Source organism: Streptomyces sp. NPDC005408, from assembly GCF_040606445.1.
GTDB lineage: Bacteria > Actinomycetota > Actinomycetes > Streptomycetales > Streptomycetaceae > Streptomyces.
In genome coordinates this window covers 57672-113607 of the sequence record NZ_JBEXEX010000002.1, presented here as the reverse complement: position 1 = coordinate 113607, position 55936 = coordinate 57672, and the positions used below count along the sequence as shown (strand labels likewise).

Below are 55936 nucleotides of genomic sequence, written 5' to 3'. Positions count from 1 at the left end.
CTCACCGGCCGAGTCACCACCATCGATCAGGACCGCAAGGTCGCGACGATCTCGCCGCTGGTCGGCGAGGCGTACGAGCTGCCCTTCGACTACCTGGTCGTGGCGCTCGGCGCGGTCTCCCGCACCTTCCCGATCCCCGGCCTCGCCGAGCAGGGCATCGGTATGAAGGGCATCGAGGAGGCCATCGGGCTGCGCAACCACGTACTCGAGCAGCTCGACAAGGCCGACTCGACGACGGACGAGGAGGTCCGCCGGAAGGCGCTGACCTTCGTCTTCGTGGGCGGCGGCTTCGCCGGCGCGGAGACCATAGGCGAGGTGGAGGACCTGGCGCGCGACGCGGCCAAGTACTACACCAGCGTCAAGCGCGAGGACATGCGCTTCATCCTGGTGGACGCGGCCGACAAGATCCTTCCCGAGGTGGGCCCGAAGCTGGGCAAGTACGGCAAGGAGCACCTCGAGGGCCGCGGCATCGAGATCTACCTGTCGACCTCGATGGACTCCTGCGTGGACGGCCACGTGGTGCTGAAGAACGGCCTGGAGGCCGACTCCAACACCATCGTGTGGACCGCCGGCGTGAAGCCGAACCCGGCGCTGGCCCGCTACGGCCTGCCGCTCGGCCCGCGCGGCCACGTGGACACGCAGACGACGCTGCAGGTCCAGGGCACCGACTACATCTGGGCCGCGGGCGACAACGCGCAGGTCCCGGACATGGCGGCGCGCAAGGCCGGCGTCGAGAACGCCTGGTGCCCGCCGAACGCCCAGCACGCGCTGCGTCAGGCGAGGGTCCTCGGCGACAACGTCATCTCCGGCATGCGGGGCTTCCCGCAGAAGGAGTACAGCCACGCCAACAAGGGTGCGGTGGCCGGTCTCGGCCTGCACAAGGGCGTCGCGATGATCGTCATGGGCAAGGTGAAGATCAAGCTCAAGGGCCGTCTGGCGTGGTACATGCACCGTGGCTACCACGGCATGGCGATGCCGACGTGGAACCGTAAGATCCGGGTCTTCGCGGACTGGACGCTGGCGATGTTCCTCAAGCGCGAGGTGGTTTCGCTGGGCGCGATGGAGACGCCGCGCGAGGAGTTCTACGAGGCGGCCAAGCCGGCCCCGTCGGCCTCCGCGCCGACGCCGGAGAAGGCGAAGGCCTCCTAACTCCCGGCACCCTCTGTACGAAGGGGCCGCCCGCCATCCGTGGTGCGGGCGGCCCCTTCGCCGTGCCCGGGGCTTTCACACCCGCCCGGCCTCGGCCAGTGGGGGTACGAGGTACCCCCACGCCCCCGTCGGGCGCGGCAGCTTCGCGCCGCAGGCGTGGCCCGGCCGCGCGCATGCGCCGTGCGCGCGGGCGCGGCCCCACCCGGGGGCGCCGGGTAGATGTGGGATGCAGGTAATTTGCTTGGGCATTGCGTATCCACGGGAAGCACGCAGGGTGGTCGGATTGTTCTCAGGAGTGCATCACGCGGCCACATCCGCGGCGTGGTGCAGGAGCATTTCTGGGATCCATCGTCACGGAGGTGTGCGCCATGGGCGACGCCGCGCTGCGGCTGACCACTCTTGCCGAGGAGTTGCTGGGGGCCCCGCTCCCGGTCCGTATCCGGGCCTGGGACGGTAGTGAGTCCGGGCCTCCAGGCGCTCCCGTACTCGTCGTCCGGCACCGTCGCGCCCTGCGCCGGCTGCTGTGGCGGCCCGGTGAGCTCGGGCTCGCCCGGGCGTGGGTGGCCGGGGAGATCGATGTCGAAGGGGATCTGTACGCCGCCCTCGATCTGCTGTCAGGGATCATCTGGGAGCGCGGCGACGACAGCACCAAGGCCGTGCATCCCCTGCGCGACCCCCGTCGGCGCGCCGCCGCCCGCGGCCTGCTGAAGATCGGCGGCGCGCTGCCGCCCCCGCCACCGCCCGCCGAGGAAGTCCGCAGGCGCGCCGGGCCGTTGCACACCAAGCGCCGCGACAAGAAGGCCATCAGCCACCACTACGACGTGGGCAACCCCTTCTACGAGCTCGTCCTCGGGCCGTCCATGGTCTACTCCTGTGCCTACTGGGAGGACGGCGGCTCCCTGGAGGACGCCCAGCGCGCCAAGCTCGACCTCGTCTGCCGCAAGCTCGGCCTCAAGGAGGGTGACCGGCTCCTCGACGTCGGCTGCGGCTGGGGCTCGATGGCCATGCACGCCGCCCGTGAGTACGGCGTCCAGGTCACCGGCGTCACCCTCTCCCGAGAGCAGGCCGCCTACGCCCGTAAGCGCATCGCCGGAGAGGGACTCACCGACCGGATCGAGATCCGCGTTCAGGACTACCGTGACGTCAGGGACGGTCCGTACGACGCCATTTCCTCCATCGGCATGGCCGAACACGTCGGCCAGGTGCGCTACCACGAGTACGCCGAACAGCTCTTCTCGCTCCTCAAACCGGGAGGGCGGCTCCTCAACCACCAGATCGCCCGCCCGCCGGAGAAGAACGAATCCGCCTACCACGTGGACGAGTTCATCGACCGTTACGTCTTCCCCGACGGCGAGCTCGCGCCACTCGGCCGAACCGTCGCCACCCTTGAGGAAGCGGGATTCGAGGTCCGCGACGTCGAGGCCATCCGCGAGCACTACGCCCTGACCCTGCGCCGCTGGGTCGCCAACCTGGAGGCGAACTGGCGCCAGGCCGTGCGCCACAGCTCGCCGGGACGCGCCCGTGTCTGGCGGCTCTACATGGCCGCATGTGCCATCTCCTTCGAGCGCAACAAGATCGGCGTCAACCAGATCCTCGCCGTGAAGACGCCGCAGAGCGGAGCCTCCGGTCTGCCGCTGCGCCCGCGCACCTGGCACTGAGGAAAACGGAAAGGGCCCCGCGACCACCAGGTCGCGGGGCCCTCAACTCCCGTACGGCTACTCGGTCTTGATCGCCGTCAGCATGTTCAGCTTCGCGGCGCTGCGGGCCGGCCACAGCGCGGCCAGCACCCCGACCACCCCGGCCAGCAGCAGGAAGATCCCGATCCGGTCCCACGGCACGACCAGTGCGTAGTTGGGGATGTCCGACTTGAGGGTCTCGCCCAGGGCCCAGGCCAGGAAGGAGCCGAGCCCGATGCCGACCACCGCACCGAAGACCGAGATCACCACCGCCTCCAGGCGGATCATGCGCTTGACCTTGCGGCGGTCCAGGCCGATCGCCCGCAGCATGCCGATCTCCTGCTGACGCTCGAAGACGGACATCGCAAGCGTGTTGATGACGCCGAGCACCGCGATGATCAGGGCCATCGCCAGCAGTCCGTACATGATGTTCAGCATGGTGTTGATCATGCCGCCGAACTTGTTGCGGATGTCCTGCTGGTCCATGACGCTCATCGCCGGGTTGTCGCCGAGCGCGTCCACCAGCGCCTGCTCGTTCGCCCCGGTCGCGCCGCCGTCCGTCTTCACCCAGATCTCGGGGATGAACGGCTTCGCCTCGTAGGGTGCGACGAGCTGCGTCGACACCAGCACCGGCGACAGGAACTCATTGCCCTGGTAGATCGCGCCGACCGTCACGTTCTTGGTCGCCGCCTTGCCGCCGTCGCGGTCGTCACCGAAGTTCACCGGCAGCACGTCGCCGGCCTTCCAGCCATTCGACTTCGCCGTGTCCTCCGCGACCGCGATCTGGCCCTTGCCGAGCGTGGCCAGGGAACCCGAGACAGTCTTCAGGTCGAAGACCTTCTCCACATCGCCGGGCGTGACCGCCGACGCGGACTGCCACTCGCCCTTGACCTCCAGCGAGGTGGCCTGCTGCGGGGAGACCGCGGCGACACCCTTCGCCTTCTCCAGCGCGGTGAGCGCCGACTTGTCGAGGGCACCGCCGCCCGCCATCGTGACCAGATAGTCGGCGCGGATGTTGTCCGTGGTCATCTTGTCGATGGCCTGGCCCAGCGTGACACCGATGACCGTGAGACCGGTGACCAGGGTGAGGCCGATCGCCAGCGCCGAAGCAGTCGCTCCGGTACGGCGCGGATTGCGGAGCGCGTTCTGCCCGGCCAGCTTGCCGGACACCCCGAAGAGGCGGTGCAGCAGCGGCCGCACCAGCGCGATGACCGGACGGGACAGCAGCGGGATCAGCACGATGATGCCGATCAGTGCCAGGAACGCACCGGCGCCGATCATCATCCGGCCCTGGTTCTTGCCGGCCGCCGCACCGGCGAAGATCGCCGCCAGGCCGGCCAGCGTGATGACACTGCCGATGGTGTTGCGTACGACCAGGGACTTGGTCGTCGCGGGCAGATGCGCGCTGCCCATCGCAGCCACCGGCGGGATCTTCGCGGCCCGGCGGGCGGGCAGCCACGCGGCGAGCACGGTGACCAGGACGCCGACCGCGAGTGCGGCGACGATCGCGGTGGGCGAGACGACCAGCGGACCGGCCGGCACCTTCGCACCGAATGAGGTCATCGCCGAGCGCAGCCCGGTCGCCAGCCCGATCCCGAGGACGAAACCGATCGCGGAGGCGAGCGCGCCGACGACCAGCGCCTCCAGCATCACCGAGCGCTTGACCTGCCGGCGCGAGGCACCGACGGCGCGCATCAGCGCCAGCTCCCTGGTGCGCTGGGCGACCAGCATGGTGAAGGTGTTGGCGATCAGGAAGATGCCGACGAAGAGGGCGATGGCCGCGAAGGCGAGGAGCATCGTGTTGAGGTTGGACAGGCCATCCTCGATCTGCCGGGCCTGGTCGTCGGCGAGCTGCTTGCCGGTCTGCGCCGTGGCGTCCTTGGGCAGCAGCGGCGTGACCGCGTCCAGGATCTTCTGGTCGGAGGCCCCGGCCGCGGCGGCGATCGTGACGTCCTTGAAGTAGCCGGGCTGCAGATAGAGCTTCTGCGCGACGGAGGTGTCGAAGAGGACCAGGCTGCCGCCCGCGTTGACCGCGCCGTCCTCGGTGGTGAAGACACCGGAGAGGGTGTACTCCTTCGCCGGCCCGTTGGTGGCGACCCGTACGGTGTCGCCGACCCGGTACTTGCCCTTGGCGGCCGAGTCCTCGTCGAGGGCGATCTGGGAGTCCTGCACCGGCCCCGAACCGTCGGTGAAGGTGTACGCGGAGTCCTTGCCGTCCTTGCCGGGGGCGAAGTTCGCGCCGGTGTTGGACCAGCCGTTGCCGATCAGCTTGCCGTCCTGGTCGGCGACCCCGGCGAAGCCGGAGACCCGCCCGGTGGCACTGGCGACCCCGTCCAGACCCCGGATCTTCTCCAGGGTCTTCGTGTTGATGCCGGGGTCCTTCTTGCCGTCGCTCTGACCGGCGTACGTCGTGACGGCGACCGCGACATTGTCGTAGCTCTTGGCCGACTGCTTGCGGTAGGCGTTGCCGAGGGTGTCGGTGAAGACCAGGGTGCCGGAGACGAAGGCCACGCCGAGCATCACGGCGAGCACGGTCATCAGCAGCCTGGCTTTGTGCGCGAGCACATTGCGCAGGGCGGTACGGAACATGTCTGTGTCAGTCCTGAGGTGAGAGCCGGAGTTCTACGGAGCGGAGCAGCGGCCGTTCAGCTGGTCCGGCCCTTGGCGTCGAAGGCCTTCATCCGGTCGAGGACACCGTCGGCGGTGGGGCTGAGCATCTCGTCGACGATCCGGCCGTCGGCCAGGAAGATCACGCGGTCGGCGTAGGAGGCGGCCACCGGGTCGTGGGTGACCATGACGACGGTCTGCCCCAGCTCCCGTACCGAATTGCGCAGGAAGCCCAGGACCTCGGCGCCCGAGCGCGAGTCCAGGTTTCCGGTCGGCTCGTCACCGAAGATGATCTCCGGCTGGGAGGCGAGGGCGCGGGCGACGGCGACGCGCTGCTGCTGGCCGCCGGAGAGCTCGGTGGGGCGGTGGCTGAGCCGGTCCCTCAGGCCCACCATGCCGATGACCTGCTCCAGCCACTGCTTGTTCGGCTTGCGGCCCGCGATGTCCATCGGAAGCGTGATGTTCTCCAGCGCGCTGAGCGTCGGCAGCAGGTTGAACGCCTGGAAGATGAAGCCGATCTTGTCCCTGCGCAGCTGGGTCAGCTGCTTGTCCTTGAGCGAGCCGAGCTCGGTCTCACCGATCCGCACGGACCCGGAGCTGAAGCTGTCGAGGCCGGCCACGCAGTGCATCAGCGTGGACTTGCCGGAGCCCGACGGCCCCATGATCGCGGTGAACTGCGCCTGCCGGAAGTCGACGGTCACCCGGTCCAGCGCGACCACCTGGGTCTCGCCCTGTCCGTACACCTTGGACAGATCCGTGGCGCGGGCGGCCACTGCGGTGGCGCGGTGAGCGATGGGAGTGGTGGTCACGAGGAGAGCTCCTGTCGAGGTGTGCCGTGGGGACCACCCCATCCTGTCCGCCGCCCGGCGCCGGATCGTCAGTCCCGGTGCCCGTTCCCGGGGGCCACTTGGGTCGGACCGCGGGGTCCGACCGTCCTCCTTTGGGATGACGGTGTCCCTGAGAAGCGATGAGGGGGACGGGCGGCGACTTTCCGTCAATCCGGTGTACGTGAGACGGCGGCCACGGGCCGGGCAGGGCGGGTACGAATACCCCGTTACCTGCACTGACGCACCCTCAGGAGCCAATAAAATAAGACAACATCGGGCCACGGGCTCGCTGGCCGGGCGATCTACCCGGATAGGCTCGGGTGCCAACGCGGACCGCACGCCATGCCCGGATGGTGGAATGCAGACACGGCGAGCTTAAACCTCGCTGCCCCTCGGGGGCGTGCCGGTTCAAGTCCGGCTCCGGGCACTTCTCCGCCCGGTCCGACGGCCCGGGCGGCACTGTTATCGATCTTGATCCCGGTCACGATCGCGGAAAGATCCTCCCCGAGCACTAGGGCGTTCCTTTTGCTTGCCCATTACTCTGGCTCCAAGGCCGCGCACGGTGGCCATGGAGGAGTGAGATGAGGAGCAGTAACCCGGTCTTCTCGCGACGGGGGTTCAGCCGCGACAACGGCTACGCGGGGTTCAACGCGCAGCAGCCGCAGGCCGGGGGCCCCGCCGTAGGAACGACCCCCTACGCACAGGGCGCGGGCAACCCGTACGCCACCAACCCGTACGCTCCGGCGGACACGCAGTACGGCGCCCCGGCGCCCGTGCGTACGAACGCGATGACGATGGACGACGTCGTCTCGCGCACCGCCATCACCCTGGGCACCGTCACCGTCGGCGCGATCCTCGCCTGGGCGGTGCTGCCGGTCTCGTCCACCAGCTACGGGCTCGCCATCGGCGCCGCCCTGGTGGCGTTCGTCCTCGCGATCGTCCAGTCCTTCAAGCGCACGCCGTCGCCCGCGCTGATCATCGGCTACGCCGCGTTCGAGGGCATCTTCCTCGGCGTCATCAGCGAGATGTACAACAGCGTCTGGTCGGGTGCGCCCTTCCAGGCCGTGCTCGGCACCATGGCGGTCAGCGGCGCGACGCTCTTCATGTACAAGGCGCGCTGGATCCGGGTCACCGCCCGGTACGCCCGCATCGGCATGACCATCGCGATCGCCTTCGTCGTCGTCATGGCCGTGAACCTGCTGCTGGTGCTCTTCGGCGTCGCCGGCGACGGCGGTCTGCGCAGCTTCGGCCCGCTCGGCGCCATCGTGGGCATCCTCGCGATCCTGATCGGCTGCTTCTTCCTGACGCTGGACTTCAAGCAGATCGAGGACGGCATCGCCTACGGCGCTCCGCGTGAGGAGTCGTGGCTCGCTGCCTTCGGCATCACGATGTCGCTGGTCTGGATCTACCTGGAGATGCTGCGGCTGGTCGCGATCTTCAGCGGCGACGACTAGTCGTCCTCTGCCTGGTTCGGCCGGGCGTGACGAAGGGCCCGTACGGCGAGAGCCGGGCGGGCCCTTCGGCGTCTCGAGACCTAGAGCAGTTTGCGCGCGGCGCGCCTCAGGTCGTACTCATGGATGATCGCTTTGGCATGTCCGTATGCGAGATTGTGTTCGCTCCGGAGCCAGCTGACCTTCTCCTCGAAGCGGAAGAGGGACGGGCCTTCATCGACCGTGCGAAGCCAGTCGGTAATTTCACGACCGGTGCAATGGGGGATTCGGGAGAGCAGATTTCGATGGGTCTCTTCGGAGAAGACTTGGGACATCGGCGCCTCCGGACGCGTTGCGCGTGTGCTCCTTCACGCCACCGTGCCTGAGGGTTCGCGTATTGGCAACAGTGCGGGGCTGGCGCATAGGGTCGCGGAGTGCTTGATACGACTGAGCTGACGGCCGCCGTGGACCGCTTCGCCGACCGGTTGCGGGCCGCTCCGCAGAGCCGGCTGCAGCGCGGTGCGGCGGCCGAAGGGCTGGCGCTGGCCAGGGAGTTGGCACTGCGTGCACAACGCATCGAAGCGCCCGGGAGCGAGCCGAGGATCATGCCGGACGCGGGCCTGTTTGCGGTTGCGGATCAGCTGCTGGTGGCCGGCCGAGATTTGTCCGAGGCATTGAGAATGGCCCCGTCCGGTTCCATGGCGGAGGTTGACGAGGCCCTGAATCTGGTGCGCGAGGCGGCGGGCCGGGCGGGGCTGTAGCGGGGCCGCTGCTCCGGCAGGGGCGGGTGTGCGCGGGGGCGCTTACGGGCCGCAGCGAGGCGGCCGGGGCCGGGCCCGCGGGGTGGTGCCGCCGCGGGCGCGGGGAAGGGCTACAGCGAGGCGATGACGCGGTCCGCGAGGATGTAGACGCTCTCCTCGCCGCACGCGAACGTCAGGGCGTACGCGCCCGAGACGCCGGAGCCGCCCAGGAGCACGGGGGTGTCGCCCACGCGCAGCGCCTCGGCGAGCCGCTCGGCGGTCTCGCGGTGGCCGGGGGTCATACACAGCGTCGTACCGTCCGCGAAGACGTACACGTCCAGCGTGCCGAGCGGGCCGGGACGTACGTCCGCGAGTTCCGTACGCGTCTCGGCGAGCTCCTCCAGGCGGGCCACCGTGCGCTCGTGGTCGGTGACGACCGGGGTCTGGACTGGGACGAAGTCCGGGTGCGAGGGGTGGCGGCGGCGGGCCGCTGCCAGCTCGGGGGAGTCCTCGGCGAACTCCGTCACCTCGGGCAGGTCCGCCATGTCGTCGAGCGCCTCGACCGCGTCGAAGTCCATCGCCTCGAGGCCCACGAAGTCGGCCTGGCGCGGGACGTAGAACGGGGGCAGCTCGTCGCCCGGCGCAGACAGGCCGCCCAGCAGCGACGGCGCGTCCGCCGCGTCGCGCGACTCCTGCGCGGCCCAGAAGGCGCGCGCCTCGGCCAGCTCGCGCTCGCGCTCCTCGGCGAGCGCCTCGGCGACGGCGGCGCGTATCTCGGCGGCGGGGGTGGGGCGGGCCTGCGGTACGGCGGCGATACGGCCGGTGCCGTGCGCGGTGGCCAGCTCGCTGCGCAGGGCCGTGACCTGCCTGCGGAGCCCGTGGGCTGCGTGCAGGGCAGCGGCGCCCACGGCGGTGGCGGCGGCCGTGGCCAGCAGCAGGGCAATAGACATGGCGCTCACTGACGTACTCCCGGTTTCAATCGATCCCCCGACTTCCTACATCAGCTTGCGGTGAGCCCGCTCCCCCTGTCAGTGCATTACGTCACGAATTGGACAGGACTTTGTGCCCCGTGTTTAACGTGAAAGCGGCTCTGACCTGGGTATATGGCTCTCCCCCAGGAGATAGGTCACATCCTGGGGGAGATTCAGTCACGAGTTGAGTTCCGCGCGGGGCCGAAACGGCTCAGCTGAGGCGCTCGATGACCATCGCCATGCCCTGGCCGCCGCCGACACACATGGTCTCCAGGCCGAACTGCTTGTCGTGGAACTGGAGGCCGTTGATCAGCGTGCCGGTGATCCGCGCGCCGGTCATGCCGAAGGGGTGGCCGACGGCGATGGCGCCACCGTTGACGTTGACCTTCTCCAGGTCCAGGCCGAGGTCCCGGTAGGAGGGGATAACCTGGGCGGCGAAGGCCTCGTTGATCTCGGCCAGGTCGATGTCGCCGGCCGTGAGGCCGGCGCGCTTCAGTGCCTGCTTCGAGGCCTCGACCGGGCCGTAACCCATGATCTCGGGGGAGAGGCCGGAGACGCCGGTGGAGACGATCCGGGCGAGCGGGGTCAGGCCGAGCTCGCGCGCCTTGGTGTCGGACATGATCACGAGGGCGGCGGCGCCGTCGTTGAGCGGGCAGCAGTTGCCGGCGGTGACGAAGCCGTCGGGGCGGAAGACCGGCTTCAGGCCCTGCACGGACTCCAGGGTGACGCCCGCGCGGGGGCCGTCGTCCTTGGAGACGACCGTGCCGTCCGGGGTCGTCACGGGGGTGATCTCGCGCTCCCAGAAGCCGTTCTTGAGGGCTTCCTCGGCGAGGTTCTGCGACCGTACGCCGAACTCGTCCATGTCCTGGCGGGTCACGCCCTTGAGGCGGGCCAGGTTCTCTGCGGTCTGGCCCATCGCGATGTACGCGTCGGGGACGAGGCCGTCCTCGCGGGGGTCGTGCCAGTCGGCGGCGCCGTTCTCGGCGACGGCGGCGGTGCGGGCCTCGGCCTCGGCGAAGCGGGGGTTGTGCGTGTCCGGGAGGCTGTCGGAGTTGCCCTTCACGAAGCGGGACACCATCTCGACACCGGCCGAGATGAAGACGTCGCCCTCGCCGGCCTTGATGGCGTGCAGCGCCATGCGGCTGGTCTGGAGGGAGGAGGAGCAGTAACGGGTGACCGTACAGCCGGGGAGATGGTCCATCCCCATCTGTACGGCGACGATCCGCCCGAGGTTGTGCCCCTGCTCACCGCCGGGCAGACCGCAGCCGAGCATCAGGTCGTCGATGTCTCGGGGGTCGAGCTCGGGGACCTTGGCGAGGGCGGTCTGAATGATGGTGGCGGTCAGGTCGTCGGCGCGCACGTCCTTCAGGGAGCCCTTGAAGGCCCGGCCGATGGGGGAGCGGGCGGCAGAGACGATCACGGCTTCGGGCATCACGGCTCCAGGGGTGTGCGGGGGCGGGTAGGGGGCGCTGTCTGGGAAGTTACCGGTACGTATGGCTGTGGTCACGGGGCGGGGTGTGTGATGCGGGCCTCTTTTCTAAGCGAGCGCTCAGTTGGTGGACGGGGGTTTATCCCCAACCCCGCCCCTTCCCGAAACCGGGGCTCCGCCCCGGACCCCTGGGGGGAAGGGTCTGCGGGGGCTGACGCCTCCACGCCCCGGCACTCCAGCGGCTTCGCCGCGGAAGCACGAAACGCAGGGGCGGCGCCCCAAGTACCCGTGCGCAGTTTCGCGCAGCCGAGGGGGAGGAGACGCGAGGGCTGACGGCCCGCACCCCGGTTCTCCGGCGGCTCCGCCGCGGAGCGAAGGACGCCGGGCTGACGCCTCCACGCCCCGGCACTCCTGCGGCTGCGCCGCGGAGCACGAAACGCAGGGGCGGCGCCCCCGGTACCCGTGCGGCAGCTTCGCGCAGCCCGCGGCGAGAGGGCGTGGCGGTTGACGGCTCCGCACCCCGTGCGGCAGGTTCGCGCCGGCTCGGGGCAGTGGGGCTGGGTGCCCCACAACCCCAATACTCCTGCGGCTTTGCCGCGGAGAACCTGTGGGTTTCGCGGGCGAGCCGCGGCGGGGGCCCGGCGCGGCCGCGCAACGGCCCCCAAGAACCCGCGCCGGACGGCGCCCGGCGCCCCCTTACGCCTGGCTCGCCTCCGACGCGGGCGAAGGGGACGGTTCCGGGGGCGTCGCGGACGGTGTCGGGAGGCGGCGGCGTCGGCGGTGCTTCAGGAGGGCCCAGGGGGCCCTGGCGGCCGTGACCTCCGTGCCCGCCTGCTTCGCCGCCGTCGCGGCCGCCTTCGCCACCGGGAGCATGTCCTCGTGGCGGTCCGCCTCCAGGCGGTCCGATTCCGGCCAGACTCCGAGCACCGCGCAGAGCGTCGGCAGCATCGCCATCGCCGCCGTCGCGTAGCCCTCCGCCGACGGGTGGTAGTTGTCCGCGCCGAACATCTCCCGCGGGTTCGCCGCGAACTCCGGGCCGAGCATGTCGCCCAGCGACACCGTCCGCCCGCCCTGCTCGACGACTCCGATCGTCTGCGCCGCCGCCAGTTGCCGCGAGACCCGCCGCGCCAGGTACCGCAGCGGCTGGTACACCGGCTCGATCGTGCCCAGATCCGGGCACGTGCCCACCACCACCTCGGCACCCGCCGTACGCAGCCTGCGCACCGCGGACGCCAGAAAGCGGACGGACTGCGTGGGCGGCATCCGGTGCGTGACGTCATTCGCGCCGATCATGATCACGCACACGTCCGGCGTCCGCGCCCGGTCCGCCAGCAGCAGCGTCACCTGCCGCTCGAGATCGTCCGACTGCGCCCCCGGCAGCGCCACGTTGCGGACCTCCACCGCCCGCTCGGCCACCGCCGCAAGACCGGACGCCAGCAGCGCCCCCGGCGTCTGCCCCGCCCGTCGTACGCCCTGGCCCGCCGCCGTCGAGTCCCCCAGGATGCCGAGGATCAGTGGATCACTGCGCCCGAAGGCCAGCCCGTACAGCCCGTCACCGCGCGGTGGTAGAGGGGCCGTGCCCCCGCCCACGGAGCGCTTCGCGAGCTGGACCTCCGCCAGAACCAGCCCCACGGCAGCCGCTCCGAGCAGGCCGATGCTGCCGCCCCCGTAGGCCGCGCCCGCCGCGATGCGCCGTGCCACCCTCGCCCTCGACACAGTCCCAGCCACCTCCTCGTAGCTCTGCTTCGGTCATCAGCTAACTGCCCCGTGGCGACCGTCGCCCAATCACCCGCTGCTCCGCTTACGCTGGCCGCATCACTACGGAGATCCCGGAGAACATTGTGCGCATCCACCACTCGATGATCAGTCTCGTCGGCAATACCCCGCTGCTGAAGCTGAACAGCGTCACCGCAGGCATCCAGGCGACCGTCCTGGCCAAGGTCGAGTACTTCAACCCCGGGGGGTCGGTGAAGGACCGCATCGCCCTGCGCATGATCGAGGCGGCAGAGGAGAGTGGAGCGCTGCAGCCCGGCGGCACCATCGTCGAGCCGACCAGCGGCAACACCGGCGTCGGCCTTGCGATCGTGGCCCAGCAGAAGGGCTACAAGTGCATCTTCGTCTGCCCGGACAAGGTGTCCACGGACAAGATCAATGTGCTCCGTGCGTACGGCGCCGAGGTCGTCGTCTGCCCCACGGCCGTCGACCCCGAGCACCCCGACTCGTACTACAACGTCTCCGACCGGCTGGTGCGCGAGACGCCCGGCGCCTGGAAGCCCGACCAGTACTCCAACCCGAACAACCCGCGCTCGCACTACGAGACCACCGGCCCCGAGCTGTGGGACCAGACGGACGGGAAGATCACCCACTTCGTCGCGGGCGTCGGCACCGGCGGCACGATCTCCGGGACCGGCAACTACCTCAAGGAGGTCAGCGGCGGGAAGGTCAAGATCATCGGCGCTGACCCGGAGGGCTCCGTGTACTCCGGCGGCTCCGGCCGGCCCTACCTCGTCGAGGGCGTCGGCGAAGACTTCTGGCCGACTGCGTACGACCCGACCGTGACCGACGAGATCGTCGCCGTGTCCGACAAGGACTCCTTCCAGATGACGCGCCGCCTCGCCAAGGAGGAGGGCCTGCTCGTCGGCGGCTCCTGCGGAATGGCCGTCGTCGCCGCACTCCGCGTGGCCGAGGGGCTCGGCCCGGACGACGTCGTCGTCGTACTGCTGCCGGACAGCGGCCGCGGCTACCTCTCCAAGATCTTCAACGACGAGTGGATGGCGGACTACGGCTTCCTGGAGGGCTCGGGCCCGTCCGCGAGCGTGGCCGACGTGCTGCGCGACAAGGAGGGCGGCAAGATCCCGAGCCTGGTGCACATGCACCCGGAGGAGACGGTCGGCGAGGCGATCGAGGTGCTCCGGGAGTACGGGGTGTCCCAGATGCCGATCGTGAAGCCCGGCGCGGGCCACCCGGACGTGATGGCCGCGGAGGTCATCGGCTCGGTCGTCGAACGCGAGCTCCTGGACGCGCTGTTCACCCAGCGGGCCGCGCTCGGCGACCCGCTGGAGAAGCACATGAGCTCGCCGCTCCCGCAGGTCGGGTCCGGTGAGCCGGTCGGGGACCTGATGTCGGTGCTCGGTGCGGCGGATGCGGCGATTGTGCTGGTCGAGGGCAAGCCGACGGGTGTGGTGAGCCGTCAGGACCTGCTGGCATTCCTGGCCAAGGGCGGCAAGTAACCCGTAGGAACGCGGTTTCGCACAATCGGTACGCGCGTGTCACGTACGCGCAGCACCGGCTTAACACGCGTCCTGCACAGTGGTGGATGTCGGCAGGGGACCGGGCAGGAATCCCGGCCGGCACCCATAGCGGCGTCTAGGACCTCCGGAGCGGCTCCCGGACCTCCCAAGACGCCCTGGACGCGGAGACCGGCCCTGACCCGGGACCGTGTCCCACGCGGGGACCGCCGTCGTCCCGCCCCCCGGTTCGCCGGGGGTGCGGCGGTCCCCGCCACAGCCTTTTCACCGGGGCCCGGCCCCGGGCTCCCGAGCCGGGGCTCTGCCCCCGGACCCCCGCGCCACGGGCGAGTCCCGGGTCAGTCCTCCCAGTCGGACTTGTCGCGCTCGCGCGACCGCCGCGTCCAGGGCCAACCCCTCGCCGCATGCGCGGCGTTCACGCCGACGATGCCGAACCAGGCCACGATCAGGCCCTCCAGGTCGGCGTTGACCACGGCGATCGCGGACAGCGGGATGGCCAGGATCAGCGAGATGACCGCGAAGCCGAAGCGCTCCCCGAAGTTCCCCCCCGAGGTCTGCGGCGGGCGGGCGCCTCGGGCGACCACCATCTGCTGCTCGGCGAGCTGGCGGCGGACACGGCGGTCCACCGTGCCGTCGAGCCGTTGCTCGACCTTCTCCAGAAACGATTCGACGAGTGCGGCGTCGTACTCTTCCCCCAGCTCACGGCGTGCGTGCAGGGTGGCGTCGAGCTCCTTTTTGAGCTCAGGGTCGCGGGCTTCCATAACCGTTCACGCTACGGGCGGGCCGCGCCCGCGTCAGTGGGGGTAGCCCCACTGTTTTCCCGTAGGGGTACCTGGGGGGTACGGCTCGCGCGAGATCAGGTATTGACGACCTCTCCCGGCCTGAGCCGTGAGATTCCCTTCGTCCACCCAAGGGTGGGCGACTGGGCTTCACGCGTCCGCCGGCTGCTCGTACACGTACATGCGCTGCTCGAGGGCTTCGTTCCACAAGGCGCGCCGAATGCCCCCACACGGTCAGGAGCCGTTCCTGCGCCCGGGTGGGGTATAGCAGGTACCGGCGCCCCATTGTGTCCCCTACTTCTTGGTGAGCCCGTGCTGCTTCGCCCAGGTGTTCGCCACGTCCTCGGGGTCCTTCTTGTCCTTGTCGACCTGCCGGTTGAGCTCGGTCAGCTGCTCGGTCGTCAGTACGGCGCCGAGCCGGGCCAGCGCCTTGCGCACGGTCGAATCGGCCTTGCGGTCGGCGATCAGCGGGACGACATGCTGCCCGGGGACGAGGTTCTTGGGGTCCTCCAGCACGACCCAGCCCTCGGCCGTGATGTCGGTGTCCGTCGTGAAGAGGTTGGCGACGTCGACGTCGCCCTTCTTCAGCGCGCCCTTGACCAGCGGCCCGGAGGAGTCCAGCGACTTGAACTCCTTGAACTCCACGCCGTATTCGTCCTTCAGGCCGACGACGCCGACGACCCGCTTCTTGACCTCGGGGGCCGCGCCGATGACCAGCTTGCCGTTCTGCTTGGCGAGGTCGGCGAGGGTCTTCAGGCCGTACTTGTCGGCGGTTTCGCGGGTGACGGCGAAGGCGTCGGAGTCCTCGGCCATGCCGTACGGGAGGATCTGCAGGCCGCCCGGGAGCGCGACGGCGAGGGCGTTCTGCATCTCGCCCTCCTCGGTGGCCTTCGCCTTCGGGTCGAGGTAGTGCAGCAGCGCGCCCTGGTACTCGGGCAGCAGATCGATGTCGCCGCCCTTCAGCGCGGGGATGAGGATCTCGCGGGTGCCGAGGTTGGGGCGGACCTTCGTCTTCACACCGGCTGCTTCGAGCACGGACGCGTACAGGAAGCCGAGTATCTGGTTCTCGGTGAAGTTGGCGGTGCCGATGGTGACGCCGTCCTTGCTGGAGCCGCTTCCTGACAGGTCGCCGCCCTTGCCTTCGAGGGAGGTGATGCCGCTGCTGCAGGCGGCGAGCGCGGGGACGGAGGCCGCGGCGAACAGGCCGCCGAGGAGGGTACGTCGGTTCATGGTGAGGCTCCTCAGGCTGTACGGCGGTGTCGGAACAGGACGCGCTGGAGGGCGGCGAGGCCGAGGTCGAGTACGACGGCGACGACCGCGACGAGGACGGCGCCGCCCAGGACCTGGACGAGGTCGCGCTGGGCGAGGCCGTCGAAGACGTACCGGCCCAGACCGCCGAAGCTGACGTACGCGGCGATGGTGGCCGTCGCCACGACCTGGATCAGGGCGAGCCGCAGCCCGGTCATGATCAGCGGCAGCGCGAGCGGGATCTCGACCTGGAGCAGGACCTGGTGGCCGCGCATGCCCTGGCCGCGGGCGGCGTCCTTCACCTCGGGGTCGACGGCGGTCATGCCCGCGTAGGTGTTGGTGACGATCGAGGGGACGGCGAGGGCGACCAGCGCGACGTACACCGGGGTCATCGACAGGCCGCTGGCGAGGAACACCAGGACGACGAGACCGACGGTGGGCAGCGCGCGCCCGAAGGAGGAGAGGTTGATGGCGAGGAAGGCGCCGCGGCCGGTGTGGCCGATGAGCAGGCCGACGGGCAGTGCGATCACGGCGGCGATCAGGGTCGCGAGCAGCGAGTACTGGAGGTGCTCGGTGAGCCGGTGGGCGATCCCGTCGCTGCCGGACCACTGTTCGCCGCTGCTCAGCCAGGAGCCGAGGTTCTTGAAGAGCTCGTACATCTCAGTCCTTGCCCTTCCTGGTCCAGGGGGTGAGGACGTATTGCACGGCGACCAGCAGCGCGTCCGCGATCAGTGCGAGAAGGAGGGTGAGGACGACGCCCACGACCACGGGGGTGGGGAAGTTGCGCTGGAAGCCGTCGGTGAAGAGCTGGCCGAGTCCGCCGTCGCCGATGTATGTGGCGACGGAGACGAGCGAGATCGACATGACGGTGGCGATCCGTACGCCCGCCATGATCACGGGCAGTGCGAGAGGCAGCTCGACGGTGAGCAGGGTGCGCAGGGGGCGCGTGCCCATCGCCTTCGCGGCCTCCTTGGTCCTGGCCGGTACGGAGTCGAGGCCCTCGACGGTGTTCCGGAGCAGGACGACGAGCGTGTAGATCGTCAGGCCGATGACGGTGGTGGTGCGGGTCAGCCCGGAGACCGGGAGGAGTAGCACGAACACGGCGATGGAGGGGATGGTGAACAGGACGTTCGAGAGCCCGAGGAGGAACCCGCGCAGGGGGCGGACCCGGTGCGCGACGACGGCCAGGGGCAGCGAGATCAGCAGCCCGAACAGGACGGCGGTCAGGGCGGCTTGGAGGTGGGAGAGGCTGAGGGTGGTGAGATCGTCGGCGTGGTCGGATATCCACGACCATTCGATGGTCATGCGACCACCCGCGCGGCGGCGTGTGCGGTGCCCGCGTGCTCGTGGATGTCCTCGCGCGAGGTGACGCCCGTCAGGACGCCCGCCGCGTCGACCCGGGCGACCAGGCCGGCGGGCGATGCGACGGACTCGTTCAGCGCCGAGAGCAGCGAGTCGCTGTCGCGCAGCGGCCGTACGGGGAGCAGGTCGCCGGAGGCGTCCGCTTCCTTGTCGCGCCAGCCGAGCGGGGCGCGCGCCTCGTCCAGGGCCAGTTCCCAGCGGCCGCCTTCGGGCGCGGGGCCCTGCGGAACGTCCGCCAGGGTCGACAGCGACAGCAGTTTCAGCCCGCGCTCCGCGCCGAGGAAGTCCGCCACGAAGTCGTCCGCAGGGCGGGCCAGCAGTTCGGCCGGGGACGCGCACTGGACGAGATGGCCGCCCGTGCGGAACACGGCTATCCGGTCGCCCAGCCTGACCGCCTCGTCGATGTCGTGCGTGACGAAGACGATCGTCTTGCCCAACTCCTGCTGAAGGCGCAGCAGTTCGTCCTGGAGCTGGGTGCGCACCACCGGGTCGACCGCGCCGAACGGCTCGTCCATCAGCAGTACCGGCGGGTCTGCCGCCAGCGCGCGGGCCACCCCGACGCGCTGCTGCTGGCCGCCGGAGAGCTGGTGCGGGTAGCGCCTGCCCGCGTCGGCCTGCAGGCCGACCGTCTCGAGCAGCTCGGCCGCCCGTGCCCGCGCCTTCTTGCGGCCCCAGCCGAGGAGCAGCGGCACGGTCGCGATGTTGTCGAGGACCGTGCGGTGCGGGAACAGGCCGGACTGCTGGATGACGTATCCGATGGAGCGGCGCAGCTCCGCCGCGTCCTGGGTGAGGACGTCCTTGCCGCCCACGTGGATCGTGCCGGAGGTCGGCTCGACCATCCGGTTGATCATGCGGAGGGTGGTGGTCTTACCGCATCCGGAGGAGCCGACGAGGACGGTGATACCGCCGTCGGCCATCTCCAGGTTGAGGTCGTTCACTGCGGTTGTGCCGTTGGGGAATCGCTTGTTCACTGCTTCGAATTTGATCATCAGTGGTCCCTTGCCCGGCCTGCATATAGTCATGCAGAGTTCTCGGTATCTGAATAGGTTGTCAATGCCCCGGGGTAAATCGCTGGTTACGGATGCTCGGAAGGCAAGACGAACCGTCCGAAAAGGAGGGGTTTACGCGTGATGTCGTCCCACATGGTGGACTCACCCACCGGCATCGTGGTCCTCGACGGACAGAGCCTCCCGGTCGCGGACATCGTCCGGCTGGCCGACGGCGCGGCCCGACCCGTGCCCGGATCCGAAGCGATGAAGCGCGTCGAGGTCGCCTGGGACGTCGCGCGCGAGCTCGCCGCGTCAGGGCGCGTCTACGGCCGCTCCACCGGCGTCGGCGCCAACCGGAACGAGGACGTGCCCACCGAGTCGGCCGCGGACCACGGTCTCCGCCTGCTGCGTTCGCACGCCGGAGCGATCGGCGATCCGCTGCCCGCACGCGAGGTCCGCGCCATGCTCGCCGTCCGCGCCAACCAGCTGCTCGCGGGCGGCGCCGGCCTGCGCCCGGGAGTCGTCACCGCGCTCTGCGAGGCGCTGGAGAGCGGCGCCCATCCGGTGGTCAACGAATTCGGCTCGGTCGGCACCGGCGACATCGCCGCCCTGGCCCAGATGGGCCTCGCGCTCGCCGGTGAACACCCCTGGGAGGGCGGCCCGGCCCCCGAGGCCCAGGCCCTCGACAACAACGACGCCCTCGCCCTGATCAGCTCCAACGCCCTCACTCTCGGGCAGGCCGCGCTCGCCCTGGACGAGCTGCGCGCGCTCGTCTCGGCCACCGAGCTGGTCGGCGCGCTCTCGCTCCTCGCGGTCGACGGCTCCTACGAGGCGTACGCGGAACCCGTGCACGCGGCCCGCCCGCACCCCGGCACATACGCCGTCGCGGCCAGGATGCGCCGGCTCCTCGGCGCGCCCGAGCGGCCGACCCCCCCGCTCGGCCGCATCCAGGACCCGTACGGCTTCCGCTGTCTGCCGCAGATCCACGGGCCCGCGCAGGACGCGGCGGACGCGCTGGAGCGGACCCTGGCCGTCGAGATCAACGCGGCCGCCGAGAACCCTCTGATCCGCCCCTCCACCGTGTTTGATCCAGCACCGGCCGCGTACCACCACGGTGGCTTCTACATGGCCCAACTCGCCCTGGACCTGGACCACTTCAGGCTTGCGATCACCCAGACCGCCCGGCTGTCCACCTCCCGGCTCTCCGCCCTGAACGAGCCCGCCTTCACCCGGCTGCGGCCCTTCCTCGCGGACGCGGAGGCGGCCAGCTCCGGCGTGATGATCCTCGAATACGCGGCGGGCGCGGCGCTCGGCGATCTGCGGGCCTTCTCCGCCCCCGCCTCGCTCGGCCATGCGGTCCTGTCCCGTGGCGTCGAGGAGCAGGCCAGCTTCGCCTCGCTGGCGGCGCGTCAGACGCTGCGGGCGTCAGGGGCGTACCGGCTCGTCGTCGGCTGTGAACTTGTCGCCGCCGTACGGGCGTTGCGTCAGCGCGGACTGCGGCCCGATCCCGGACTCCCGGTGGGCAGGGCCTTCGAGCTGGCCGAGTCGGTCCTCGACGAGGAATTCGCCGACCGGCCGCTCACCGATGATGTGACGGCGGCGGCCGCGCTGCTCGACCGGTTCACGGACCTGATGAGCGAGCCGGCATGAGCGCCCCGGGGCTTCGGTACACGAACGGGGGCGTCTGCGTCCCGGCCACGCTGTCGTCGGCCAGCGCCCTGACGATGCCGTGGTCCGGGGACAGTCCGCACGCCGGATCCGTACGGGCGGCGTCACCGGTGAGTGCGTACGCCTGGCAGCGGCACCCGCCGAAGTCCTCGTCGCGGCGGGAACAGCTGCGGCAGGGGTCGGCCATCCAGTCGGTGCCGCGGTAGCGGGTGAAGGCCCTGGAGTGGTCCCAGATCCATGCCAGTGGGTGGTCGCGAATGTTCGGCGGGTCCAGGTCCGGCAGGGAGGCCGCGGCCGGGCAGGGCAGGACTGTGCCGTCCGGGGTGACGGTGAGCGAGACCGCTCCCCACCCGCCCATGCACGGCTTCGCGACGCCGTCGAAGTAGTCGGGGACGACCCAGACCAGGTCGGGCCGCCCTGGCTGCCCCGCTCTGTCGCCGGGGCCGGGGCCGGGGGAGAATCGCTCACGCCACCGTTCGACGGCGTCCCGCGCGCGGGACAGCTGGTCCCGGGTGGGGAGCAGCGCGGCGCGGTTGAGCAGACCCCAGCCGTAGAACTGGGTGTTGGCCAGCTCGATGCGGTCCACGCCCCAGGCCAGGCCCAGTTCCACGATGGCGTCGATGGCGTCGAGGTTCTCGCGGTGCAGGACGACGTTGAGACCGAGGGGGAGTCCCATGTCCCGTACGAGCGCCGCCGCCCGCTCCTTCGCGGCGAAGGACGTGCGACCGGCGATCCGGTCGGACGTGCGCGGATCGGCATGCTGGACGGACAACTGGACGCTGCGCAGCCCGGCGCCGGCCAGCTCTGTCAGCCGGGCCTCGTCGAGGCCGGTGCCACTGGTGACCAGCTGCGTGTAGATCCCGGCGGCTTCGGCCGCGGTGACGATCTGCTCCAGGTCCGGGCGCAACAGCGGCTCGCCGCCGGAGAGATGGGTGTGGACGACGCCGAACTCACCGGCCTGACGCATCAGGTCCGCCCAATGCTCGGTGGTCAGCTCGCGCGATCGCCGCGTCAGCTCCAGCGGGTTGGAGCAGTACGGGCAGTGGAGCGGGCAGGCATGGGTGAGTTCGGCCAGCAGGGCCCAGGGGCGGGCGGGCGCGGTGGCCGGAGCGGGAGAGGTCATTGGAGCCAGCCCTCCTGGAGCAGACGGTCGAGGAAGGACGGGACGTCGGTGGCCACCGGAGCGCCGGGGAAGCGTTCGGCCAGCTCGTCGACGATCCCGCGGACGCTGCGGGTGCCGTCGCACAGGCCGACGACCGTTGCGGCCCGGCCCGTCAGGACGACGACGCGTTCGGGAAGGACGAGCAGGTCCGCGTCGCGCACGCGGTCGTGCCGCAGCACGATGGCGGGGGACAGTACGGGCCGCCAGCCGGTCCCGGTCGCTGCCTTCATGCCTGCTCCTCGCGGCCTGCCCGGTCCACGGCGTCGAGCAGCGACCACAGGACGTCGCACTTGAAGCGGAGCGCTGCCACGGCACGTTCCTGGTCGTCCCAGGTACGGGCCCAGTTCACGACGAGGTTCAGCGCCTCGGCGCTGTCGCGCCGGCCCTGGGAGACACGGGTGCGGAAGTAGGCGAGGCCGTCGGCTTCGATCCACGGGTAGTGGCGTTCGAAGGCGTCGATGCGGGTGCGCATCAGGTCCGGGGCGGACAGTTCGGTGAGCGAGGCGGCGACGGCTTCGAGGGGCGGGCGCAGGCGGCAGAAATTGACGTAACCGTCGACTGCCAGCCGTACGCCCGGCAGCACGGTGTCGGCCGAGAGCAGCGTCTCGCGCTCCACACCGGCCGCCTCGCCGAGCCGCAGCCACCGCTCGATGCCGCCCTCACCCTCTGCCTGCCCGTCGTGGTCCTGGATACGGCGCAGCCACATGCGGCGCAGCGCGGGAGTGTCCAGCTTGGCGGCGATCAGGGCGTCCTTGACGGGGATGTGGCGCTGGTAGTGGAAGCGGTTGGCGATCCAGCGGCGGAGTTCCGCCGGGCTGAGGTCGCCGCTGTGCATCCGCAGGTTGAAGGCATGGCGGTCGTGGTACCGCTCCTCCCCCACCGCGCGCAGACGTGCCTCGAACTCGGCGGGGCTCCAGAGCTCCGCGAGCGGGGCGAGTGCTGTGGTCACAGCTCGATCTCCATCCCGTCGTGCGCCACCTCGATGCCCAGCCGGGCGAGCCGCTTGTGCTGCGGTGCCGCCGGGTCGACAAGAGGGTTGGTGTTGTTGAGGTGTGTGTAGAGGCAGCGGGCATCCAGCGGGGCGAGGAGCTCGGCGGTTCCGCCGGGACCGTCGATCGGCAGGTGCCCCATGCCAGTGGCGGTGCGGGAGGAGATGCCGGTGCGGCGGGGCTCCTCGTCGTCCCAGAAGGTGCCGTCGACGATGACGAGATCGGCTTCCGCGGCGGCCTGTTGGAGGTGATCGGGCCAGGCGGCCAGGGCGGGGGCGTAGACGGCGGATGTACCGGAGGCGGGGTCGTACAAACGCAGCGCGATGACCCACGCGTCGTCGTCCGGGGCGTCGGCGGCGTACCGAGGGCGCTTGCCGGACACCGGGATTGCGCTGATGTGCAGGGCGGCCGCGCCACCGTCAAGCGGCTCGGAGCCGCGCAGCGGCAGCTCCCGCCAGGTCACTGAGGTGTACGGGCCCAGCACCGCGCCGAGGTGCAGGCGGTCCATGAGCGCCTGACGGACCGGGGCCGTCGCGAGCACCTCGAGGCCGTCCGCCTCCCGCAGCCGTGCGATGCCCAGGGTGTGGTCGAGTTCGGCGTCGGTGAGGACCAGCCCGGCGACCGGTGTCTGCCGGAGCCCGGGTCCCGGGTGGAGTCCGGGCTCGGCTTCGATCTGGTCGCCGATGTCGGGTGTCGCGTTGACGATGTACCAGCGGCCTTCACCTGCCTGGACGGCGAGCGAGGCGTGACGGCGGCGCCGGTGCGGATGGGCGCGTGCCCCGGAGCATCCGGGGCACGCGCAGTTCCACTGGGGGGTTCCGCCGCCTGCGGCCGTGCCGAGCACGTGCAGCAGCATGGCGGCGGGCTAGCGGGAGTTGAGCGAGTAGGCGGTGACCTCGAGCGCGGTCTCGACGACCACGAATCCTGGCGCCTGCCAGGGGGTCTGGCTCGTCTCCTCCGCAGAGGTCTGCTTGACCAGCTCAGCCTGTTCCTTGGTGTCGTTCATCGGTCCTGCCTGCCTTTCCGTGGGGGAGTTACGGGTTGCCGGGGCCGGGGCCCCGGTCTCGGTGATCCGCAGGGGCCGCGACTCTCTGTCGAGAAGTCTTGACCGTGTGCGAGCGGCGTACCACTTGGATTGACCCGTCAGTGACCCCTTGCTCGGATCCTCGCGGCTGCATATGGTCATGCAGAGCGCACTGTGACTGAATAGGTGCGGATGGGAGGCGTGATGGCGCTGAGGGGGATGGCATGAACGACAGCCCGGCGGCGCGACTGCAGCAGCTCTTCGAGGGTCACCGGCTGACCCCCACGCAGCGGCGGATCGCGCACAGCATGGTGCGCCGGGCCGCCGACGTGCAGTTCCTGTCCAGCGTGGAGCTCGCCGAGGTCGCCGGGGTCAGCCAGCCGTCCGTCACCCGCTTCGCCGTGGCCCTCGGCTTCGACGGCTATCCGGCGCTGCGCAAGCATCTGCGGGAGGTCGCGCCCGCGGAGAGCGAGACGGGCCCGGACGAGTACAACGAGTACCAGCAGGCGGTGCAGGCCGAGATCGAGAATCTGCGCCATCTCGCCGACCTGCTCGCCGACCCGTCCCCGGTCGAGCGCGCGGGCCGACTTCTCGCCGCCTCCCGGCCGTTGCCGGTGCTCGGACTGCGCGCCGCCTCCTCGCAGGCCCGCGGCTTCGCGTACTTCGCGGCTAAGGTGCACCCCGACGTACGCCTCCTCGACGAGGGCGGCACGATGCTCGCCGACCGGATCGACGCGGCCCGCCTGGCCGGTGCGAGCGCGCTGCTGTGCTTCGCCCTCCCGCGGCACCCGAAGGAGGTCGTGGAGGCGCTGGCACACGCGCGCTCGGCGGGCCTGAAGGTGGTGACGGTCGCGGACTCGGCCTTCGCGCCGGTCGCAGGCCACAGCGACCTGCTGATCCCGGCGGCGGTCGGTACCGGCCTGGCCTTCGACACGGCGTGCGCGCCGATGCTGCTGGGGCGGGTGCTGCTCGAGGCGATGTGCGACGACCTGCCCGACGCGCAGGCGCGGCTGGAGGAGTTCGACGCGAGGGCGGCGGCGCGGGGCTTGTTCGTGGAGTAGTGGGGGCTCAGGGGGTGAGCAGCGCGTCCGGCTGCGCGCCGCCCGATTCGGCGACGATCTCCTCCAGGCTCTGCGCGGCCCGTACGGTCGCGAACCGCGTCGCCGCAGCGTCGTCCGGACCTTTGGTGAAGCCGTAAATCCCGGGCCGCGGAAGGCTGTTGTAGCCGTAGTGGTTGGAGAAGTAGTACGCGCCCGTGTCCAGCGCCGCGATCACATCGCCCTGCTCGAGCAGCGGCAGCGGACGCGCCTCGGCGAGCAGGTCGCCCGCGAAGCAGGCGGGCCCGGCGATGTCCTGCACGACGGAGGCACCGCTCTTGGGCCGGCCCTTGGAGTCGTACGCGGCGATACGCAGCGGCCAGGAGGCCGGGTCGTAGACGGTACGGGTGGCGATCTGCACACCCGCGTGGGTCACCGCGATGGGGCGGCCGCCGGCGGTCTTGGCGTACTCGACGCGGGCGAGGACCGTGCCGTGCTTGGCGAGCAGGGAGCGGCCGAATTCGGTGACCAGCCCGTAGCGGCCGTCCAGCAGCCCGGGGACCTGCTCCTTCAGCAGCCGGGCGTACTCGGCGAAGGTCGGGGTCTGCTCGTCGGAAGAGAAGTTGACGGGTAGGCCGCCGCCGATGTCGATCGTGTCGATCTGCTGCTGCCCGGCGGCGGTGTTGATCTCCTCGGCGAGCTCGTACACCGCGCCGATGGCCCGGGTCATGAGGGCGAGCGGCATGCCCTGCGAGCCGGAGTGGGTGTGCAGCCGGGTCAGCCAGGGGCGGTCGAGACAGGCGCGTACGACCCAGTCGCGCGCACCCTCGTCGCGCAGCGCGACACCGAACTTCGAGGTCGCTGTCGCTGTGGACAGGGCTCCGATCGCACCGCCGCCGACCTGCGGGTTCACGCGGAGGCCGAGCGGGGACCTGACGGTCGAGGTCCCGACGAGTGCGTCGATCCGCGCCAGCTCCTGCGGGTTGTCGGCGTTGAGCGCGATGCCCAGTTCCAGTGCCTCGCGCAGCTCGGCGGGGGTTTTGGCGGGCGAGTCGAGGACCGTGCGGTCGGGGCGTATGCCCGCCGTCCTGGCCAGCGCCAGCTCGCCCGGGCTCGCGACCTCCGCGCCGATGTCCTCGTCCCGCAGCAGGGCGAGTACGGGGACGAGAGGCGCGGCCTTCACGGCGAAGGCGTGCAGCACGGGCGCATCGGTGACGGCGGCGAAGGCGGCCCGCAGCGCTGCGGCGGACGCCCGGATGCCGGTCACGTCGAGGAGGGCCGCGACGGGCTGCTCCTCGCTGACAAGACCCTGCTCCACCGCTGCTCGTACGGCCTGATCCCGACGGTCGAAAGGCATGTGTGCCAGCCAATCATCCGGGCGGCCGCACCGCAGCTGTTGACTAAGACTATTCAGACCCGCAGGATGTGAATAGAACAGCCAACAGTGATGGTCGCAGTCGCGAGGAGGCATTGCCATGTCAGGACCCCGCCCCGTACGGGCACCGCGCGGTACGGAACTGAGCGCCCTGGGATGGCAGCAGGAAGCCGCCCTGCGCATGCTCCAGAACAACCTCGACCCCGAGGTCGCCGAGCACCCCGACAAGCTCGTCGTCTACGGCGGCACGGGCAAGGCCGCGCGTGACTGGCGCTCCTTCGACGCGATGGTGCGCACGCTGCAGACGCTGAAGCAGGACGAGACGATGCTCGTCCAGTCCGGCCGTCCCGTCGGCGTGATGCAGACGCACGAGTGGGCGCCGCGGGTGCTCATCGCCAACTCCAACCTGGTCGGCGACTGGGCGAACTGGGAGGAGTTCCGGCGCCTCGAGGCCCTCGGCCTCACCATGTACGGGCAGATGACGGCCGGGTCCTGGATCTACATCGGCACGCAGGGCATCCTCCAGGGCACCTACGAGACCTTCGCCGCCGTCGCCGCGAAGAAGTTCGGCGGCACGCTGGCCGGGACGATCACGCTGACCGCGGGTCTGGGCGGCATGGGCGGCGCGCAGCCGCTCGCCGTGACCATGAACGACGGCGTCGCGATCTGTATCGACGTCGACCCGCGCGCGATCGAGCGCCGTATCGAGCACCGCTACCTGGATGTCCGCGCGAACTCCCTGGAGCACGCGCTCCAGCTGGCCGTCGAGGCGCGCGACGCCCGCAAGCCGCTCTCCATCGGCCTCCTCGGCAATGCGGCGGAGCTGCTGCCGCGGATGCTCACCGAGGGTGCGCCGATCGACATCGTGACCGACCAGACCTCGGCCCACGACCCGCTCGCGTACCTGCCGCTGGGTGTCGACTTCGACGACATGGCCTCGTACGCAGCGGAGAAGCCCGCGGACTTCACACAGCGCGCGCGTGAGTCGATGGCTCGCCATGTGGAGGCGATGGTCGGCTTCATGGACGCGGGCGCGGAGGTCTTCGACTACGGCAACTCGATCCGTGGCGAGGCCCAACTGGCCGGTTATGAGCGGGCGTTCGACTTCCCCGGCTTCGTTCCCGCCTACATCCGGCCGCTGTTCTGCGAGGGCAAGGGCCCGTTCCGCTGGGCTGCGCTCTCCGGTGAGGCGTCGGACATCCACAAGACCGACAAGGCCATGCTGGAGCTCTTCCCCGAGAACGAGTCCCTGCACCGCTGGATCAAGATGGCCGGGGAAAGGGTCCACTTCCAGGGCCTGCCGGCGCGTATCTGCTGGCTCGGTTACGGCGAGCGGGACAAGGCGGGCGAGCGCTTCAACGACATGGTGGCGAGCGGTGAGCTGGCGGCCCCGCTGGCGATCGGCCGCGACCACCTGGACTGCGGCTCGGTGGCGTCCCCGTACCGCGAGACCGAGGCGATGCTGGACGGCTCCGACGCGATCGCGGACTGGCCGCTGCTGAATGCCATGGTGAATGTGGCCTCCGGCGCCTCGTGGGTGTCGATCCACCACGGCGGCGGCGTCGGCATGGGCCGCTCCATCCACGCGGGCCAGGTCTCGGTGGCGGACGGCACGAAGCTGGCGGGCGAGAAGATCCGCCGCGTCCTGACGAACGACCCGGGGATGGGCGTCATCCGGCATGTCGATGCCGGGTACGACATCGCGGAGTCGGTGGCGGACGAGCGTGGTGTCCGCGTCCCGATGCGGGAAGGGGACCAGGCGTGACGTCGGACCCCAATCCGGCCGAACCGGCGCCCGAGGACCGGACCCCGGGCGGCGACGCCGCGGCGGGGGCGGACGCTTCGTCGCCGGGTGCGGGCCGGGTTGTGCCCACCGGTTCCGCCCCGCGGAACGATTGCCCACAACCTGTGGGCGACGGCGCGGCCGCGGCCGGGCCCGGGCCCGGTGCAGGCAGTGGAGCACGCGGCGAAGCCGTCGTGCCCGGGGGGCCGGTGGCGCAGCCCCCCCATGCGGCGGAGCCGCAAATGTCACAGCCGGGAAGGGGCGGGGTGGGGGAGAACTCCCCCTCCTTCCACCAGATGTGGCGCGACCTCGCTCCCATTGGGCGGGACGCCACCACCCGCGGCTACCGCCGCTACGCCTGGACCGGCGCCGACGCCGACTGCCGTGCCTGGTTCCAGGCGCAGGCCGAGTCACGCGGCCTCGCCCACGAGGTTGACCGCAACGGCAACCAGTGGGCCTGGCTCGGCGACCCCGCGGCTGGAAACGCCGTCGTCACCGGCTCGCACCTCGACTCGGTTCCCGACGGCGGCGCCTTCGACGGCCCCCTCGGCGTCGTCTCGTCCTTCGCCGCGCTCGACGAACTCCGCGGCAGGGGCGCGGAGTTCACCCGCCCCCTCGCCATCACCAACTTCGGTGACGAAGAGGGCGCCCGCTTCGGGCTCGCCTGCGTCGGATCCCGCCTCGCCTCCGGGCAGCTCACGCGGGAGGCCGCGCACCGCCTGCGGGACGGCGACGGGATCACCCTCCCGCAGGCCATGGAGGCGGCCGGGTACGACCCCTCGCGCATCGGCCCCGACCCCGAACGCCTCGCCCGCATCGGCGCGTTCGTCGAGCTGCACGTCGAACAGGGCCGGGCGCTCGACCTGTCCGGCGACCGTGTCGGCATCGCGTCCGCGATCTGGCCGCACGGCCGCTGGCGGTTCGACTTCCACGGCGAGGCAAACCACGCGGGAACGACCCGTCTCGTCGACCGCCGCGACCCGATGCTGACGTACGCCGAAACCGTCCTCGCCGCCCGCCGCGAGGCCGAACTCGCGGGCGCCGTAGCCACCTTCGGCAAGATCTCCGTCGAGCCGAACGGCGTCAACGCGATCCCCTCGCTCGTCCGCGGCTGGCTGGACTCGCGCGCCCCTGACCAGGCATCTCTCGACACTGTCGTCGCCGGGATCGAGCAGGCCGCGCGCGAGTACGCCGACCGGCACGGGGTGGACCTGACGGTCGTACGGGAGTCGTTCACCCCCGTGATCGAGTTCGAGCACGCCCTGCGCGACGAGATGAACAAGATCCTCGGCGGCGCCATCCCCGTGCTCGGCACGGGTGCGGGCCATGACGCGGGTATTTTGTCCGGATCGATCCCGACCGCCATGCTGTTCGTACGGAACCCCACCGGTGTCTCGCATTCACCGGCGGAGTTCGCCACCGAGGACGACTGCGTGGCCGGTGTGCTCGCACTCGCCGACGTACTGGAGGGCCTGGCGTGCAGCTGACGTACTGGGCGGAACACGCCTGGCTGGACACGCACGTGGAGCCGGGCGTGGCGCTTGAGGTGTCGGACGGCAGGTTCACGGCCGTACGCGAGAGGGTCGAGGCCCCGCCGCAGGGCGCGACCGTGCTGCGCGGACTGACGATCCCCGGCCTGGCGAACGCGCACTCGCACGCCTTCCACCGGGCCCTGCGCGGGACCGTTCAGGTGGGCTCAGGGACCTTCTGGACCTGGCGCGAGGTCATGTACCAGGTCGCATCGCGGCTGACGCCCGAGTCGTACTTCGCCCTCGCCAGAGCCGTGTACGCGGAGATGGCGCTGGCGGGGATCACGGCGGTAGGCGAGTTCCACTATCTGCACCACGCGCCCGGGGGAGCCGCGTACGCCGACCCGAACGCGATGGGCGAGGCGCTCATCGCGGCGGCGGCGGACGCCGGTATCCGGATCACGCTGCTGGACACGGCCTACCTGTCATCCGCCATCAGGAATAAGCACAGCGGTGAGGCGCCCAACAAGCACCAGCTGCGCTTCTCCGACGGCACTGCGGAGGCGTGGGCCGAGCGGGCCTCCGCGCTCAAGGGCAGCGATCACGCGCTGATCGGCGCGGCGATCCACTCCGTACGGGCCGTCCCCGCGGACCAGCTGTCGACCGTCGCGGAGTGGGCGTCGGCCAGGAACGCGCCCCTCCACGTCCACCTGTCCGAGCAGACGGCAGAGAACGACGCGTGCCTGGCGGCCCACGGCTGCACGCCGACGCGCCTCCTCGCCGACCACGGCGTACTGGGCCCGCGCACGACCGGCGTCCACAACACGCATCTGACGAACGAGGACATCGCGCTGCTCGGCGGTACGACGACGGGCACCTGCATGTGCCCGACGACGGAACGCGACCTGGCCGACGGCATCGGCCCCGCGGTGGTCCTCCAGCGGGCGGGCTCCCCGCTCTCGCTGGGCAGCGACAGCCACGCGGTCATCGACCTCCTCGAAGAGGCCCGCGCGATGGAACTCGACGAACGCCTGCGGACACGGACCCGCGGCCACTGGACGGCCGCGGCCCTGCTCCGCGCGGCGACCGCGGACGGCCACGCGGCTCTGGGCCGCCCGGACGCGGGCAGCATCGAGCCCGGCGCGCTCGCGGACTTCACCACGGTGGCGCTGGACTCGGTCCGCACGGCGGGGCCGGTGCCGCGGCTTGCGGCGGAGGCGGCGGTGTTCGCGGCGACGGCGGCGGATGTCCGTCATACGGTTGTGGGTGGCCGTCATGTGGTCCGGGACGGCGTGCACGCCTCCGTTCCGGACGTCCCGGATGCCTTGGCTTCATCGATCGCGGCGCTGCGCGGCTAGGGCCTGTTTGTTGGATCAGGCCGGATCAGTGAGCGGCCCGCCGCGGAGGGGCTGATGTCACTGCGGTGCGTGCGATCGCAAGGCGGAGGAGGGAGCCGACGCGGAGCGTCGGCGACTGACGACAACGCGGCGAGCGTGCGTGCCAGGGCACGCGAGCCCGGCAAGATCCGAACGACAGGCCCTAGCCCCCACCCCGCCCCTTCCCGAACTGGGGCTCCGCCCCAGACCCCGTGCGGGGGCTCCGCCCCGGACCCCCGCGCCTCAAACGCCGGCGGGGCTGAAATTCCCGAAGAGGACCCCATGACCACCACCGCCATCACCAACATCGGCAGCCTCGTCACCAACGACCCCGCCCTCGGCGACGGCACCCCCCTCGGCCTCGTCCCCGACGCCGCCGTCGTTGTCGACGGCGACCGCATCGCCTGGGTAGGTCCCACCGCCGACGCGCCCGCGGCCGACCAGGCCGTCGACGCGGGCGGCCGTGCCGTGATCCCCGGCTTCGTCGACTCGCACTCCCATCTCGTCTTCGCGGGCGACCGCACCCAGGAGTTCAACGCCCGGATGTCCGGCCGCGCCTACTCCGCCGGCGGCATCCGTACCACCGTCGCCGCGACCCGCGCCGCCTCCGACGACGAGCTGAGCGCGAACGTCGCGAAGTACATGGCCGAGGCCCTCCGGCAGGGCACCACCACGTTCGAGACCAAGTCCGGCTACGGGCTCACCGTCGAGGACGAGGCCCGCGCCCTGCGGATCGCGGCGCAGCACACCGACGAAGTCACCTACCTCGGCGCCCACATCGTCTCGCCCGACTACGCCGACGACCCGGCCGCCTATGTCGCCCTCGTCACCGGCGAGATGCTCGACGCCTGTGCCCCGTACGCCCGTTGGGTCGACGTCTTCTGCGAGAAGGGCGCCTTCGACGGCGACCAGGCCCGCGCGATCCTCACGGCGGGCAAGGCCAAGGGCCTGCACCCCCGCGTGCACGCCAATCAGCTCAGCTACGGCCCCGGCGTGCAGCTGGCAGTCGAACTGGACGCGGCGAGCGCCGACCACTGCACCCACCTCACGGACGCCGACGTCGACGCCCTGGCGAACGGCACAACCGTCGCCACCCTCCTCCCCGGCGCGGAGTTCTCGACCCGTGCCGAGTGGCCGGACGCCCGCCGTCTCCTGGACGCGGGCGCGACCGTCGCGCTGTCGACGGACTGCAACCCGGGCTCGTCGTTCACCTCCTCCGTCCCGTTCTGTATCGCGCTGGCCGTACGGGACATGGGGATGACCCCCGACGAGGCGGTCTGGTCGGCGACGGCGGGCGGCGCGGCGGCCCTGCGCCGTACGGACATCGGCCGGATCACGCCCGGCGCCCGCGCGGACCTGGCGCTCCTGGACGCGCCGAGCCACGTGCACCTGGCCTACCGCCCCGGCGTCCCGCTCGTCTCCGAGGTGTGGCGTCAGGGCAAGAGGTGCCGGTAACTGTTCGGGTGGTCGGCCAGGTACTCGGCGAAGCTCTTCGCCGGGTGCCCGGTCAGCCGCGGTACGACATCGGAGACGGTGGCCATCTCGCCGGCGGCGATCGCCTCGTACGAGGACACCCAGCCGGCGACCTCCCAGTCCTCGGCTCCGTAACCCGCCCGTGAGGCGAGGGCCTCCTCGTGCGTCTCCGTCCGGTACATGACGGGGCGTCCGGTGACGCGGCTCAGCTCGTCCGCGGCCTCCGCGAGGGAGAGCGCGGCGGGCCCGGTGATGTCGTACGTCGCCCCGTCGTGACCGTCACCCAGCAGGACGGCAGCGGCCACATCGGCGATGTCATCGTGCGCCACCGCCCCGACCCGCCCGTCCCCGGCGGGCCCGCGGATGACCCCGTCCGCGCCGGCCATGGCGGGCAGCCCGGCCAGGTAGAGGTTGTCGCGCAGGAAGGTGAATGCGAGCCCGGTGCCCCGGATGTGCTGCTCGGTGTGCCAGTGGTCGCGCGCGAAGGTGAACGTGGCATCGGGCGCGGCCCCAAGGAACGAGACGTACACGATCCGCTCGATCCCCGCCGCGACGGCCGCGTCGACGGCGGTGATGTGCTCACGCACCCGGTCGGCCGCCTCGTGCGCCGACACCAGGAACAGTGTCGTCGCCCCCTCCAGCGCCCGGCGCATGGCCTCCGCGTCGCCGTAGGCTGCGGGTGGCGCCTTGACGCACCCGGCAAGCTCCGGCAGCCGCCCCGGATCCCGCCCCAGCAGCCGCGCGCCCACGCCTCGCTCGGACAGCCGCCGCGCGAGACGCCCGCCGATCTGTCCGCCGGCTCCGGTGACGGCGATGACTGGGTGCATGGAGATGTCCTCTCGTAGCGCTGCTTGGTCCGTGCGGCCCCGGCTGCGAATGCCGTTGCCGTCGGCGAGCCTCAGCTGATCTGCGGCGGGCCATCCGGAATGTTCTCAGCGCCGCGACACTTCACGATGTCTTTGGCCGAGACCCGTAGTGTTTCTACGGCGAGTTGGGCAAATTCTTCGCGGCTGTCAGGTGTTGAAGCACGCTTTGTGTATTCAACGTCGACCGTGAGGATCGCAGCAGAATCCGAGCCCTTCGGACAGGAGATGATGAGCCCCGCCCCGTACGGCCCGGCAAACCCGCTCGCCTCGCCCAACTTGATGTGAGCGAATCCTGATTGATTCGCCACCCGTTCGTTGTCGCTTCTCCATTTTTTGGCGATGCCCTGACCGCTGTCGCCGAGTTGGCTGTAGCGGATCGTGATTCCCTGGCCGCCTGCCCAGAGTCCACATTCAGGAATGACCCCGGGCTGGGGGGGGCTGCCCGAACTCGACACCCGATGAGTCCTTGAAGGCAGCCCCTTTCTTTGGCAGCAAGCCGGTGACCAGGGAACCAGAGAGCTTCCCTTGGCAGACACGACTGGGAACGGAAACCGCGGGTTCCGTGGAGGGCCAGAACTTCCAGACCGCCAAGCCGCCCAGCGCGATAATTGTCAGACCTGCAGGGAGGCCCCATGTCTTGATTCTTCTTGCCCTCGATGCGCCGCTGACGTTCATCAACCCGTCCCTGCTTCCCCGTGAGTTCTGACGCAGGCGCAGCCCGAACCATGGATGGATACCTTCCCCGTTGTCCCCATCGTCCCTGTGCGTCCGCCGAAAGGGCGGCGAAGTTCCGTCTCAACGTACCAACTGAGCCGTTCAGCCACTGGGGTTCAGATACACATCACTGCAGTACTTCAGGGCCACCAACTATGTCTGCACAAGAGACTCCCGCGGCGTGCGCATTACGACCACACCTCGCGCGCCGCACCGGCGGCAGCCATTCGCCGGAGGCCCTTTCGGGATCCCTGTTACTGCGGCGGCTCTGGCTGTGGCGGCAGCGGCTGCGGGTTCAACGAGGCCTCCGTCTCCCCTCGTGCCTCGTGCGCGTTCAGGATCAGGATCACGCTCGCGGCCAGCACCCATGCCGCCAGCAGCAGCGGCGTGAACCACGCGCTGAACGGGCCGGCCAGCGACAGCACCGCCACGACGAAGGCGGACCAGCCGAGCCACGCGGGGATCGCATGGGTCTCCTGGGCCGCACGCCAGACGGCGAACAGCATCACCGCCGCACCGACCATCGACGCGATGATCGCGCCGTAGGCCACATCCAGGAGCAGGATCGCGATGAGCGAGGTCTCCGGGACGACCGGGAACACATCGCTGTTCTTCACCGTGATCGCGAACATGTTCCCGGCGAGCGCCGCGACCAGCAGGAACGCCGTGAAGATCGTGCCGCCCACCATCACCAGGTGGGAGCGGTTCCCGGCCAGCCTCGACAGGGCCACCAGGAAGAACAGGAACAGCAGGCCCGCGGCGAGCAGGATCAGCGCCGTGGCTTCCGCCTGGTCCTGGTTGCTCTCCTCCAGGTACCAGAACACGACTCTCCTGATCGCTCCTGTCCCGCTGACGTCGGGTGTGAACGACCACAGCACGTACCCGGCGATCAGCAGCGCCCCGGCCCCCAGACCGGCGATCCCTGGCCACAGGTCTCTGTGCTGGGCGGGCTGGGCGGGTTCTGCGTTCTGCGACGCCATCATGGTGCCTCCCACGGGAGCGTCCCCGAGAAAGGGTCTTTGCCCTATTTTCTCACTCACGGCCCAGTCGGCACGGCGTGGCAGAGTGGAGCGATGAGGACCATCGGGCTGATCGGCGGCATGAGCTGGGAATCCAGTGCGGAGTACTACCGGCTGCTCAATGTGCTCGTACGGGAACGGCTTGGCGGTCTTCACTCCGCCCGCTGCATCCTGCACTCCGTCGACTTCGCCGAGATCGAGGAACTTCAGGTCGCGGGGGACTGGGAGCGTGCCGGTGAGATCCTCGCCGGGGCCGCCCGCGGGCTGCAGGCCGCCGGCGCGGATCTGCTGCTGATCTGCACCAACACCATGCACAAGGTGGCGGGCCAGGTCGAGGCCGCCGTCTCGGTGCCACTGCTGCATCTCGCGGACGCCACCGCCGACGCCGTACGGGCCGAGGGGCTGGGCCGCGTCGGGCTGCTCGGGACGGCCTTCACCATGGAGCAGGACTTCTACCGGGACCGGCTGGCCGGACACGGGATCGAGGTGCTCACGCCGGACGCCGAAGGGCGCGCCCTCGTGCACCGGGTGATCTACGAGGAGCTGTGCCTCGGTGTCGTACGCGAGGAGTCCCGCGTCGCCTACCAGGACGTCATCGGCAAACTCGTCGCGGCCGGTGCGGAAGGCGTCGTACTCGGGTGCACCGAGATCGAGTTGCTGATCGGGGAGAAGGACAGCCCGGTGCCCGTCTTCCCGACGACCCGGCTGCACGCGGAGGCGGCGGTGGACGCCGCACTGGGCGGGCGCTGACGCCCCAGAACGCGCCCACCCCGAAACAGCCGACTCAGTTCCGTGGGCGTACCGGCAGCTCCTGCACGGTGTTGCCCACAAAGCTCGCATGCCGCGGCAACTCCGCCTCGGGGATCGCCAGATCCAGTTCCGGGAAGTGCGTGAACAGCTGCTCCAGCGCGATCGTCGCCTCCATCCGCGCCAGCGGCGAGCCCAGGCAGTAGTGCGGTCCGTGGCCCAGCGAGAGATGCCGGGCGCCGCCGCTCCTGGTGATGTCGAAGCGGTCCGCGTCCGGGCCGTGCGCCGACGTGTCGCGGCCCGCGGCGGAGTAACCGGCAAGCACCGGCGTGCCCTTGGGGATCACCGTGCCGTCGAGCGTGAGATCCCGGGTCGGGTAGCGGAACGGGAAGAAGCTGACCGGGCTGTCCCAGCGCAGCGTCTCCTCGACCACGTCCGACCAGGCCGCCTTGCCGGACTGGACGAGCTCCAGCTGGTCCCGGTGCGCGCACAGGGCGCGCACCGCGTTGGTGATCAGGTTCAGCGTCGTCTCGTGTCCGGCGATGATCATCAGCAGCAGGGTGCCGATCAGCTCGTGCTGGCTGAGCCGGTCGCCGTCCTCCTCACGGGCCGCGATCAGCGCACTGGTCAGGTCGTCGCCCGGGTTCTGCGTCCGGGTCGCCGCGACCGTCCCGAGCACCGCCACCAGCTCACGGTTCGCGGCCATCGCCTCCTCGGGGCCGATGGAGGTGCTCACCACCTGATTCGACAGATGGTGCAAGCGGTCCTGGTGCTCGGCGTCCACGCCGAGGAGTTCGCAGATCACACCCATCGGGAGCGGCAGCGCGAAGTGCGTGCGCAGATCGGCGACACCGCCGCCCGCCTGGGCCACCTCGTCCAGGCCGTCGAGCAGCTGCGCCGTCACCGTCTCGATCCGCGGCCGCAGTTCCTCGACCCGGCGGGCCGTGAACGCCTTGCTCACCAGCGAGCGCAGCCGCCGGTGGTCCGCGTCGTCGGCGGTCGTCATGCCCTGCACCGTCGCGAAGGTCTTCAGCGGCCAGCCGTCGGGTATCTGCCCGTCGCGCAGCGCGTGGAAATGCTCGGCCCCCTTGGCGACATCGGGATGGGCGAGGAACTCCTTGAGCGCATCGTGGCCGAGCACCGCCATGCCCGCCACATCACCGGGGAGTACGACTGGGGCGACCGCGCCCTTCGCGAGGAGGCGGGCATTGTCCGCGTGCGGGCAGCCGCCGGCCGGGTCCATCCGGTGCGGGCTCTCGTGTGAGGTGGTCAACTGGGCTCTCCTGACTGGGAGGTGGGGTGCTGCGCGGGCGGCAGTTGCGGGTCGGTGAAACGCACGGGGAGCGCCGCCAGACCCTTGCTCCACGGGGACTTGATCCACGCCAGCTCGCTCTCCGGCACCGCAAGCTCCAGATCCGGCAGCCGGTGCCGGATCGTGTCCACCGCGGTACGGGTGATCAGCCGGGCCGGGTCCTGCGCCGGGCAGGTGTGCGGGCCCGCGCCGAACGCCAGATGCGAACGGTTGCCGATCACCGGAAGCCCGTCGGCGGGCAGGATCCCGGGGTCCTGATTGGCCCCCGCCAGGCCGAGGAGCAGCATGTCCCCGGCACGGATCTCCTGGCCGGCGAAGGTCAGATCCCGGGTGGCGTAGCGAGCGGGGAAGTTCTGCGTGGGCGGGAAGCGCCACAGTACGAGATCGAGCGCGTCGTCCACGCTGAGATGCCCGCCCGTCAGCGAGGACCGGAAGGCCGGGTCGCAGAGCAGGATGCGCAGGGTGGTGGCGATCCAGTTCACGGTGGTCTGGTTCCCCGCCACGAACATCACCACCAGGTTGTGCAGGACCTCTTCGTCGGTGAGCTGCGCCTGATGGTGCAGCAGCGCCGATGTGACGTCATTGCCCGGTGTCTGCCGCTTCTCCTCGATCAGCGCCTGCAGGATCGCGCCCATCCGCTTGCCCGCGTTGACCGAGTCCGCGTTGGCGGCGACCATGCCCGCGATCGCCTGCACCAGCTGCTGGCCGGTGCGTTCGTCCAGGCCGAGCAGCCCGGTGATGACCATCATCGGGAGCTTGCGCGCGTAGTGCGGCACCAGATCGGCCTCGCGCCGCTCGACGAAGGACGCGATCAGCCGCTCGGCCGTGGCGCGTACGCTGCGGCGCAGTTCGTGCCCGTTGATCCTGGCCAGCGCGTCGGACACGGCGGCCCGCATACGGCGGTGCTGCTGCCCGTCGGTGAACAGCAGCGCGGGCCGCCAGCCGACCATCGGCAGGATCGGCGAGTCCGCGGGGACCCGGCCCTCGCGCAGCAGGGTCCAGCGGCGCGGGTCGTGCGAGAAGTCCTGCTCCTCGCGGGTCAGCCGGAGCAGTTCGCGGTGGCCGAGGACGAGCCATGCCTCGATGCCGGGCGCGATGGTCACGGGGGCCACCGGGCCGTGTTCGCGGCGCAGTTCCTCGTACAGCGCGGGCATGGCGTCGCCGTCGAGATCGGGTCCGTAGAGCGGGGTCGCGACCGGGCAGCGGCCGCCGGGCGAGCGCGGGGGATCGGCGGGCGGACGCGGCGGAACGGCAGGCGGCGTGCTCATGAGGACTCCGTGGCTGCATGGATGAGATGGCTGACGAGGGAGATCAGCGCCCGGACCGAGGAGCGGGCGTCACGCGCGTCGCAGGAGACCAGAGGGGTGCTCGGCAGCAGATCGAGGGCCGTACGCAGTTCCTCCTCGCGGTGGAGCGGGCTGCCGGGGAAGACGTTGACCGCGACCGCGAAGGGCAGATCGAGATCCTCCAGATTGCCCAGGGCGTCGAAGGACGCGGACAGATCGCGGGTGTCGATCAGGGCCAGCGCCCCCAGTGCGCCCTTGGCCAGATCACGCCAGGCGGGGAGGAACCGCTGCTGGCCGGGGGTTCCGAACAGATAGAGCACCAGATCGCCGTCGATCGTTATCCGGCCGAAGTCCAGGGCGACGGTGGTGGTCCTCTTGGACCGTTCGCCGCCGGTGTCGACACGGGCGCCGGCCTGCGTCATCACCGCCTCGGTGGACAGCGGCTCGATCTCCGAGACCGTACCGATCAGCGTGGTCTTGCCGACCCCGAGCGGGCCCACGACCAGGATCTTCGCCGCGCCCGCGACGCTGGACGTGACGTACTTTCCCGGCTGTCCCGACTCGGCGCCCGACGCCCGGCCGACGGCGTCAGAGGCGGCTTTCGAGGCCATGGAGGACCTTTCTGAGCATGGTCACATCGGCACGTTCGGCCGGCGGTATGGGCGGGCGGGTCACGATCAGGCCCCACTCGACGAGGTCGGAGAGCAGCACCTGGACCACCGAGGGCGGCTGGCCGAGGTGGGCCGCCACCTCGGCGACCGACAGCAGCCCCTGACAGTGCGACAGGATCGTGTGGTGTTCCGGCTGGAGGGACACGGGGAAGGCGGCGTCCGTGGCCATCACCAGCGTCTCCCAGGACAGCGGCTCGCCGCCGGTGTCCGAGCGTCCGCCGGTGATGACATACGGACGCACCGCCGATGTGGTCCGTTCCTCCGGGCGGTCCCTCATGAGGAAGGTGTCACCGGATCCCGTGGCTGACTGCTCAGGTGCGCGCCGATCTTGGCGACCAGCAGCTGCATCTGCTGGGCCACCAGGCCGACATCGGCCTCGGTGTCGGTGGCCACGCCCAGATGCGCGCCCACTCCGGCGTGCGTGAACAGGACGAAGCCGTGCTCGGACTCCAGCATCAGCTGGCGCACCCCGGCGCCGCCGCCGAACAGCAGCGTGGCGGTGGAGCGGCCGGTCATCGTCATCGCGGCGCAGGCCGCGGAGAGCGACTCGGCCTGGGCGACGCTCAGGGAGGCGACGGATCCCGAGAGGTTCTCGGCGGATGCGTGCCCGAGGCGCAGACCGTCCTCGGAGATGACGACGGCATGCCGGACGCCCGGGATCTCGGTCAGCGGGCGCAGCATCCAGCCCAGGTCGGGGAGTCTCGTAATGGTCCCGGTCACGTGCGGCCTCCGTCGTGCTCGTCGGGTACGTCGTCGATGTCGTCCTCCAGTGCCGCGCGCCCGCGCCGCGATCCGGACACCACGCTGGCGATCGACGCGCGAGCGGCCTCCGGGGTCCAGGGGGACGCGGGATCGGGGGCGAGGGCCGGGGGCGGTGACTGCAGGGCGCTCTGGGCCGCGGCCTCCACGGTGGCGCCGCGTCGGCTGCGGCGCCGGGGCAGCGCGCCGGGCGCGGGCGCGTCCGGGTCGGGCCCGGAACCAGGGGCCACGGAACCGGTGGCCACGGAACCAGGGGCCACGGAACCGGATGCGGCGGCCGCCTCGGCCGCGGTCCCGGGGGGCGCTGTCACCGCGGGCGTCCGGCGCGAGGCCGTGAAGTGCGACAGCGGCTCGGTCAGCAGCCGGTACGGCACGAACGTCACCGCCCGAGTCCCCCCGTACGCCGATGTGCCCGCCAGCTCCACCTTGAAGCCGAGCTCCCGGCTCCACCGCCCGACACAGGCGAGCCCGAGCCGGGGCACAGCCCCCAGGCGGGCCAGATCCAGCTCCTCCCGCAGCTGCCCGGTCGCCTGCTGGAGCACGTCCGGCGGCATGCCCAGACCCGCGTCGTCGATCTCCACCACCGCCCCGGCGCCCACCTCCCGGATGGTGACGACGACCTGGGTGCGGGACGGCGAGAACACCGTGGCGTTCTCCAGCAGTTCGGCGATGGCGTGCATCAGGCCCTCCACCGCGGGCGGCACCACATAGAGCGTCTGCCCGCCGTGCACCTCGATCCGCCCGAACTCCACGATCCGGGACTGGGCGCCGCGTACGCAGTCGTAGAGCGAGACCGGCTGTGTCTCCCGGCGGGCGGGCCAGATGCCGCACATCACCAGCAGGGTCTGGGCCTTGCGGGTCATCTGCGAGGCCGCGTGGTCGGCCTTCATCACCTCGCCCATCAGCCGGGAGTCGTCGATGGACCGCTCGACATGGTCGAGCACCTGCTGCTGCACGGTGGCCATCGCGTGCATATTGCGGGCCACGGACTCGAAAGCCGCCTGCACCGAGTCCCGCAGGGCCCGCTCGCGGCGCACGGCCTCGTCCGAGCCGAGGGCCACGACCACCGCGGTCAGGGCGCGTGCGAACTCCTCCCCGGTGTCTGCCTCGGCGGTGAGCGGCCCCGGAACCCCGTCAAGCCGCTGTCCTGTACGCATCCGTTCGGCGATGGCGGGCACCCGTACCGAGGCCAGATGCGCCACCTCCGCGCCCCGGGCGGCGGCGAGTGCCTGTTCCCGCGCCCGTAACGCGCGCTCCGCCCCCAGCTGCCTCAGCAGCAGGAGCGCCCAGGCGAGCAGCAGTACCGCCGCTGCCACGCAGCCGCCTGCCAGCACCGGGGGGCTCACCACGACGACCTCGATACGACGATCTTGCAGACCACGACCACGGAGACTGAGCCCTTTCCGGACAGGCCGAACTCCCGTGGGGGATCGGGAGCAGTCAGATCCTACGATCAACAGGCCCTGCCTGAACGACAGTTGTGCAACTCCCGTCACTTTGCTGACGCCGCCCCATACCGGCTTCTTCACGAATCCGTCACAAGAAGGGCGACGCTCCCTATCCTGTGGCGATTTCGGCCGGTACCGTCCTGTCCCGGGGGCAGGCTCATGGGGGAGGACCGGGGGGTCGCGTTGAGCGGTGTACGCATTCGTGTGGTGAAACCGGACGAGCTGGGTGAGGCGGAGATCGAGGCCTGGCGGGAGCTGCGCACCAAGAGCGGTGCGCCCGCCAATCCGTTCATGGAGCCCGAGTTCACCCTGGCCGTCGGCCGGGTGGCGCCCGCGGCCAGGGTGGCGGTGCTCTGGGAGGACGGAGAGCAGGCCGGGTTCTTCCCGTTCGAGCGCGGGCCGCTCGGCCAGGGCCGGGCGATCGGCCTCGGAGTCTCCGACAGCCAGGGCGCCCTCCTGCGTCCCGGGCTGACGATCACGCCCCGCGAGCTGCTGCGGGCCTGTCGGCTCTCCGCCTGGGAATTCGACAATCTCGAAGCCGGTCAAGGACTGTTCCAGCCGGACGCCGCCGAGGAGTTCGCCTCTCCCGTCATCGACGTCGGCGCGGGATACGCCGCGTACGAAGAGGTGCTGCGGGCCCAGTCGCCCAAGTTCCTCAAGACCACGCTGGCCAAGGAGCGCAGGCTCGGGCGGCAGGCGGGCGAGACGCGGTTCGTCTTCGACGAACGCGACCCGGCCGCGCTGCGCACGCTCATGGAGTGGAAGTCCGCGCAGTACCGCAGGACCGGCCGCAGGGACCGCTTCGCCAAGGAGTGGATCAACACCCTGGTGCGGCTGCTGCACGAGACGCGTACACCCGGCTGCTCCGGCGTGCTCTCCGTGCTGTACGTCGCGGACAAGCCGGTCGCCGCGCACTTCGGTCTGCGCTCGCGCACCGTGCTGTCCTGCTGGTTCCCGGCGTACGACCCGGAGTTCGCCAAGTACTCCCCGGGTCTGATCCTGCATCTGCGGATGGCCGAGTCCGCCGCCGCCGACGGCATCGGGATGCTCGATCTGGGGCGCGGGGCATCGGAGTACAAGGACTCGCTGAAGACCGGCGAGCTGCGGGTCTTCGAGGGATCGTCGGTACGGCCGGGGGCGGGAGCCGTCCTGTACTGGCTGAGCCGCGAGCCCTCGCGCCAGGCGCACAGCTTCGTACGCAACAGGCCGCGGCTGGCCGGGTACGCGCAGCGGGCGCTCAAGCAGGTCGGCCGCCTGCGCGGCCACTGACGGGGGAGAGTCATGGACAGCACACCGCCCAGACGGAACGCGCCGGACGCGCAGAACGAGCCGGACGCGGCACTGGGGCCCGGCGGGGCACTCGGGCCCGGCGGGGCGCAGGCGCCGCTCCTCGCCGAGCTCCAGGTCACCGAGCTCGACCTGGACGGGCCCGACGGAGCCGTTCTCAGTTTCGGCCCGGCCCTGCCCGGCGGCCCCGCCGTCCGGGGCGGCGCGGTCTACGCCCTCGTCCGGCTGCGCGGCCGCCCCGTCGCGACCGTCGTCTGCGGCATCCCGCCCGGCAAGGACCCCGCCGACTCCGTCGCCGCGGCGGCCCGCGCCAAACTCGCGGGCCGCGAGCCGTCGACCACCCCCGCCACCCACCGCGCGCCGGACAACCACCCACCGGGCAGCAACCGTCAACGCCCCCGGCCCACGGCGACCACGGAACCCCGCACGTGTCGTACGAGCGTCGTCGTCGCCACCCGCGAGCGCGCCGACCAGCTGGCCCGTGCGCTCGATTCGCTCCTCGCCCAGGACCATCCGGACTTCGAAATCGTCGTTGTCGACAACGCGCCCGCGACAAGCGCCACCCATGACCTCGTCGAGAACAAGTACGGCGAACGCGTCCGGTATGTGCGTGAGTCGGTGCCCGGTCTCGCCATCGCCCACAACCGCGGGATCGCCGTCGCCGACGGCGAGGTCATCGCCTTCACCGACGACGACGTCATCGCCGACCCGCACTGGCTGACCGCGCTGACCGCGCCCTTCGCCGCCGATCCCGGACTCGGCTGTGCCACCGGCCTGATCCTGCCCGCCAAGCTCCGCACGCCCGCGCAGATCCTCCTGGAGAGCCACGGCGGCTTCGCGAAGGGCTTTGAGCCGCGCGAGTACGACCCGGCCCGTCCGCCCGCGGGTGAACCGCTCTTCCCGTTCACCGCCGGCAGCTTCGGCTCCGGCGCCAATATGGCCTTCAGGGCCACCGTCCTGCGGGACATCGGCGGCTTCGACCCCGCCACCGGCACCGGCACCCCCGCCAAGGGCGGCGACGACCTCTACGCCTTTGTCAGCGTCCTCGCCGCAGGCCACCGGCTGCGCTACACCCCCGACGCGCTGGTCTGGCACCACCACCGTGAGACCTGGCAGGACCTGAAGAACCAGGCGTACGGATACGGCGCAGGACTCACCGCGTATCTCACCGCCGTCCTCGCCCGCCGCCCCGCCCTGCTGCCCGCGCTGCTGCGGAAGCTGCCCCGCGGTCTGGCTCACGCGCGCACGATCACCGCGCACCGCGAGGCCGCGGGGGCGGCCGTCCCGGGGGAGCACGGCGCACAGGACTATCCCTGGCCGCGCCATCTCTCCCGGCTGGAGCGCCGCGGCATGCTGGCCGGGCCCATCGGATACGCCAAGGCACGCCGGCGGGTCCGGGGGGTACCGCTTCCGTGGGAGCAGCGGAAGAAGCCGCGGGTGGAGTCATGACGGTGCCGCTGATTCCCGTCCTGCTCTACCACGCCGTGATGGACGATCCGCCCCACTGGATCGCCGAATTCACCGTCACACCACGGGACTTCGGTGCACAGCTGGACGCCATCGTGGCCAGCGGCCGCACGCCCGTGGGGATCAGCGCGCTGGCGAACCACTTCGCGGGCCTCACCCCGCTGCCGGACCGGCCCGTCGTCCTCACCTTCGACGACGGCTTCGCCGATCTGCCGGGCCCCACCGCCGAGGCGCTCGCCGCCCGCGCCCTGCCCGCCACCGCGTATCTCACCACCGGAGCCGTCACCCCCGGCCGGAGCAGTCTGCTGCCGCCCGCGCCGATGATGAAGCTCTCCCAGGCGCCGCTCCTCGAGCAGTACGGCATGGAGGTCGGCGCCCACACCGTCACGCACCCGCAGCTGGACACGCTCCCGGCCGATGCGCTGTGCCGCGAACTGCGCGAGCCCAAGACGGTCCTTGAGGATGTCCTCGGCCATGAGGTGACGCATCTCGCCTATCCGCACGGATACAACAGCCGGGCCGTCCGCAAGGCCGCCCTCGGCGCGGGCTATGCCTCCGCGGTCGCCGTCCGCCACGCGCTGAGCTCCGAGACCGACGAGGCCTACCGCATCGCCCGCCTCATCCTGCGCCGCACCCACACGGTGGCGGACATCGAGGCGTGGATGGACGGACGGGGCGCGCCGGCCGCGCCGTTCCCCGACTCGCTGCCGACGGTCGGGTGGCGGCTCTACCGGCGCGCCCGCGCCGCGCTCAAAGGCCCCGTCTTCGCGGGCTGACGCCCTCGGTTCAGGGTCTGACCTGGTTGAAGTACGGGTCCGCGACCGCCTTGCGCAGGCTCTTCCAGGACTCGTCCCTGGCCAGCGAGAGATCACAACCGGGCCCGGGGTCACGCCAGTTCCACTGAAGCGTGGCCCGTACCCCGTCGAGCTTCTTGACCACGCGCGGCACCTGTTCGTACCACTCGCCCTGCGCGGACGGATTCGACGGATCGTCCGCCGTGCCGAACTCCGAAAGCATCAGCGGCTTGTGAGCCGAAATGTGCTCGCGGATCCAGTCGTGCGAGGCCCGCTGCGTCCGCTCGAAGCTCTGCCAGTCCGCCTTGTGGCAGCGGTAGTAGTTGTACTGGTTGTAGCCGATCCAGTCGACGTAGGCATCGCCCGGATAGAGCGTGCGGAACAGGTCGTTGTGCCCGCTGTAGCCGGTGATGATCCACGTCCACACCACATTGGTCACACCCAGCTCGCGGAAGCGGTCATGGATGTGCCGGTAGGCGGCGACGTAGTCGGCGGGTGTGCCGGAGGCGGGTGTACGGGTGTCCATCTCCAGGTCGAAGGAGAGGAAGAGAGGCTTGCCGTACGCCTTGATCCGCTTCGCCTGGACGTCGATCACGCTCGCGTCGAGCGATCCGGCGGCGATCTGCCGCCAGCCCGGCTGCTGGGCGGGGGTGCCGTTCCACCACTTGCTCTCCCAGGACAGCAGCAGCATCCGGTGCTTGCCGACGCGTTGCTCCTGCTCGGTCAGCAGCTGTCCTTCCAGGCCGTCCAGGGACATGTCGTGGTACGTGTACACGATGTCCAGCGTGCGGCCGATGCGCTTCTCGTAGGCGAGGACCTTCTCTTCAAGGTCGGGCTTGCCGTGCCGTACATACGCGCCGAACCAGGCGCCGCAGCGCGGCACCAGGAGCTTGGTGGCGCGGCATTCGGCGCTGTTCGCCGAGGGGTTGGAGCCGTCGGAACCGGAGGACTTCTGCAGGGCGAGTACGCCCACGATCAGCACCCCGACCACCGCGGTGGACACGGCCCACAGCCGTCGTCGGTCCTGCGCCTTGCGATGGATGCCTGGCGCCCCGAGGACGGGGCGTCGGGGAAACCTCACAGAGGTGAACCTTTCTGTGGCGGCGAGGACGCGCGCGCGGTCGGTGTCCGGCCGGGCAGCTGCGGACAGCAGGCGGCGAGCATCGTCAGCAGAGTGAGCAGCACCAGGACCCGCAGGCCGCTGAACGCGTGCACGGCCATCAGCGCCGTGGCGCAGACGATCGTCGCGCTCACGCTCAGGAAGGCCGTCAGGACGAGCTGCTCAAGACGATCGGAGTCGTTCTCGAAGCCGCGGTCCCAGCTCTCCACCGGGCCGACGGCCTGATGGCGTCTCAGGGCGGGGCGGCAGAAGCGCAGGACGGCGGCACCGGGTCCGGCGAGCAGGAATACGGCGACGGGCGCGGCCCGCAGCGGTGACGCGGCGGGCAGCGCGGTGGCGCCGATGGCACACCAGCCGATGAACGGCGGCAGCAGCCGGAGCGCGAGCGACTGAGGTCTCATGGGGTCCTCCCCGTGGAGCTGTCGGTGCCGGCGGTGCGCTTCAGTTCGTAGATGACGCCTGCGCTGTTGCGGCCGACCTGCTCGAAGAGCGGCGAGGCCGCGACGGACTTCTCGATGCTCCGCAGCTGTTCGCCGGTGAGCATGCCGTTCATCTCGGAGTTGGCGATCTGGCCCTGGGTGAGCAGGAAGTACGCCCGTCCGGGCGGCTCCACCGTGGCCATGTCCCGGGCGAGCGTTGCCGCCGGGTCCTTCAGGATGTCCTCGACGTGGCTCTTCGCATCGTCGAGGAACCAGTAATGCCGCACATTCCAGTACGAAGCGTACGCGAGCGGATAGTTGCGATGGGCGGCAACGACAAGAGAGCCCTCGGGCGCCCTGTCGAAGACCTGCCGGACCAGCGCGACCTCCTGCGGCGGGAAATAGCTGAGCCGGTCCTTGCCCGAGTAGCTGGGCACGAACGCCGCCGTGAGCGCGAGCAGTGCGACCCCGGGCAGCACCGCCCGCATCCCCGTCACGGACTGCGGCGCCCCGTGCCCGCCCGGCTCGGCGGCCAGCGGCCGTACGTCGGGCAGCAGTGCGGCCGCCGCGAAGAAGCACGCGCCGGGCAGCATGAACAGCAGCACCCGGAAGATCATTTCGCTGCCGTAGTCATTGGCGACCAGCATCACCAGGGGGACCGAGCCGAGCACCAGCAGCGGCCGGGCGCGGTGGCGCAGCACCCTTCGGCGCAGCACGCCGATCAGCGCCAGCAGCAGTACGGAGGCCGAAAGCAGCCGGGAGACCCAGGAGACGATCACCGGCCCGGTGCCGGTCGGCGTCGAGCCGTACCCCGTCTCCAGGTTGTGGCTCACATCGCCGAAGGAGCTGACCATCTCGGGCACCGCCTCGCGCAGGAACGGCAGCGAGGCGGTGAGATTCCAGGCCAGGAACACCAGCAGCAGCGTGATCAGCAGCGTCCAGTCGCGGTAGCGCCGGGTCAGGCACAGCCCGCCCAGCGCCGCCACCAGCATCACCGGAGTGAGCTGGTGGGAGATGACGATGGCGGTGATCAGCGGGATCAGCAGAACGGTCCACAGCGCCTGCCGCGACCTGCCCCGCCCCAGGCGCCGTCCGCGGCGCAGCACGATCGCGATCACGCCGAGATACAGGGCGAGGGCGAGCGACTGCGGCGAGAAGTAGTCCTGCCCCACCCAGTTGGCGACGCAGAACAGCCACACCGCGGTCCAGATGAGCCGCCGGTCCTGGGTGAAGGTGCGGTAGATCAGCAGTAGCGGCGCGAGCAGCAGCAGGCTGGACACCAGCGGCCACCAGGCCATGTACATCGCGGCATTCTCGACCCCGGTGAGCCGCACCAGCGCCGCCTGCGCGGCGAAGAACCCGGGCCACTGGTCGTACACCGCCATGTCGCCGAGCTGGTCCCCGCGCTGGAGGCCGCCCGCGGTGAGCAGATGCTCGATCACGGCGTCGTGCTTCCACGCCCAGGAGTACAGCGGCGTCGGATAGACGAGCGCCTGGGTGGCGCGCTCCATCACGATCAGGCCCACGGTGTACGCCAGCGACCACCGGTTTGCGCGCAGCGGATCCCGTACGCACACCCAGAATCCGGCGGTCAGCAACGCCAGTGCGATCCAGAAGGCGGCGGGCAGCGCCCCGACGAGACCGAAGTCGCCGAGCTGTGAGGTGTCGGTGTGCACCACGGCGTACGCCCACAGCGCCAGCGCGGCCACGAGCGGTGCGGCCGGCCGCAGCGGAACCGCCCAGCGCGAGTGGTCGGCGGGGGGCAGGTCGGCGAGATCCATGACGGGATCGCTCCTGGCTCCCTGGTGGGGGGCGGCCGCAGGTCTCCCCGTTTCGGTGGCTGGCTGGTGCACGCTCGTCCCCCCGGTGGTTCAGTTCCGTTTCGGCGCCGAACGCGCCGCGCGTATCCAGATGAGTGCAAGCGCCGCGCAGGTGAGGATCAGCTGGAGCGGGAGCGCGACGGGCGCGAGAGGTCTCTGCAGCGCCCAGCCGCACACCGCGAGCAGCCACAGTGCCCCCCACTGTGCCGCGACCGGCAGCCTGACCGCCCGCATCATCGCCAACACCGCGACCAGGCAGAACAGTTGGCAGAACGTCGGCAGCCAGCGCAGCAGCAGCTCGGGGCTGTCGAGACCGGCCGCCGATGCGAGGAAGCCGGCCAGTGTCTCGTACCACGCGCCGCCGACCGGCTCCGGTTCCCAGCCGAGCACCGCGGGCGCGGTGTGCAGCGCGGCGAAGGTGACAAGGAGTCCGGCGCCGAGGAGCGCGGGGCGCGGCCGCAGCAGCGAGACGGCGGCGCTGTGGACGACGATCAGCAGCACACCCGCGGTGAGGGTGACCGGCGGCAGCGCCCTGAGGAGCTGGGTGCCGGACAACTGGTCCATGGTGATGTCCCGGGCCGCCAGCAGCGGGGCCCAGAACAGCACGGCCGCGAGCGCGAGCAGCAGCCACAGCGCGAGGGCGAGGCGCCGCTCACCCGGGTCGGGCGCCTGCGCGGCCTCCGGCGGCCCGGACGGCTGTGCCTCCCGCTCCGCCGGATCCGATACGTAGACGGGGAAACCGAAAGCGGGTGTGGCCGTGTCGTCGTGCACACCCCGCAGATACGCCGTCTGCCGTGCCCAGTCCGATCCGTACTCCCGCGCGTACTCCGCCGCCGCCTCCGCGCGGCGCTCGGCGGCCCGGCGCGCCCAGGTCGTGCCGTACACCTCCTCCTCGACGGCGCCGCGCCGCATCAGCCGCGTGTACCAGGCGGGCCGGGGCTCGCGGCCCGACAGCGCGGCGCGCAGACCGGGCGCGGACACGGCGGCCATCAGCGTCATCGACAACAGCACCGCCCAGCCCGCGCCGGCGATCCCGGTCGCTCCGAGCAGCAGCGACGCGCTCCCCAGCACCAGCGCGCACATCGTGCTCTGGAGCGCGGCGAGCATGCCCGTACGTCCCTGGACGCGCAGCACCCCGATGTAGAGCTCGACGACGACCCGCGGCAGGGAGGCGGCGGCCAGCAGCCGCAGCACCGTGGTGCCGTGCTCGGCGTAGGCGTCGCCGAACGGGGCGAGGATCTGCGGGGCGAAGGCGACCAGGAACAGCACGACCGGCACGAGCAGCACGGCCATCCTGCGCAGTGCGCCGCGCACGCCCGCCGCCAGGGTCTCCGGGCTGTGCGAGGCATGGGCGGTCAGGGACGAGGCCATGTTGATGGCCATGAACTCCATCGTCCCGCCGACGGTGTAGGCGATGTAGAAGAAACCGTTGTGCGTGGCGTCGAAGCGGACGGCGACCATCACCGGCAGCAGATTGATCATCGCCAGCGAGAACAGCGAGCCGACCGAGTCACCGGCGAGGAAGCGCCCGATCTCGCGCAGTGCGGGAGGCTCGCGGTCTTGGTCGGCCGCGGCCTGCCTGGGTATCAGCCGCCGGAAGATCAGCCAGCCGAGCGGCAGCACGGACAGGGCGATCGCCGCGGCCCAGGAGACGAAGATGCCCAGCACGGGCAGGGCGGTGGCGAAGGTGGCGAGCAGCAGCAGCTTGCCGATGGAGAAGACCGCGTTGCCGACGGGCACCCATACGGCCTTGCGCAGCCCGGTCAGCACCCCGTCCTGCAGGGTCAGCAGCGCCCAGGCGACGCAGGAGGCGATGAACAGCAGCCCGGGGCCGATTCCGGCGAGCGGTGCGTACGAGGGGCCCCACAGGTCGAGCGTGAAGAGGAAGGCGACGGAGGCGAGACACACCACCAGCGAGCTGGCGGCATACGCCCGCCACACCAGCGGCCCGGTGGCCCGTCCGGCCCGCGGCACGTACCGCACCACCGCGCCGATCATGGTGGTGGCGGTGATGGAGGCCAGCAGCCGCATCGCGGCGATGGCGGCGGAGCCCTCGCCGACCGCGTCCTTCGTGTAGTAGCGGGCGGCCACCAGCCAGAAGCCGAGGCCCAGTGCGGCGGAGACGCCGGTGGAGAGCATCAGCGCGTAGGCGTTGCGGAACATGGAGTCGCCGCTGGGGGCGGCCGCCGTCACCGCTCCGCCGGCCGCGGTCACGTCCGGGGTGGACGGCTCGGTCGGCGGCGCGGGGTCCGACGGCCCTCGCAGCCGGGTGGTGTCAGACACCGTGCTCGCCCTGCGCGGGCGGCCTTGCGGGCCTGGCGCCCAGTTCCGTGAGGACGGATATCGCCTCACCGGCCCGCAGCGGGTCGACCGGCAGTGCGTGCCGGGCGAACCAGGCGGCCGCTCCCGGCGCGGGCGACGCATCGGTGAAGACCTCACCCGCGTACGCGTCCAGCGGCGGGTCGTAGAGATAGCCGGTGGTGATCCGGCGCCGGGCGAGCGCGGCGATCGCGACGTCGCGGTCCTCCACCAGCAGCGGCACCCGGAACAGCGGCTGTGCGGGGCCGGGCCCCGGCAGTGCCCATTCGGTGGCCGACAGCAGCTGCGTACCGGCCCGGTGGCCGGCCAGGCGGCTGTCGAGGCGGGTCAGCAGCCTCTCCGTACGCCGTAGCCGCAGCCTTCCCGGTCGCAGACGGTAGTCGTGCATGTCCACCCGTATCCAGGAGTGGAAGTCCTCCAGGGCCTGTCTTTCGGATCGTGCCGGGCTCGCGTGCCCTGGCGGGGGCGCCGCCGACATCGCCTGCTTCAGCTCGCCGGGCCGCAGTTCCATCCGGATGTCCTCGCGCTCCTCGAGGCCGAGCAGCCGCAGTGTGGCACGGGCCGCTCCGACGAGCCGCAGTCCCCGCACACCGGCCTCGGCGTACGGTCGCAGGCCGTAGACGAGCTCCGCGGTGAGCCGCTGCGGCTGCAGGAGTTCCTCCCGGGCCCGCTCCAGTGCCGGCCGCAGCGCCGGGTCGGCGACAGTGAGGAATCCGCCCGTCTTGGCCCCGGTGTGCTTGGAGAGGCTGAAGACGGACGCCTCGCCGAAGCTCCCCACCGGCTGCCCGGCCACCTCGCTGCCGATCGCGTGCGCGGCGTCCTCGATGAGCGGGATCCCCAACTCGTCGCAGCGGGCGCGCAGTTCGGGCGCCGGATCGGGATTGCCGTACAGATTGGTGGTGAGCACGGCGGAAAGACCGCGCCATACGGACTCCGGCACGGCCGCCATGTCGATGGAGCCGTCCTCGGGCCTCAGCGGTGCCTGGACGGGACGCAGTCCCGCCGCGAGCACCACGAAGAAGATGACGTCGTCGTTGACCGGCGACATGAGCACGCGCCCGCCGGGCCGGCACCAGTGGCGCAGCGCCACATAGAGCCCGAGACGGCATGACGGCACATACAGACATTCCCTGCCCAGGCGCCGGCGCATCAGCTCTTCCAGTGGTGCGAACGCCGTCGGGCAGCCCTCCCCAAGAGCCATGTTTGTCCCCCCACTTACCCCGCGCTCAATGTGGACCAATCGGGACTGCCCCGTCAATAACGGGGAAGGGCCCATTCCTTCACGGAATGGGCCCTTTCTACGGCCTGAGCGGCGCGTCCCCGCGGGTGCCTGCGGCTATTCCTCCAGCGTCAGAGCCTTCCTGAGGCTGACCAGAGTGCGCGACAGCAGCCGGGAGACGTGCATCTGGGAGATCCCGAGCTCCTCGCCGATCTCCGACTGCGTCATGTTCGCGACGAAGCGCAGGGAGAGAATTTTACGGTCCCGTGGCGGAAGGCTTGCGATCAGCGGCTTCAGCGACTCGACGTACTCGATGCCTTCGAGGCCGTGGTCCTCATAGCCGATGCGGTCGGCCAGCGCGCCCTCGGAGTCGTCCTCCTCGGGCTGGGCGTCCAGCGAGCTCGCGGTGTACGCGTTGCTCGCCGCCATGCCCTCGACGACCTCGTCGTTGCTGATGCCCAGCTGCTGGGCCAGCTCACCCACGGTGGGTGCGCGGTCGAGCTGCTGGGAGAGCTGGTCGCCCGCCTTGGCCAGGTCGAGGCGCAGCTCCTGGAGGCGGCGCGGCACCCGCACCGACCAGGAGGTGTCGCGGAAGAAGCGCTTGATCTCACCGACGATGGTCGGCATCGCGAAGGTCGGGAACTCCACGCCGCGGCTGAGCTCGAAGCGGTCGATCGCCTTGATCAGGCCGATGGTGCCGACCTGGATGATGTCCTCCATCGGCTCGCTGCGGGAGCGGAAGCGGGAGGCGGCGAACTTCACGAGCGCCAGGTTGAGTTCGACGAGCGTGTTGCGCACGTAGGCGTGCTCGTGGGTGCCCTCTTCGAGGGACTCGAGCCGCCCGAAGAGCGTCTTGGACAGCGCTCGTGCGTCCAGCGCACCCATCTCGTCGTACGGCGGGATCTCCGGGAGGGCTTCGACGAGTTCGAGGCCGTCCGGGCTCGCGGACAGAGCGGTGGCGGGGGCGGGCGGTGCCGAGGGCGCGGTGGGGGTGCGCGTTTCGTCGAGCCGGGGTGACATGGTCTCCTCCATCGTTCTCGGCATATGGCTGCCGATGCCAATACATGCGCTGCGGTGAGCGGCGCCTCCAAAGCCGGTCGTGGTTGGTTGTGTCTTTACTAGCCCTACCCGCTCCGGGTGGACCGGTGCAAGTGTCATATGTCCCATATGCCGGTTTTGATGGGGAGTTCGGCTGGCCCCTCGGCGTACGGAAGGCGTAATGTTCGACGGACGTCAGCGCCGTCATCGACGGCGCTGTGCGCGCAGAGCGGCACGGTCGACGATGCGGCGCACAACCGGCGAGTACGCAGTGATGACGCAGCGAACGACACGGCGAAGAGGGACGGGCATGGACCGCGGGACGGTCGGCAGCGCGAACCGGGGCCGGCTTCAGGTCGAGGTTCGGACCGAGGGCCACAGCGAGGTTGTAAAACCGGCGGGTGAGTTGGATCACCACACCGCCGAATTGCTCCGCGCGCCCTTGGACGAAGCACTCGCTCAGGGGCGTGCGCGCCTGGTCATCGACTGCTCACGGCTCGAATTCTGCGACTCCACCGGACTCAATGTGCTGCTCGGCGCCAGGCTGAAGGCGGAAGCGGCCGGGGGAGGGGTCCATTTGGCCGGGATGCTGCCCGTAGTGGCGAGGGTTTTCGAGATCACCGGGGTGGAGGCGGTCTTCACCGTGCACGACTCGCTCGAAGAGGCCCTGGCCGACTGACGGCCCCACCTTCCTTGTAGTTCCGCTGTAGTCCGCGTCACGCGCACCGCGCAGGCGTCGTGGGTGTTGTCACGATTCGGCAGGGCAGGAGAACCCCGCAGAACGTTGATGGCCCAGCACTCTGAGTACTGAAGTAGATGGCGAATCGGTGAATCGGTGAGGTGAAGCGCTGATGAGCACCACCCGGCAGCAACCGCCGGGCGACCTCGGTCCCGAGCCGAACGGCGCCGGCGCCGCCGACTCCTCCGGGGTCCCCGGCAACGCGGTGCGCACCCTTGCCCTGGGCAGTGCGAGCGGCATCGTGCCGCTCGCACGCGACTTCACCCGGCAGGCGCTCTACGACTGGGGCTGGCTGCCCGCCGACACGGCCGACCGCCGGGCGGCGGCCGAAGACGTTCTGCTCGTCGTCTCCGAACTGGTCACCAACGCCTGTCTGCACGCGGAGGGCCCCGAGGAGCTGCGGGTCGGCTGCGACGGCAAGGTGCTGCGCCTGGAGGTCTCGGACCGCGGCACGGGACAGCCCGCACCGCGCACCCCGCACCGGGCGGGCCGGCCCGGCGGACACGGCATGTTCATCGTCCAACGGCTCTGTCTGGACTGGGGAGTTGTCCGGGTCCCGGGCGCTCCGGGCAAGACAGTGTGGGCGGACCTCGCCGCCCCCTCCTAGCGCTTTCGCAGCCGTGTACGACCGTTTTTGAATCTCTTGTAGAGCACGTCAATACGGCGTGCTCTTTGTCTTCCCTCCCCAAGGTCCCAGGCGTACCTTGAGCGCCCAATCTGATGTGTCGTCAGTAACTTCGGCGACACCCGGCAGTAACTTCCGGCGTGAGGGGAACTCGAGGTGTCGTACCAGAAGCGGACAGCTCTCGCGCTGGCAACAGCGGTGGCGGGCTCGGTGGTGCTGATGGCCGCCCCCGCCGCCCATGCCAGCGTCCAGGACGTCGACTACCAGTGTCAGACGCCGATCGGGCCGAAGGGTGCGGTCTCACCGATCGACATCAAGGCCGTCAAGAGCGGCAGCGGCTACCAGCTGACCATGTCCTTCCAGAAGGGTGTCTCCTCCAGCCCGGTGGAGCTCGGCAAGGGCGCGATGAAGCCGAGCGCCCTGATCAAACTGGGCGGGGCCGACGAGGGGACGGTCGCGGTGGCGGGCCCGGCGAACGAGGCCGCGATACCCGCCAACACCCCCATCAAGATCAATGACTTGTCGGGTACGTACACCCCCAAGAAGAGCGGCAAGGTCACCTTCACCGCCGGAGTGCTGACGATCAAAGCACTCGGTACGACGACGACCTGCACGCCCAAGAACAACCCGAAGCCGTCCCTGGAACTGGACGTCACGGCGGCGAGCGGCTCCCAGTCCGCACCGTCCGGTGGTGGCGAACTGCCCAGGACCGGCCCGCTCGACTCGGCGCTCGCGCTCGGCACACTCGGCGGCACCGTGCTGCTGTCCGGGGCCGCCGGAGTGCTCTGGCTGACCAGGCGTGGTCAGCGGACCGCGAGCTGACCCGTGCTGCCGCGTCTCGTCGTCATCCTTGCCGCGCTGGTGTGCGCGCTGTGCGCCCCTGCTGCGCGGGCGGCGGACGCGGCCTGGACGGTGCAGCCGGGCGGCGCCCGGCCGTACGTCTATCTGGAGGGCGCGCCCGGAACCGTGCTCGAGGACACGCTGTCCGTGACCAACCCGGGCGCGAAGCCGCTCACCGTACGGCTGCGCCCGGCCGACGCGTACAACACCGTGACCGGGGCGCTCGCGGTGCGCGGCGCCCACAAGTCCAAGGGCGCGGGCACCTGGATCATGCTCGCTTCCGAGCGCGTGACCGTCCCTCCCCGCACGCGCGCGGAGATCCCCTTCTCGGTCACGGTTCCCTCGGGAGCGCTTCCGGGCGACCACCCGGGCGCGGTGATGGCGGCCGCCGGTGGGCGCGAAGCTGGTGTACGGATCCATCTGCGCGTCAGCGGTCCGACGCTGGCGGCAGTCACGGTCGAACAGGTGAAGGTCTCGGGGGGCGCGATCCACTACACCCTGGTCAACCGCGGCAACACGGCACTGACCCCGCGCCTCACGATCCGCGCGGACGGCCTCTTCGGCGAGGTACTGCACCGTGCGCCCCGCACGCTCCCGGTGGAACTGCTCCCCGCCCAGCGCATCACCCTCACCGAGAAGTGGCCCGAGCATCCGTCCCTGGACTCGGTGACGGTCCACATCGAGGCCACGGCGCCGGGCGACGCCCGCGCGAAGGGCTCGGCGACGGCGACATTCGTGCCGTGGGGGACGGTCGCGGGCGCGGCCGCGGGGCTGCTGGCGGCGTTGGGCGGCACGGTGTGGTTCGTACGCCGACGGACGCGCCGGCAACCGGACCGTACGCAGCACGAACAGGCAGACAGCGAGCGCGAGTTGACGGGAGCAGCCACGTGAGCGGCAAGGTCGGTCTGAAGGGGGCGACGGCGGCCGCGCTGATCGCCCTGGCCCTCGTACTGCTACCGCTGAACAGCGCCTCCGCTGCGGACGCGAAACCCGAGGTCAAGCTCTCCCAGCAGCAGGCCGGCAAGGGCGGCGACATCACCGTCAGCGGCAGCGGATGGCGGCCGGACACCCTCCTCATGATGCTCATCTGCGGCCAGGCCGCACCCGGCAAGGGCGTGATCGGCGGCACCAACGCTTGCGCCAACGCCGACGGCCGCGCCGTCACCACCGACGCCAAGGGCAACTTCAGCAAGAAGATGCCGGTCGCCGAGCCGCCCAAGCCCTGTCCCTGCGTGGTGCACGTGGCGACCGTCACCGGTGAACAGGCCGTCGTGGACGCCCCGTTCGTCGTCGCGGGACACCCCACCGCGCCCCTGCCGGAGCCCACCGGCGGCGGAAAGCTCGCCGTGCTCGCCGCCACCCGGCTCGAAGGCGACTCCGGCATCCTCGTCTTCTTCGGCGCCCCACCCTCGCGCCGGCTCGAATTCTCCGTCGGCAACCTCGGGTCCGAGCCGGTGAAGGACCCCGTCTTCCAGATCGGCACCGCGCACGGCGTCTTCGCCCCGCAGTGGGAGGAGCAGCAGTGGCGCGGCACCATCGCGCCCGGCCAGAAGGTGCTGGTCAAGCTGCCCGTACAGCTCTCCGCCGGGGCGCACGGCGACTACGAGATCTCAGTG

General features: G+C 70.8%; 52 protein-coding genes and 1 tRNA gene (2 of these 53 only partly in view). 21 read left to right on the top strand and 32 right to left on the bottom strand.

Annotated features, from left to right (window positions below):
* Positions 1–1149, top strand: the 3' portion of a protein-coding gene (locus ABZS64_RS02550) for an NAD(P)/FAD-dependent oxidoreductase (RefSeq protein WP_355822281.1). Its footprint begins 231 nt before the window's first position; only the last 1149 of its 1380 coding nucleotides appear in the window; its start codon lies beyond the left edge, outside the window; the stop codon is at positions 1147–1149.
* Between the two features lie 368 nt (positions 1150–1517).
* Positions 1518–2807 (top strand): cyclopropane-fatty-acyl-phospholipid synthase family protein, encoded by a 1290-nt coding sequence (locus tag ABZS64_RS02545; RefSeq protein ID WP_355822279.1) that lies wholly within the window; start codon positions 1518–1520, stop codon positions 2805–2807.
* 57 nt (positions 2808–2864) lie between these two features.
* On the opposite strand, the gene ABZS64_RS02540 is transcribed toward ABZS64_RS02545, so the two are convergent.
* Both ABZS64_RS02540 and ABZS64_RS02535 read right to left on the bottom strand, forming a co-directional pair.
* Complete coding sequence (locus ABZS64_RS02540) at positions 2865–5414, bottom strand: ABC transporter permease (protein WP_355822278.1); 2550 nt, start codon at positions 5412–5414, stop codon at positions 2865–2867.
* Between the two features lie 56 nt (positions 5415–5470).
* On the bottom strand, positions 5471–6241 hold the full coding sequence (locus ABZS64_RS02535) for an ABC transporter ATP-binding protein (RefSeq protein WP_355822276.1): 771 nt from the start codon (positions 6239–6241) through the stop codon (positions 5471–5473).
* Positions 6242–6603: 362 nt separating this feature from the next.
* Here ABZS64_RS02535 and ABZS64_RS02530 point away from each other — a divergent pair.
* Positions 6604–6686, top strand: a tRNA-Leu gene (locus ABZS64_RS02530).
* Positions 6687–6840: 154 nt separating this feature from the next.
* On the top strand, positions 6841–7713 hold the full coding sequence (locus ABZS64_RS02525; protein WP_355822275.1) for a Bax inhibitor-1/YccA family protein: 873 nt from the start codon (positions 6841–6843) through the stop codon (positions 7711–7713).
* Between the two features lie 80 nt (positions 7714–7793).
* Here ABZS64_RS02525 and ABZS64_RS02520 read toward each other — a convergent pair whose 3' ends face one another.
* Positions 7794–8024, bottom strand: a complete 231-nt coding sequence (locus ABZS64_RS02520; protein ID WP_355822274.1) for a DUF4287 domain-containing protein — start codon at positions 8022–8024, stop codon at positions 7794–7796.
* A 99-nt stretch (positions 8025–8123) separates the two neighbouring features.
* On the opposite strand from ABZS64_RS02520, the gene ABZS64_RS02515 reads away from it, so the two are divergent.
* A complete protein-coding gene (locus ABZS64_RS02515) occupies positions 8124–8450 on the top strand; it encodes a hypothetical protein (RefSeq protein ID WP_355822272.1) in 327 nt (108 codons plus the stop codon).
* A 110-nt stretch (positions 8451–8560) separates the two neighbouring features.
* Here ABZS64_RS02515 and ABZS64_RS02510 read toward each other — a convergent pair whose 3' ends face one another.
* The 3 genes from ABZS64_RS02510 to ABZS64_RS02500 all read right to left on the bottom strand — a co-directional run bounded on the left by ABZS64_RS02510 (position 8561) and on the right by ABZS64_RS02500 (position 12530).
* Positions 8561–9379, bottom strand: a complete 819-nt coding sequence (locus ABZS64_RS02510) for a hypothetical protein (protein WP_355822773.1) — start codon at positions 9377–9379, stop codon at positions 8561–8563.
* 232 nt (positions 9380–9611) lie between these two features.
* Positions 9612–10832, bottom strand: a complete 1221-nt coding sequence (locus ABZS64_RS02505; RefSeq protein ID WP_355822270.1) for an acetyl-CoA C-acetyltransferase — start codon at positions 10830–10832, stop codon at positions 9612–9614.
* Positions 10833–11525: 693 nt separating this feature from the next.
* Positions 11526–12530, bottom strand: a complete 1005-nt coding sequence (locus tag ABZS64_RS02500; protein ID WP_355822771.1) for an SGNH/GDSL hydrolase family protein — start codon at positions 12528–12530, stop codon at positions 11526–11528.
* A gap of 140 nt (positions 12531–12670) precedes the next feature.
* On the opposite strand from ABZS64_RS02500, the gene ABZS64_RS02495 reads away from it, so the two are divergent.
* Positions 12671–14059 (top strand): cystathionine beta-synthase, encoded by a 1389-nt coding sequence (locus ABZS64_RS02495; RefSeq protein ID WP_355822268.1) that lies wholly within the window; start codon positions 12671–12673, stop codon positions 14057–14059.
* Positions 14060–14415: 356 nt separating this feature from the next.
* On the opposite strand, the gene ABZS64_RS02490 is transcribed toward ABZS64_RS02495, so the two are convergent.
* From ABZS64_RS02490 to ABZS64_RS02470, 5 genes are all read right to left on the bottom strand, one after another.
* Positions 14416–14838 carry a hypothetical protein gene (locus ABZS64_RS02490; protein ID WP_355822266.1) on the bottom strand — a complete coding sequence of 141 codons (423 nt, stop codon included), beginning with the start codon at positions 14836–14838 and terminating at the stop codon, positions 14416–14418.
* Between the two features lie 312 nt (positions 14839–15150).
* Positions 15151–16086 (bottom strand): ABC transporter substrate-binding protein, encoded by a 936-nt coding sequence (locus ABZS64_RS02485; protein WP_355822264.1) that lies wholly within the window; start codon positions 16084–16086, stop codon positions 15151–15153.
* Positions 16087–16097: 11 nt separating this feature from the next.
* A complete protein-coding gene (locus ABZS64_RS02480) occupies positions 16098–16763 on the bottom strand; it encodes an ABC transporter permease (RefSeq protein WP_355822262.1) in 666 nt (221 codons plus the stop codon).
* Position 16764: 1 nt separating this feature from the next.
* Positions 16765–17409, bottom strand: coding sequence for an ABC transporter permease (locus ABZS64_RS02475; protein WP_355822260.1), 645 nt, complete (start codon positions 17407–17409; stop codon positions 16765–16767).
* Positions 17406–18455 carry an ABC transporter ATP-binding protein gene (locus ABZS64_RS02470; protein ID WP_355822258.1) on the bottom strand — a complete coding sequence of 350 codons (1050 nt, stop codon included), beginning with the start codon at positions 18453–18455 and terminating at the stop codon, positions 17406–17408. The genes ABZS64_RS02475 and ABZS64_RS02470 overlap by 4 nt, the downstream gene beginning before the upstream one ends.
* 141 nt (positions 18456–18596) lie before the next feature.
* On the opposite strand from ABZS64_RS02470, the gene ABZS64_RS02465 reads away from it, so the two are divergent.
* Complete coding sequence (locus ABZS64_RS02465; protein ID WP_355822769.1) at positions 18597–20105, top strand: aromatic amino acid ammonia-lyase; 1509 nt, start codon at positions 18597–18599, stop codon at positions 20103–20105.
* Here the strand turns inward: ABZS64_RS02465 and pqqE are convergent.
* The 5 genes from pqqE to pqqA are packed head-to-tail and all read right to left on the bottom strand — an operon-like array spanning position 20077 to position 23280.
* A complete protein-coding gene (pqqE, locus tag ABZS64_RS02460; protein ID WP_355822256.1) occupies positions 20077–21246 on the bottom strand; it encodes a pyrroloquinoline quinone biosynthesis protein PqqE in 1170 nt (389 codons plus the stop codon). The genes ABZS64_RS02465 and pqqE overlap by 29 nt on opposite strands.
* The gene (gene pqqD, locus ABZS64_RS02455) at positions 21243–21515 is read right to left on the bottom strand and encodes a pyrroloquinoline quinone biosynthesis peptide chaperone PqqD (RefSeq protein WP_355822254.1); all 273 of its coding nucleotides are present in this window, start codon (positions 21513–21515) and stop codon (positions 21243–21245) included. Before pqqD ends, pqqE begins: the two co-directional genes overlap by 4 nt.
* Entirely contained in the window at positions 21512–22234 is a 723-nt protein-coding gene (gene pqqC, locus ABZS64_RS02450; protein WP_355822252.1) for a pyrroloquinoline-quinone synthase PqqC, read from the bottom strand. The genes pqqD and pqqC overlap by 4 nt, the downstream gene beginning before the upstream one ends.
* Positions 22231–23130 carry a pyrroloquinoline quinone biosynthesis protein PqqB gene (gene pqqB, locus ABZS64_RS02445; RefSeq protein ID WP_355822250.1) on the bottom strand — a complete coding sequence of 300 codons (900 nt, stop codon included), beginning with the start codon at positions 23128–23130 and terminating at the stop codon, positions 22231–22233. Before pqqB ends, pqqC begins: the two co-directional genes overlap by 4 nt.
* 9 nt (positions 23131–23139) lie before the next feature.
* Positions 23140–23280 carry a pyrroloquinoline quinone precursor peptide PqqA gene (gene pqqA / locus ABZS64_RS02440; RefSeq protein ID WP_355822248.1) on the bottom strand — a complete coding sequence of 47 codons (141 nt, stop codon included), beginning with the start codon at positions 23278–23280 and terminating at the stop codon, positions 23140–23142.
* A 242-nt stretch (positions 23281–23522) separates the two neighbouring features.
* Between pqqA and ABZS64_RS02435 the strand changes: the two genes are divergently transcribed.
* On the top strand, positions 23523–24359 hold the full coding sequence (locus tag ABZS64_RS02435) for a MurR/RpiR family transcriptional regulator (protein WP_355822246.1): 837 nt from the start codon (positions 23523–23525) through the stop codon (positions 24357–24359).
* Positions 24360–24366: 7 nt separating this feature from the next.
* Here ABZS64_RS02435 and ABZS64_RS02430 read toward each other — a convergent pair whose 3' ends face one another.
* Positions 24367–25692 carry a diaminopimelate decarboxylase gene (locus ABZS64_RS02430; RefSeq protein ID WP_355822244.1) on the bottom strand — a complete coding sequence of 442 codons (1326 nt, stop codon included), beginning with the start codon at positions 25690–25692 and terminating at the stop codon, positions 24367–24369.
* Between the two features lie 118 nt (positions 25693–25810).
* On the opposite strand from ABZS64_RS02430, the gene hutU reads away from it, so the two are divergent.
* From hutU to hutI, 4 genes are all read left to right on the top strand, one after another.
* Complete coding sequence (hutU, locus tag ABZS64_RS02425) at positions 25811–27475, top strand: urocanate hydratase (RefSeq protein ID WP_355822242.1); 1665 nt, start codon at positions 25811–25813, stop codon at positions 27473–27475.
* Between the two features lie 260 nt (positions 27476–27735).
* Positions 27736–28980 (top strand): allantoate amidohydrolase, encoded by a 1245-nt coding sequence (locus ABZS64_RS02420; RefSeq protein WP_355822240.1) that lies wholly within the window; start codon positions 27736–27738, stop codon positions 28978–28980.
* Positions 28971–30320 (top strand): formimidoylglutamate deiminase, encoded by a 1350-nt coding sequence (locus ABZS64_RS02415; protein ID WP_355822238.1) that lies wholly within the window; start codon positions 28971–28973, stop codon positions 30318–30320. Before ABZS64_RS02420 ends, ABZS64_RS02415 begins: the two co-directional genes overlap by 10 nt.
* A 300-nt stretch (positions 30321–30620) precedes the next feature.
* Entirely contained in the window at positions 30621–31793 is a 1173-nt protein-coding gene (gene hutI / locus ABZS64_RS02410) for an imidazolonepropionase (RefSeq protein ID WP_355822236.1), read from the top strand.
* Here hutI and ABZS64_RS02405 read toward each other — a convergent pair.
* The 3 genes from ABZS64_RS02405 to ABZS64_RS02395 form a co-directional block, all read right to left on the bottom strand.
* Entirely contained in the window at positions 31772–32638 is an 867-nt protein-coding gene (locus tag ABZS64_RS02405; RefSeq protein ID WP_355822234.1) for an SDR family oxidoreductase, read from the bottom strand. The two genes, hutI and ABZS64_RS02405, sit on opposite strands and share 22 nt — an antisense overlap.
* A gap of 71 nt (positions 32639–32709) precedes the next feature.
* Complete coding sequence (locus tag ABZS64_RS02400; RefSeq protein ID WP_355822232.1) at positions 32710–33132, bottom strand: hypothetical protein; 423 nt, start codon at positions 33130–33132, stop codon at positions 32710–32712.
* A gap of 513 nt (positions 33133–33645) precedes the next feature.
* Entirely contained in the window at positions 33646–34374 is a 729-nt protein-coding gene (locus ABZS64_RS02395) for a hypothetical protein (protein WP_355822230.1), read from the bottom strand.
* Between the two features lie 90 nt (positions 34375–34464).
* On the opposite strand from ABZS64_RS02395, the gene ABZS64_RS02390 reads away from it, so the two are divergent.
* Positions 34465–35160, top strand: coding sequence for an aspartate/glutamate racemase family protein (locus ABZS64_RS02390; protein WP_355822228.1), 696 nt, complete (start codon positions 34465–34467; stop codon positions 35158–35160).
* A gap of 34 nt (positions 35161–35194) precedes the next feature.
* Here the strand turns inward: ABZS64_RS02390 and ABZS64_RS02385 are convergent, their stop codons facing one another.
* The 6 genes from ABZS64_RS02385 to ABZS64_RS02360 form a co-directional block, all read right to left on the bottom strand.
* Positions 35195–36400, bottom strand: a complete 1206-nt coding sequence (locus ABZS64_RS02385) for a cytochrome P450 (RefSeq protein ID WP_355822767.1) — start codon at positions 36398–36400, stop codon at positions 35195–35197.
* Positions 36401–36426: 26 nt separating this feature from the next.
* Positions 36427–37623 (bottom strand): cytochrome P450, encoded by a 1197-nt coding sequence (locus tag ABZS64_RS02380; RefSeq protein ID WP_355822765.1) that lies wholly within the window; start codon positions 37621–37623, stop codon positions 36427–36429.
* A 110-nt stretch (positions 37624–37733) separates the two neighbouring features.
* Positions 37734–38366, bottom strand: coding sequence for an ATP/GTP-binding protein (locus ABZS64_RS02375; RefSeq protein ID WP_355822227.1), 633 nt, complete (start codon positions 38364–38366; stop codon positions 37734–37736).
* The gene (locus tag ABZS64_RS02370) at positions 38344–38703 is read right to left on the bottom strand and encodes a DUF742 domain-containing protein (RefSeq protein WP_355822226.1); all 360 of its coding nucleotides are present in this window, start codon (positions 38701–38703) and stop codon (positions 38344–38346) included. The genes ABZS64_RS02375 and ABZS64_RS02370 overlap by 23 nt, the downstream gene beginning before the upstream one ends.
* The gene (locus ABZS64_RS02365) at positions 38700–39146 is read right to left on the bottom strand and encodes a roadblock/LC7 domain-containing protein (protein WP_355822225.1); all 447 of its coding nucleotides are present in this window, start codon (positions 39144–39146) and stop codon (positions 38700–38702) included. Before ABZS64_RS02365 ends, ABZS64_RS02370 begins: the two co-directional genes overlap by 4 nt.
* Positions 39143–40531 carry an ATP-binding protein gene (locus tag ABZS64_RS02360; RefSeq protein ID WP_355822763.1) on the bottom strand — a complete coding sequence of 463 codons (1389 nt, stop codon included), beginning with the start codon at positions 40529–40531 and terminating at the stop codon, positions 39143–39145. The genes ABZS64_RS02365 and ABZS64_RS02360 overlap by 4 nt, the downstream gene beginning before the upstream one ends.
* Positions 40532–40792: 261 nt before the next feature.
* Here ABZS64_RS02360 and ABZS64_RS02355 point away from each other — a divergent pair, with 261 nt between their 5' ends.
* The 3 genes from ABZS64_RS02355 to ABZS64_RS02345 are packed head-to-tail and all read left to right on the top strand — an operon-like array spanning position 40793 to position 44163.
* On the top strand, positions 40793–41902 hold the full coding sequence (locus ABZS64_RS02355; protein WP_355822223.1) for a GNAT family N-acetyltransferase: 1110 nt from the start codon (positions 40793–40795) through the stop codon (positions 41900–41902).
* 12 nt (positions 41903–41914) lie between these two features.
* Entirely contained in the window at positions 41915–43369 is a 1455-nt protein-coding gene (locus ABZS64_RS02350; RefSeq protein ID WP_355822221.1) for a glycosyltransferase family 2 protein, read from the top strand.
* The gene (locus tag ABZS64_RS02345) at positions 43366–44163 is read left to right on the top strand and encodes a polysaccharide deacetylase family protein (RefSeq protein ID WP_355822219.1); all 798 of its coding nucleotides are present in this window, start codon (positions 43366–43368) and stop codon (positions 44161–44163) included. The genes ABZS64_RS02350 and ABZS64_RS02345 overlap by 4 nt, the downstream gene beginning before the upstream one ends.
* 10 nt (positions 44164–44173) lie before the next feature.
* Here the strand turns inward: ABZS64_RS02345 and ABZS64_RS02340 are convergent, their stop codons facing one another.
* The 6 genes from ABZS64_RS02340 to ABZS64_RS02315 all read right to left on the bottom strand — a co-directional run bounded on the left by ABZS64_RS02340 (position 44174) and on the right by ABZS64_RS02315 (position 52098).
* Entirely contained in the window at positions 44174–45262 is a 1089-nt protein-coding gene (locus tag ABZS64_RS02340; protein WP_355822217.1) for a glycosyl hydrolase, read from the bottom strand.
* Positions 45259–45702: a hypothetical protein gene (locus tag ABZS64_RS02335; protein WP_355822215.1), complete on the bottom strand. Its 444-nt coding sequence runs from the start codon at positions 45700–45702 to the stop codon at positions 45259–45261. Before ABZS64_RS02335 ends, ABZS64_RS02340 begins: the two co-directional genes overlap by 4 nt.
* Positions 45699–47501 carry a glycosyltransferase gene (locus ABZS64_RS02330; protein ID WP_355822213.1) on the bottom strand — a complete coding sequence of 601 codons (1803 nt, stop codon included), beginning with the start codon at positions 47499–47501 and terminating at the stop codon, positions 45699–45701. Before ABZS64_RS02330 ends, ABZS64_RS02335 begins: the two co-directional genes overlap by 4 nt.
* Positions 47502–47591: 90 nt before the next feature.
* A complete protein-coding gene (locus ABZS64_RS02325; RefSeq protein WP_355822761.1) occupies positions 47592–49754 on the bottom strand; it encodes a lipopolysaccharide biosynthesis protein in 2163 nt (720 codons plus the stop codon).
* A 61-nt stretch (positions 49755–49815) separates the two neighbouring features.
* Entirely contained in the window at positions 49816–51009 is a 1194-nt protein-coding gene (locus ABZS64_RS02320) for a DegT/DnrJ/EryC1/StrS family aminotransferase (RefSeq protein ID WP_355822759.1), read from the bottom strand.
* A 186-nt stretch (positions 51010–51195) separates the two neighbouring features.
* Positions 51196–52098, bottom strand: coding sequence for an RNA polymerase sigma factor SigF (locus ABZS64_RS02315; RefSeq protein ID WP_355822211.1), 903 nt, complete (start codon positions 52096–52098; stop codon positions 51196–51198).
* Between the two features lie 328 nt (positions 52099–52426).
* Here ABZS64_RS02315 and ABZS64_RS02310 point away from each other — a divergent pair, with 328 nt between their 5' ends.
* The 5 genes from ABZS64_RS02310 to ABZS64_RS02290 all read left to right on the top strand — a co-directional run.
* Complete coding sequence (locus tag ABZS64_RS02310; protein WP_355822209.1) at positions 52427–52795, top strand: STAS domain-containing protein; 369 nt, start codon at positions 52427–52429, stop codon at positions 52793–52795.
* A 172-nt stretch (positions 52796–52967) separates the two neighbouring features.
* Positions 52968–53462 (top strand): ATP-binding protein, encoded by a 495-nt coding sequence (locus tag ABZS64_RS02305; protein ID WP_355822207.1) that lies wholly within the window; start codon positions 52968–52970, stop codon positions 53460–53462.
* A gap of 174 nt (positions 53463–53636) precedes the next feature.
* On the top strand, positions 53637–54302 hold the full coding sequence (locus tag ABZS64_RS02300; RefSeq protein ID WP_355822205.1) for a peptidase: 666 nt from the start codon (positions 53637–53639) through the stop codon (positions 54300–54302).
* Positions 54303–54305: 3 nt separating this feature from the next.
* On the top strand, positions 54306–55211 hold the full coding sequence (locus ABZS64_RS02295) for a hypothetical protein (protein WP_355822203.1): 906 nt from the start codon (positions 54306–54308) through the stop codon (positions 55209–55211).
* Positions 55208–55936, top strand: partial view of a hypothetical protein gene (locus tag ABZS64_RS02290; RefSeq protein ID WP_355822201.1) — the 5' portion only. Its footprint extends 345 nt past the window's final position; 729 of the gene's 1074 nt are visible here — the first part of the coding sequence; its start codon is at positions 55208–55210; its stop codon lies beyond the right edge, outside the window. The genes ABZS64_RS02295 and ABZS64_RS02290 overlap by 4 nt, the downstream gene beginning before the upstream one ends.

Coding starts and splice junctions, on each gene's coding strand:
- pqqE (WP_355822256.1), bottom strand. CDS start 21,246: ATGACCTCTCCCGCTCCGGCCACCGCGCCCGCCCGCCCCTGGGCCCTG.
- ABZS64_RS02395 (WP_355822230.1), bottom strand. CDS start 34,374: ATGATGGCGTCGCAGAACGCAGAACCCGCCCAGCCCGCCCAGCACAGA.
- ABZS64_RS02475 (WP_355822260.1), bottom strand. CDS start 17,409: ATGACCATCGAATGGTCGTGGATATCCGACCACGCCGACGATCTCACC.
- ABZS64_RS02305 (WP_355822207.1), top strand. CDS start 52,968: ATGAGCACCACCCGGCAGCAACCGCCGGGCGACCTCGGTCCCGAGCCG.
- ABZS64_RS02505 (WP_355822270.1), bottom strand. CDS start 10,832: ATGCCCGAAGCCGTGATCGTCTCTGCCGCCCGCTCCCCCATCGGCCGG.
- ABZS64_RS02490 (WP_355822266.1), bottom strand. CDS start 14,838: ATGGAAGCCCGCGACCCTGAGCTCAAAAAGGAGCTCGACGCCACCCTG.
- ABZS64_RS02335 (WP_355822215.1), bottom strand. CDS start 45,702: ATGAGACCTCAGTCGCTCGCGCTCCGGCTGCTGCCGCCGTTCATCGGC.
- ABZS64_RS02525 (WP_355822275.1), top strand. CDS start 6,841: ATGAGGAGCAGTAACCCGGTCTTCTCGCGACGGGGGTTCAGCCGCGAC.
- pqqD (WP_355822254.1), bottom strand. CDS start 21,515: ATGAAGGCAGCGACCGGGACCGGCTGGCGGCCCGTACTGTCCCCCGCC.
- ABZS64_RS02350 (WP_355822221.1), top strand. CDS start 41,915: ATGGACAGCACACCGCCCAGACGGAACGCGCCGGACGCGCAGAACGAG.
- ABZS64_RS02380 (WP_355822765.1), bottom strand. CDS start 37,623: ATGCCCGCGCTGTACGAGGAACTGCGCCGCGAACACGGCCCGGTGGCC.
- ABZS64_RS02435 (WP_355822246.1), top strand. CDS start 23,523: ATGAACGACAGCCCGGCGGCGCGACTGCAGCAGCTCTTCGAGGGTCAC.
- ABZS64_RS02540 (WP_355822278.1), bottom strand. CDS start 5,414: ATGTTCCGTACCGCCCTGCGCAATGTGCTCGCGCACAAAGCCAGGCTG.
- ABZS64_RS02465 (WP_355822769.1), top strand. CDS start 18,597: ATGTCGTCCCACATGGTGGACTCACCCACCGGCATCGTGGTCCTCGAC.
- ABZS64_RS02480 (WP_355822262.1), bottom strand. CDS start 16,763: ATGTACGAGCTCTTCAAGAACCTCGGCTCCTGGCTGAGCAGCGGCGAA.
- ABZS64_RS02385 (WP_355822767.1), bottom strand. CDS start 36,400: ATGGACCCGGCCGGCGGCTGCCCGCACGCGGACAATGCCCGCCTCCTC.
- ABZS64_RS02355 (WP_355822223.1), top strand. CDS start 40,793: ATGGGGGAGGACCGGGGGGTCGCGTTGAGCGGTGTACGCATTCGTGTG.
- ABZS64_RS02420 (WP_355822240.1), top strand. CDS start 27,736: ATGTCACAGCCGGGAAGGGGCGGGGTGGGGGAGAACTCCCCCTCCTTC.
- hutI (WP_355822236.1), top strand. CDS start 30,621: ATGACCACCACCGCCATCACCAACATCGGCAGCCTCGTCACCAACGAC.
- ABZS64_RS02405 (WP_355822234.1), bottom strand. CDS start 32,638: ATGCACCCAGTCATCGCCGTCACCGGAGCCGGCGGACAGATCGGCGGG.
- ABZS64_RS02310 (WP_355822209.1), top strand. CDS start 52,427: ATGGACCGCGGGACGGTCGGCAGCGCGAACCGGGGCCGGCTTCAGGTC.
- ABZS64_RS02430 (WP_355822244.1), bottom strand. CDS start 25,692: ATGCCTTTCGACCGTCGGGATCAGGCCGTACGAGCAGCGGTGGAGCAG.
- ABZS64_RS02345 (WP_355822219.1), top strand. CDS start 43,366: ATGACGGTGCCGCTGATTCCCGTCCTGCTCTACCACGCCGTGATGGAC.
- hutU (WP_355822242.1), top strand. CDS start 25,811: ATGTCAGGACCCCGCCCCGTACGGGCACCGCGCGGTACGGAACTGAGC.
- ABZS64_RS02375 (WP_355822227.1), bottom strand. CDS start 38,366: ATGGCCTCGAAAGCCGCCTCTGACGCCGTCGGCCGGGCGTCGGGCGCC.
- pqqB (WP_355822250.1), bottom strand. CDS start 23,130: ATGCTGCTGCACGTGCTCGGCACGGCCGCAGGCGGCGGAACCCCCCAG.
- ABZS64_RS02370 (WP_355822226.1), bottom strand. CDS start 38,703: ATGAGGGACCGCCCGGAGGAACGGACCACATCGGCGGTGCGTCCGTAT.
- ABZS64_RS02320 (WP_355822759.1), bottom strand. CDS start 51,009: ATGCGCCGGCGCCTGGGCAGGGAATGTCTGTATGTGCCGTCATGCCGT.
- ABZS64_RS02330 (WP_355822213.1), bottom strand. CDS start 47,501: ATGGATCTCGCCGACCTGCCCCCCGCCGACCACTCGCGCTGGGCGGTT.
- ABZS64_RS02315 (WP_355822211.1), bottom strand. CDS start 52,098: ATGTCACCCCGGCTCGACGAAACGCGCACCCCCACCGCGCCCTCGGCA.
- ABZS64_RS02470 (WP_355822258.1), bottom strand. CDS start 18,455: ATGATCAAATTCGAAGCAGTGAACAAGCGATTCCCCAACGGCACAACC.
- ABZS64_RS02390 (WP_355822228.1), top strand. CDS start 34,465: ATGAGGACCATCGGGCTGATCGGCGGCATGAGCTGGGAATCCAGTGCG.
- ABZS64_RS02545 (WP_355822279.1), top strand. CDS start 1,518: ATGGGCGACGCCGCGCTGCGGCTGACCACTCTTGCCGAGGAGTTGCTG.
- ABZS64_RS02485 (WP_355822264.1), bottom strand. CDS start 16,086: ATGAACCGACGTACCCTCCTCGGCGGCCTGTTCGCCGCGGCCTCCGTC.
- ABZS64_RS02510 (WP_355822773.1), bottom strand. CDS start 9,379: ATGTCTATTGCCCTGCTGCTGGCCACGGCCGCCGCCACCGCCGTGGGC.
- ABZS64_RS02520 (WP_355822274.1), bottom strand. CDS start 8,024: ATGTCCCAAGTCTTCTCCGAAGAGACCCATCGAAATCTGCTCTCCCGA.
- pqqA (WP_355822248.1), bottom strand. CDS start 23,280: ATGAACGACACCAAGGAACAGGCTGAGCTGGTCAAGCAGACCTCTGCG.